Origin of the sequence: Micromonospora sp. NPDC000668 (assembly GCF_042897975.1) — a bacterium.
Classification (GTDB): Bacteria; Actinomycetota; Actinomycetes; order Mycobacteriales; family Micromonosporaceae; genus Micromonospora.
In genome coordinates, this window is sequence record NZ_JBIAYP010000002.1 from 845,261 (window position 1) to 893,170 (window position 47,910).

Here is a 47,910-nt window from a genome sequence, read left to right on the forward strand (position 1 = left end):
CAGGGTCCGGAAGTACGTGGCCAGCGTCGCGGCGTCGAACGTCTCCCACCGGGCCGCCGCCTCGGCGACCTGGTCCAGCTCGGCCAGGCAGAGGTCACGCGAGCGCAGGAACGCCTCGTGCACCTCCTTGACCAGCCCTGGATGGGCGGCGGCGAAGTCGCGGCGAACCGCCCAGACCGCGAAGACCATCGGCAGCCCGGTCCACTCACGCCACGCCTGCCCGAGGTCGGTGACCGTGAGACCCCGCTGCGGCGCCTCGTACAACGCCCGCAGCGCCACGTCCCCGATCAGCACCCCGGCGTCGGCCTCCAGCAGCATCTGGGTCAGGTCCGGCGGGCAGCGGAAGTAGTCGGGACGAACGTTGTACTTCTCGGCGAGCAGCAACTGGGCCAGCAGCACCCCGGTCCGCGAGGTGGAGCCGAGCGCCACCCGGGCGCCGTCCAGCTCGGCGAGGGGCTTCGTGGAAACAACGTTGACCGACAGCACCGGCCCGTCGCTGCCCACCGCCAGGTCCGGCAGGAGCAGCAACTCGTCGGTGTGCTTCAGGTACTCCACGAGCGTGATCGGGCCGATGTCCAGGTCGCCGGCCACCAGCGCGGCGCTCAACCGGTCCGGCGAATCCTTCTGCAGGTCGACGTCGAGCAGGGCACCGGAGCGCATCAGGCCCCAGTAGATCGGCAGGCAGTTCAGGAACTGGATGTGCCCGACCCGTGGACGTGCGATGCGCTCAGCCATGACCCGACCGTATCCCCGGCCTCTGGCGCCGGCTCGGCGGGCCGGCCCGAAGTGGCCAACCCCGCATCCGCCCCCGCCGACCGCTGGTGTTGCCGTCCGCCCGGGTCGTCCGGCGACGGGCGGCGTACCGCCCGGGCGACCACCGGCACGAAGACCAGCACCACCAGGAGCCCGGCCAGGCCGGCGGCGGCGATCAGCGGTCGGGGCGGGACGGCCGTCAGCAGCGCACCGCCGATCAGGAAACCGGCCATCGAGCCTCCCTGCACCGCCGCGCCGTAGCTCGCGTACGCCCGAGCGCGCATCGCCTCCGGCACCCGGCGAGCGGTGAGCAGGTTGGCAAAGACGTTCTCGCCGCCGTTGGCCGCGCCCGCTACCAGCCAGAGCGGCACCAGCAGGCTGGCCGCCGGCACCATCGCGCCGAACAGCACCATGAGGCTGCAACCGGCCAGCGTGGCCAGCACCCCACGGACCAGCGCAGCGTCGTCGGTGAGCCGGTTGGCGAGCCGGGCGGCCAGCCAGCCACCGGGCAGCATGCCAGCCATCCAGGCGGCACTGACCAGCCCGTAGGTGGTGGGCGAGCCGCTCAGGGTCTCCCGGATGAAGAAGACCTCGACCACGTTGATACCGCCGATCGCCGCGATCACCACGGCGGTACTGACCACCATGACGAGCATCAGCGGGTCCCGGCGCAGCCGCCAGCCGAGGGCTGTCACGGATGGGTTGGCCGGGGCGGCGGCGATCCGCCGACCACCGCGCCGGGTCCGCAGCAGCAGGCCGGCGACCACCAGTGCCAGGTAGGTCGCGGCGTCCAGCAGCAGCGGTACGCGGGTGCCGAACTGCCCCACCAGCAGCCCGGCCAGCACCGGCCCGCCGAGCGCCCCGAGGGAGACAGCGGTCTGGCTGATCGCGCTCGCCCGCGGCAGGTCGTCGGGGCGGACCATCGCCGGCAGCAGCGCCGCCAGGCAGGGCTGAGTCACCGCGAGCCCGCACGCGAGCAGCGTGACGAGCCCGACCACCAGGACCGGGTGGTCGGCGAGGGCGAGCAGCACGCAGATCGCGGCCTGGGCCAGCCCGACGGTCACCAGCAGAGTGCGGCTGTCCACCCGGTCAGCGAGCCGGCCGGCGAGCGGGGCGAGCACCACCAGGGGCAGGGTCGCCGCGAGCAGCAGCCCTGACACGGCGAGCCCGCCGGCTCCGGCGCCCTGCAGGGCCAGCGCGAGGGCGGTGGCGGCGAGGAAGTCGCCGCAGATCGTGGTGCCCCGCGCTGTGGCGGCGAGCCAGACGTCCGGCCAGCGCGACTCGACAGTTGTGAAGGACATACTTCGAAAATAATCCTTCACAACTGGTTGGCACAACCCCTATGGCAGCGGCACCACGTGGTACTGCACCGAGACGGTCCGCGCACCCGCCGGCGGATCGGCCCGGCGCCGGCGCTGGCGGTACGGCTCCAGCAGCGCCGAGACCGCCTCGTTCACCCCGGCCATCTCCTCCGCGGTGAGCAGCAGCAGCGCGTCGCTGAACAGCGCCACCTCGTACCACTCGGGCGGCTCGCTCCCGGCGCGGCGCAACCAGTCCCGGGTCCGCTCCATGTCGCGGGCCACATGCGCCTCGACCAACGCCTGCTCGGCCGCGCGTGCCTCCGGCCCGGCCGCACGGCCCGCGTCGAACATGACGCTGGGGCTGACCGCGCGCCACACCCGCTCCCGCGCGTCACCCCGGCTCGGCGCCTGCTCGACCAGGCCGAACTTCGCCAACGCTCGCACGTGGTAGCTGGTCGCACTCGGCGACAGCCCGGCGATCTCCGCGAGCTCGGTGGCGGTCCCACCACCTTCCCGACTGCTCAGGTACTCCATGATCGCGATTCGGGCCGGATGGGCCAGCGCCCGCATCACCTGCGGGTCACTGATCGTCATCCGACGCGACTCGGGACGGGCCTCGGTCATGGCCCCATGATCCCGGCCATCCGCGCGACCCGCCATCACCCCCCGGGCTACGCAGTTCCGCTCCGCCATCCGTGCTGCCACCGGCGGGACGGCAGCACGCGCCAGGCATCGGGCGGTGCCGGACCTGTCCAGCAGCGGACAGGGCCGGGCGTCAGGTGTGCCGGACCCCTCGGCAGCGGACAGGTAGACGACCGCTGCGGCGTTGATGGCGACCGCGCGCGCCGACCCTCTAACCGCATGACCGTGCTGCACCTGCACTGGCTCAGCGTGGGCGGGGTCCGCGGCAGACCCAGCAGTCAGCAGACCTGCAGGTGCGGCGACCGGCCGGGGCACGCCCCGCCACCGAAGGCTCGGGAAATTGTCGTACGCCTGTTCTGATGTGGCTTCATGTTGAGGGCGTTGGAGCAGGCCGGCGGGGCCGTCGACGACTGCGCCGACGTCGCCCCGTGGGCGCTCTCCGACGACGAGTTGCTGGCATCACTGGACGCGACGCACGCGGTGGCGCAGCGGCTGGCCACCGTCCAGCTGGGGCTGGTGCGCGAGCTGGACGCCCGCGGCCTGGCGGTCGCCCGCGGCGCCTCGTCCACCGCCGTCTGGCTCCGGGAGCGACTCCGGCTCTCCGGTCGATCCGCCCGCCAGCTGGTCGAGCTCGCGGCTGCCGTCGACGCCGCGCCGTCGGCGGTGCGCGATGCGATGCGGACGGGCGCCATCACCGTGGAGCAGGGCCGGGTGCTCGCGGAGACGATCGCGGCCCTTCCGGCCGAAGCGGGGCCGGAGGTGGCCGACAAGGCCACCCAGCTGCTGGTCGCCTGGGCCGACCGGTTCGACCCGGCGATCCTGCGCCGTCTCGGGGAACGCGTGCTCACGCACGTCGCACCGGATCTGGCCGACCAGGCCGAGCTGGCGGCCCTCGAACGGGCCGCCGACCGCGCCGAGGCCCGCCGGCACGTCACCCTCTCCGAGCAGCAGGATGGGCAGGTACGCCTCAGCGGGAGCCTCGACACCGAGACCGCCAGCCTGCTCCGCGAGGCGATCGGGCCGCTCTGCGCACCGGCCGGCGCGCACGACGACCGCAGTCCCGGTCAGCGCCGGGCGGACGCGCTCGGCGAAATCTGTCGGCTGGCGCTGCGCACCGGCCACCTGCCGGACAGCGGCGGCGACCGACCACAGCTCGTGGTGACCGTCTCCCTGGACGCGCTGGTCAACGGCATCCGCGCTGGCGCACTGGAGACCGGGGCACAACTGACGCCGGGCGCGGTACGCCGCCTCGCCTGCGACGCCGCCGTGCTGCCGGCCGTGCTGGGCGGCAACAGTCAGGTGCTGGACGTAGGGCGTCAGCGCCGACTCTTCACCGGCCCGTTGCGCCGGGCACTGGTGCTGCGCGACGGGGGCTGCGCCTTCCCAGGCTGCGATCGGCCATCCCGCTGGTGCGACGGCCACCACCTCCAGCACTGGGCCGACGGCGGGGCAACGGCGCTGGGCAACGCCGTCCTGCTCTGCGGCCACCACCACCGACTCCTCCATCAGGGCGACTGGACGGTCCGCATCGCGGCGGACGGCCAGGCCGACTTCCTCCCGCCCAGCTGGCTTGACCCGCTCCGCACCCCGCGCCGCAACCTCTACCACCGGCGCTGCTGACGCCGAGGAAGCACCAACCTCCGCAACGCTTCTCAGTCCGGGGGCGAGCACCCCGTCGCCGCGCCGCGTCTCCACGTCGCGCGCGCCCACCACGTCGCCCTCAGGCCGGTCGCCGTAAGCGCCACGCCACACCACTGCCGCACCGCCCGGGCGCCACGCCGCCGCCACACCGCCGGGGCGCCACGCCACGCCGTCTCCATCGGGTGGTCGCTTCGGTAATTCGGTGGAAGGGTCGGGCGTGGGAGCGTAGGGTTGCAGCCCGCTTGACGGCCGAGGTGAGCTGCACCGGAACGGACGTCCCCGCGCCGGGTGGCCGGCCATCCGCCCCCGGACACGCGAGCGCGCAGCAGATGTGAACGATGGGACGTCAGCATGCCCGCACTTGACCTCGACACCCACCTCGACACGGATCTGGCCGCCGAGCGCGCACACCTCGCCACCTCACGGGCGGCGCTGCGAAGGATGCGCGAGCGGGCCGAGGCCCTCTTCGCCACGGGTGACCAGGTGGCCGGCGACGCCTACGCCGCGGAGACGCTCGGCCGCACGCTGGCCCGCCGGGTGGCCGAGCTGGCCGACGACCCGACCACGCCACTCTTCTTCGGCCGCCTCGACTTCGGCGGGACCACGGACAGCGGGACCCCTGATGGCACGACCACGACCAGAACAACGGCGGACAGCGGCCCAGCCCCGGACGCGATCGAGAACGCCGGATCAGGCACGACCGGCAGCGGCAGCGGCAGCGGCAGCGGCAGCGGCAGCGGCAGCGGCAGCGGCAGCGGCAGCGATCATGACGGCCGGCGCTATCACGTGGGGCGGCGGCATGTCAGTGATGAGCTGGGCGAGCCGTTGGTGCTGGACTGGCGGGCACCGGTTTCGCGGTCGTTCTACCGGGCCAGTGCTCGGGATCCGCAGGGAGTGGCGGTCCGACGCCGATTCGGGTTCAGCAACGGGGTGTTGACCAGCTTCGAGGATGAGCGGCTGGACCGGGGTGAGGAGCTGGGCACGACGAGCCGGATCCTCACGGCCGAGATCGAGCGGCCGCGCGTGGGGCCGATGCGGGACATCGTCGCCACCATCCAGCCGGAGCAGGACGAACTGGTCCGGGCCGACCTGGCCGACTCGATCTGCGTGCAGGGCGCGCCGGGCACCGGGAAGACCGCCGTCGGTCTGCACCGGGCCGCGTACCTGCTCTACCTGCACCGGGAGCGGTTGCGGCGGGCGGGTGTGCTGATCGTCGGGCCGAACCGGGCGTTCCTGTCGTACATCGCGGCGGTGCTGCCGGCGCTGGGCGAGGTCGAGGTCGAGCAGGCCACGGTGGAGGAGCTGATCTCCCGGGTGCCGGTCCGGGCGGTCGAGCCGTCGGCGGTCGCCGCACTCAAGCACGACGTGCGGATGGCCAGTGTGCTGCGCCGTGCGGTGCAGGCACAGATCGGTACGCCGACCGAGCCGATCACCGTGTCGGACGGCTCGTTCCGGTGGCGGATCGGCCTGGAGCCGCTGCACCGGATTGTCGAGGAGACCCGTCGGGAGGGGCTGCCGTACGGCACCGGCCGGGAGCGGGTCCGGGCGCGAGTGGTGAGCCTGCTGCAACGGCAGGCCGAGGCACGCCGGGCGGAGTCGCCCAGCGACGCCTGGCTGCGCCGGATGGGCCGGTGCCGACAGGTGGCCGACTTCCTGGACGCGGTCTGGCCGGCGCTCACCCCCGAAGGGCTGGTGCACGGCCTGCTGGCCGACCCGGCCCGGCTCGCCGGCGCGTCGGACGGGCTGCTCAGCGACGCCGAGCAGTCGCTGCTGGTCTGGGCGAAGCCGGCCCGTACCGCGAAGGCGACCCGTTGGACCGCCGCCGACGCGGTGCTGGTCGACGAGGCGGCCGGGCTGCTGGAGCGACCCTCCGGGTTCGGGCACGTGGTGGTGGACGAGGCGCAGGACCTCTCCCCGATGCAGTGCCGGGCCATCGCCCGACGTAGCGAGCACGGCTCGGTCACCCTCCTCGGTGACCTCGCTCAGGGCACCGCACCGTGGGCGGCGACCGACTGGCGGGAGTCCCTGGCCCACCTGGGCAAGCCGGACGCCGTGGTGGTGCCACTGACGATCGGCTTCCGGGTGCCCGCCGCGGTGGTCGCGTTCGCCAATCAACTGCTGCCGGCGCTCGCGGTGGACGTACCCCCGGCAGAGTCGCTGCGCCACGATGGCGGCCTGGACGTGCGTACCGTGACCGACCTGACCGCGGCGACGGTGGCCGAGGTGCGCGCGGCGCTCGCGCACGACGGCTCGGTCGGCGTGATCGCCGCGGACGACGCGGTCGACGGGCTGCGCGCGGCGCTGGCCGCCGTCGGCGTCCCGACCGCGACCGCCGACGACGTGGCCGACCTGGCGCGGGTCACCGTGGTGCCCGCGACGCTGGTCAAGGGCCTGGAGTACGACCACGTGGTGGTGGTCGAGCCGGCCGCGATCGTCGCGGCCGAGCCACGCGGGCTGCACCGGCTGTACGTGGTGCTCACCCGGGCGGTGTCGCGGCTCGCGGTGCTGCACCACGAGCCGCTGCCCGCGCCGCTCCTGACCGGGTCAGCGACCGGAGAGAGCTGAGGCGATCTCGCGCAGCGGCTTGCCCGACTCGGCGATCGGCACCGTGAAGGCCAGCCAGGAGCCGTCGGTGAACTCGATCCGGAGGCGCTTCGGGTTGAGCCGGTGCCAGCCCACCCGGGCGTCGGCCACCGCCGTCCGGGGCACCGACCAGACGACCCGGGTCTCGGCCACCGCCCGCTCGTCGTCGGCCTGGCTCGACCAGAGCTTCGTCGGCCCGGACGCGCACACGAGCAACCGCCGGTCGGTGACGGCGAGGACGGTGTCGTTGAGCGTCGTGGCCGGGGGCACCGGCCGCCGGGCGTGTTGCAGGGTGGAGGCGGACGAGCCGGGCGCTCCCCGGCCGGCCACCCCGTGGGTGACTCGGTCGACGATCCGATCCCCCGCCGGGAAGGAGAACAGCGGCGAGAGCAGGTTGAGCAGCGCCCCGGAGACACCTCCGCCACCACCGGCGCCGGAGGATCCCGGCTGCTCCGCTTGCGGTGGGTCGGCTGGCAGGACGCCCTGGGCGATCTCCGTCTTCGCGACGGCGAGCACCTGTTCCCCCGGCTCGACCAGCTGGGTCAGCCGTTCCTGGTAGCTGATGTCCGCCATCGGCTCAGTACCGGTCGGCGGCCGGTCGGCCGGCGTCGGGAGCGTCGCCGATCACCTCGCCGACCAGTTCGCGTACCCGGGCGGCGGCCGCGGCCTGGGCGCGGCTGGCCGCGGCGGTGAACTCCTCGGCCAGGGTGAACGAGTCGAGGCGCATCGCCCTGGCGTTGATCTCGGACGACACGATCGTGCCGTCCGCCGCGGCGGTGACCCGGACCAGGCCGGAGTCGCTCACGCCCTCGGCGCTGCTCTCTTCGAGCTCGGTCATCTTGCTGGCCAGCTCGCGCTGCCAGCCGTCCAGGTTGCGGGCCAGCGCCTCGATGCGGTCCAGACCGGGAAAGGTCATGGCGGTCCCTCTCAGGTCAGGATGGAGTCGAAGACATTCTGCACGCCCTTGGTGTACGGGCCCATATCCTCGCGGTACGTGCCGTCCACCAGGTAGTTGCGGTCCTTGGTGCCGTCGGAGATGTCGTGCAGCCCGACTCCGGTGTCCATGAGGGCTCCGCCGAAGCCAGGGATGTTCACCGGGGACGCCTGGTTGATCAGGAACTTGCCCGGGAAGAGAGTCTTGAACTTCTCGAGCTGGAACGCCCTGGCCTCGGCCGACCACCCGGACTTGTTCCACATCCGGTACGCCTTCTTGGCCTTGCGGATCTCCAGCACCGCCCGGCGGTACTTCATCAGCAGCTCGGCGACCTTCTGCATCTTGGTGGCCAGCTTCGTCAGGATCTCGGCGAACCGCGCGACGATCTTGACCATCCGGCCGACCGTGGTGGCGAGCCGGGCCAGCACCCGGACGACCGTCGCCGCGAGCGAGATGCCGGCGCTGAGCGCTGCCGCCACCGCCGCGATGATCACCTCGGTGAGGAACCAGAGCAGGAACTCGAGGATCAGCTCGACCAGCAGGTTGAACGCGTCGACCGCCGCGTTGGCCGCGTCGACCAGCACCTCCTTGGTGCCGTCCAACCCGCGGGCCAACTCCTCGATCGCCTCCTCCACCGAGTCCATCGAGGCGTGGAAGCTCTCGGCGGCATCACCCGACCAGGCACCCCGCAGCCGGGCCCGGTCCTGGATCTGCTCGCCAGCGATCGCGCGGACCGCCTCGCCGGTGGTCAGGCAGAGCTGGGCGGCGTTCATCAGTTCGTCCGGCTCGCCGGCGACCAGTTCGAGCAGCTGCTCGAAGGGCCAGAGCACCGCGTTGGACAGCGGCTTGAACGGGTCGGGGGTGCCCGACACGATCTGCTCGAAGTAGGTCTTGTTGCGCTGCAACGCCTCCGTACTCACGCCTGCACCTGTCCACTCGGGCCACCGGTGCCGGGCGACCAGGGGCCGGGCGCGATGACGTCGGGAGCGGCCGGGCGGCCGGGCACGAACAGATCGGTGCTGGCCACGTCGGTGCCGGTGTAGGCCTCGGCGGTGTCGCTCAGCCCTTCGGCGATGTCCGCCATCACCTCGGCGCCGTCGGCGAGCCCCTGCAGGCACGCTTCAAACTGCTCGGCGTACGTGGCAGCGAGGCTGAAGGACGCCGGCATCACCCCGAAGGCGTGCCGCGACACGTGCCCGTCGCCGAACGAGCGATGCAGCTCGCGAAAGCGGGCCGCCCGGTCGTTTGACGCCGCGGCGAATGCCGTCAAGGCCTCCGGCTGGACCTCCAGCTGATTGCTCGGGCTCGACACGGACCCTCCCCTGTGTCCTGTGCGACGAGTCAGCCGCCGCAGCCCCCACCATAGGCACTCTGTGCTGCTACCGACATCCCGGGCGGAGGCGTCCAGGTCTTGTGGGATTGACTTTGTGGTTTAAAGTAGTTTGCGTGAACCTCGACGACGACGATCCACCACCCGCCGACGCCGCGGCAGCGCTCCACCTCATCCGGGAGCAACGGGTGGCGACGGCACGCCGGCTCGAGCCGGACGCCCGAATGCTCTACTGGCCATGGGGTGTCGCCTGGTTGGTCGGTTTCGGGCTGTTCTTCCTGCGCTTCGCACCCGACGGTCGGGTGCTGGTCCGGCTACCGGACTGGCTGCCGGTGACCGCCCTCTTCGGCCTGCTGGTGGCCGCCGCGGCGGTCCAGGCGGTCGCCAGCGCGCGGGCGTACGGCCAGCTCAGCGGCGACTCCGCCCGGCGCGGGCGCTGGTACGGCTGCGCCTGGGCCCTGGGTTCCGTGAGCGTGTTCGCGGTGCTCGGCCGGGTCGTCGACCACCTGCCACACGACCAGGCGGCACTGCTCTGGTCGGCGACCGCCGTCGGGCTGACCGGTGCGCTGCACATGGCCGGCGGAGCCATCTGGCTGGACCGGGACCTGTTCCGGCTCGGCGTCTGGATCAGCGTGATCAACGTGGCCGGTACGTTCGCCGGGCCGGGCTGGCATGCGCTGGTGCTGGCGGTGGCCGGCGGTGGCGGGATCCTGGTCGTCGGCGCGATCAGCTCGCTGCGACAGCGGCGCCGGTCGTGACCGAGCTGGACCCGGTGATCCACGCGCAGGCCCGGCTGCGGGTGGTCGCCACCCTCTCCGCGCTCGGCGACGGCGACCGGATCGCCTTCCCCCGATTGCAGGAGCTGCTCACGATGACCGCCGGCAACCTCTCCGTGCACCTGCGCAAGCTTGAGGACGCCGGCTACGTCGAGGTCAGCAAGACCCACCGTGGACGTACCCCGGCCACCCTGATCCGACTCAGCAGGCGGGGCCGGCTGGCATTCGAGGAGTACACCGAGGCCGTCCGCGCCCTACTCGACCCCACCTCGCTCGACCCCACCCCGTCGAAGGAGCAGTCATGACCCTCGCCCGCGCCGACCAGGCCAGCCGCCGGTACGGCGATGTCCTGGCCCTCGACCGCGTCGACCTGGAAGTCCGAGCCGGTGAGCTGGTGGGCCTGCTCGGCCCCAACGGCGCCGGCAAGAGCACCCTGATGAACCTGCTGGTCGGTCTACGTCGGCCCAGCTCGGGGCGGGTCGAGCTGTTCGGCGGTGACCCCCGCGACCCGGCGTCCCGGCGACAGATCGGGGTCACCCCGCAGGAGACCGGCCTGCCGGGCACGCTGCGCGTCGGCGAGGTCGTCGACTTCGTCTCCGCGCACTACCCGGATCCGGTGCCCCGGGGTGAACTGCTCGACCGCTTCGGTCTGGGCGACCTCGCCCGGCGGCAGACCGGCGGCCTCTCCGGCGGGCAGCGCCGGCGGCTGGCGGTGGCGCTGGCGTTCGTGGGCCGGCCCCGGCTGGTGCTGCTCGACGAGCCGACCACCGGCCTGGACGTGGCCGCCCGGCACACCCTGTGGGACGCGATCCGGGCGTTCCACGATGACGGCGGCACGGTCCTGCTGAGCAGCCACTATCTGGAAGAGGTGGAGGCCCTGGCCCGCCGGGTGGTGGTGATCGGGCAGGGCCGGGTGCTCGCCGACGACACGGTGGACGCGGTCCGCGGCATCGTCGGCGTGCGCCGGGTCAGCCTGGTCGCCGACGAGCTGCCCGAGCTGCCCGGGGTGGTCCGCACCGAACGGATCGACGGTCGGCTGCACCTGCTCACCACCGACGCCGACCAGCTGGTCCGGGCGCTGGTCACCGCCGGGACCGCCTTCGCCGACCTGGAGGTCCGGCCCACCTCGCTGGAGGAGGCGTTCCTCGCCATCACCGCCGGGGAGCAGGTCCCCACCGGAGAGCAGCCCGCCATCGGGAAGCAGTCCGCTGCCGGGGAACCGCCCGCCACCACCGCCACCGCTGGCGGCCGACCCACCACCGCCTGAGGAGGCGTCCACCGTGCAGCTCGCCCTGGTCCACGCCCGCTACCAGCTCCTGGAGATCATCCGGATTCCGGTGGCCGTCTTCGGCAGCGCCTTCTTCCCGGCCGCCGCCATGATCTTCTTCGTGGTGCCGTTCGCCGGCGAAGACTCGGTCGGCGCCACCTTCGCCACCGCGTCGATGGTCACCTTCTCGGTGATGAGCGCCAACATCTTTCAGTACGGCGTCGGCGTCGCCGAGGACCGCGACCAGCCGTGGAATCCGTACACCCGGACCCTGCCGGCCGGGCCGGCGCCCCGGTTCGCCGGCCGGGTGCTGGCCGGCCTGGCGCTGACGTACCTGTCGCTGATCCCGGTCGTGGTGATCGGCGCGACGCTGACCGCGGCCCAGATCACCCCGGCGGCGTTCCTGCTGACCGCCGGCATCGTGGCCGTCATCTCGGTGCCGTTCACGCTGATGGGGCTCGCCATCGGCTACTCGCTGCCGAGCAAGGCGGCGATCGTGGTGGCGCAGGTGGTGTTCCTGCCGCTCGCGTTCGGCGGCGGCCTGCTCTCCGCACCGGGCGAGGCACCCGGGTTCATCGAGACGATCGCGCCCTTCCTGCCCACCCGGGGCGCCGCCGAATTGATGTGGTCGGCGGTCGGCGACTATTCGGTCCAGCCGCTGGCGCTGATCATGCTCGGCGTCTGGGTGGTGCTGCTCGCCACGCTCGCCGGATGGGCGTACCGGCGGGACGAGGGTCGCCGGTTTAGCTGACGATTCGTCCGTTTCCGCCCCGGGCCGCAGCGGGACGGTGCCAGGATTCCGGCAGGGGGCCGTCGTGGCCGCCCGGGCCGAGAGGGGTCTTCACCGTGAGCACCGTCCCGCCGGGCACGCCCTGCTGGGCCGACCTGGCCACCCCGGACCTGACCGACGCCCGGCGCTTCTACCCGGAGCTGTTCGGCTGGACCGGCCGGGTGACACCGGAGCCCGAGGCGGGTGGCTACACCGTCTTCCTGCTCGACGGACAGCCGGTGGCCGGCGCCGGGCCGCCGGCGATCCCGGACCAGGTGCCGATCTGGTCGACGTACCTCGCCACCGACGACGCGGAGCTGGTCGCCGGGCGGGTGGAACGGGCCGGCGGGCAGGTCGTCGTGCCGCCGTTCGAGGTCTTCGACCGGGGCCGGATGGCGGTCTTCGCCGACCCGGCGGGCGCCACCTTCAGCGTCTGGCAACCGCAGGCCATGCCCGGTGCCGAGGTGTTCAACGTGCCCGGCGCGATGAGCTGGAACGAGCTGGTCACCCCGGACCCGGAGGGCGCGAAGGTCTTCTACGAGCTGGTGTTCGGCTGGCAGCCCGACGACCAGCCGGTCGGCGGGATGACGTACACCGGATGGCGGCTCGGGGCGCGGATCGTCGCCGGGATGATGCCGCCGTTCGCGGACGATTTCCCGGCCGACCTGCCGGCGTACTGGACGGTGTACTTCGCGGTGGCCGACGCGGACGCCGCCGCGGCCCGCGCCGCCGAGCTGGGCGGGACGATCCTGGTCCCGCCCCGCGACAACCCGGCCGGTCGGTTCGCCGCCCTGCGCGACCCCCAGGGCGCCCTCTTCTCCGTCATCGACCTAGGCCCCTGACCTGGCCACCTCCCCTGGGATTGGAGCGAGGGGGTCAGGGCATGCGGGGGCGGACGGGGACTACCAGAGGGCCGTGGGTGCCGGGGACGACGCGGACGCTGGCCCGGTAGTGGGTGGCGAGGAGGTGCTCGGTCAGTACCTCGCGGGGGGTTCCGGCGGCCACCACCCGGCCGTCGGCGAGCATCACCATCCGGTCGGCGTACTCGCCGGCCAGGGAGAGGTCATGCATCGTGGCGAGCACGGTCAGGCCGTGCTCGCGGCGCAACTGGTCGACCAGCTCCAGCACGTCCTGCTGGTGACCGATGTCCAGCGCGCTGGTCGGCTCGTCGAGCAGCAGCAGCGTCGCGCCCTGGGCCAGTGCCCGGGCGAGGAAGACCCGCTGGCGTTCGCCCCCGGAGAGGGTGGCCAACTCCCGGCGGTGGAAGCCGGTGAGGTCCAGCCGGTCGAGCACCTCGTGCACGGCGTCCACGTCGGCGGCCGATTCCCGGCCCAGCGGCGGGATGTACGGGGTGCGCCCAAGCAGCACGTAGTCCAGCACCGACATGCCAGGCGGCACCACCGGGGACTGCGTCACCGTGGCCACCACCCGGGCGCGGTCCCGGCGGCGCAGTGCGGCGCTCGCCGTACCGAACAGGGTGATCGCCCCCGGCGCGGGCAGCAGCCCGCCGACGGCGCGCAGCAGGGTCGACTTGCCGGCGCCGTTCGGGCCGATCACGGTGACCCACTCGCCGGCCGCGACCGTGAGGTCGACGCCGGTGAGGATCGGCGTGCCGTCCAGGCTGACGTGCAGCCCCCGGACCTCGACAGCCGGCACGCCAGCAGCGCCGGCCGGGCCAGCGCCGGCCGGGCCAGCGGCGGCCGGGCCAGCGGCGGCCGGGCCAGCCTGGCCGGTGGTGGCCGCGCCGGCCGAGCCAGCCGGACCGGTGGTGGCCGCGCCGGCAGGGCGAGTAGCGGCCGAGCCGGTAGCGGCCGACCCGGCGGTGGGCTCGGGGCTCACGTGAGCACCCGCCGGGCGGTACGTAGCACGAGCACGAAGAACGGGCCGCCGAGCAGGGCGGTGACCACCCCGATCGGGATCTCGGCCGGGGCGGCGGCGGTGCGGGCCACCACGTCGGTCAGCGCCAGGAACGCGGCGCCGAACAGCAGCGACAGCGGCAGGATCACCCGGTAGCTCGCCCCGGCGAGCAGTCGGACGGTGTGCGGCACGATGATGCCGACGAAGCCGATCAGGCCGGTCGCGGAGACCGCCGCGGCGGTGCCCAGCGAGGCGGCGGCGATCAGCAGGTAGCGGGAGCGCTGCGGGTGCAGGCCGAGGCTCTTCGCCTCGTCGTCACCGACGGCGAGGACGTCCAGCTCGCGGCGGTGCAGCAGCACCACCACGGTGGTCAGCACGGCGTACGGCAGCACCAGCAGCACGTCGTGCCAGCCCGCGGTGGCCAGCCGACCGAGCAGCCAGGAGTAGACCTGCTGGATGCTGTCGGAGTGCCGTTGCAGCAGGTACGTCTGCCCGGCGGACAGGAACGCGGAGACCGCCACCCCGGCCAGGATCAGCATCGCGGGTGAGCGGCTCCGCCCGCCGGCACCACCGAGCAGGTAGGTCATCGTCACGGCGACCAGCGAGCCGGCGAAGGCCGCCAGCGGGATGGTCACCGGCAGCCCGGTGATCGAGCCCTGCCGACCGGCGCCGCCGAGGGCGATCACCGCGGTGACCGCCAGCCCGGCGCCGGCGGCAACGCCGAGCAGGTACGGGTCGGCCAGCGGGTTGCGGAAAACCCCCTGATAGCAGCCGCCGGCCAGGGCGAGGAGGCCGCCGACGAGCAGACCCAGCACCACCCGGGGCAGCCGCAGCTCGGTGACGATGGCGATTTCCCGCTCGGTCAGCCCGCTGTCCAGGTGCACCCCGGGGATCAGGTTGAGCAGCTCGGCGGCGACGCTGCCCGGCGGCAGGCTGACCGGGCCGATGGACACCCCGGCGATCAGCGCGACGAGCACCGCGAACACGCCGGCGACCAGCCAACGCTTGCGCAGCCCGGCGGGCCGGGTTCCAGACGGCAGCCCACCGGGTCGGGCTCCGAACGGCAGCCCGGCGGGCCGGGACGGAGGCTGCGTCCCGGCCGGCTGGGTGGATGCTGCCGGTGCACCCGCCGGTGACGGCCCGGTCATCGACGGACGACGGTCACGCGGGCACCTTGGCGACCGCGTCGACGATGACCCGCAGCAGGTCCACGATCCGCGGGCCCCAGCGGGAGGCGATGTCGTCGTCCAGTGCGACCACCTGGTTGTTCTTCACCGCGGTCAGCCCGGCCCAGCCGCTGCGCGCCTTGACCGAGTCGGCGTTCTGCTGGCAGCACTTGGAGTCGGCCAGGAAGACGAAGTCCGGGTTGGCCTTGACGATGAACTCCTGGGAGAGCTGCGGGTAGCCGGCGCTCTTGCCGTCGGCGTCGGCCGGGTCGGCGATGTTGGTCAGCCCGACCTGGCTGTAGAGCGAGCCGATGAAGGTCTTGCTGGTCGCGCTGTACAGCTCCGGGCCCAGCTCGTGGAAGTAGGTGAGCTTCTCGGCGCGCTGCGGCACGTCCTTGAGCAGCTTGGCGATGTCGTCCTTCATCCGGCCGGTGACGTCGGCGGCCTGGTCGACGTGCCCGGTCAGGCTGCCCAGCTCGGTGATCTGCCGGTAGGAGTCGTCCAGCGTGGTCGCCGCCGGAGTCAGGTAGACCGGAATCTTCAGCTTGCCGAGCTGCTCGACGATCTTGTTTCGGTCATCGGAGAGCACCACCAGGTCGGGGCTCTTACCGGCGATCGCCTCGGCGTTGGGCTGGAAGCCGGACAGGTCGCTCTTGGGCGCGTCGGCCGGGTAGCTGGACTGGTCGTCGACCGCGCTCACCTGCGGGCCGGCACCGATCGCGAAGAGCATCTCGGTGGCGGTGGGCGACAACGAGACGATCTTCTCGGGGCGCTTGTCGAGGGTCAGCGAGCCGACCGTCACCGGGTAGGCGACGGTCGCCGAACTGGCGCCGGCGGTCGGCTGGTCGGCGGCCTTCTCGGCGCAGGCGCCGAGGGCGAGTGCGGCGACCGCGAGGGTCGCGGCGAAGAGCCGGGGGGTACGTCTGGACATGGGTCCTCCTGTCGGTCGAGGAGTGTGGTGCTTCGCCGACAGGACTTTCGTGCGCCCGCCCACGAGGCGCCCTTCCTCGAGAGCGCGTGTCGCGACCGATCCGCAGGCGACCTGGCTCGTCCCCGCCGTCAGGACGGGGCATCACAGTTGCGGGACAGCGCCGGACTCACACCGGCTTCGCTGCGGACTGGTCGGTAAGACGGTAGCGCACCGCCAGGACGTGCCGGATCGATCAAGGACCGATCACCGCCGGTCGATCACCTGGGCCGCCCGATGACGGGGTGGGGTGGTCGACCGGCGGGGATATGTCCCGGATCCGCGGGGTCGGAGCGGGTGGTGGGGCCCCGCCGGGGGCGGGACGGGGCCCCACCCGATCAGGAGGCGGTGATGGTGACGTTGTCCACAGCCGCCTCCACCAGGCTGGCGCCGGAGGCGTCCGCCGCCTCGACGAGGATGCGCACCGACTGGCCCGCGTACGGGCTGAGGTTGAGGTTGGCCACCGCCCAGCTCCCGTTGCGGTTGGCTGCCGCGCCGGCCTGGGTGAGCAGCGCCGTGGTGCCGCCGTTGTGCACCACGCTCACCCGCAGGTAGTCCGCCGAGGAGGCGTTCGAGCCGTGTGCCAGGTACCAGGCCAACGACAGGGTCAGCGTGCCGGACGACGGCAGGGTCACCGCCGGGGACCGGGCGCTGGTCACGCCGCCGTCGACGTCCTGGTCACCGGCGGCCGATCCCGCGAGCCGGCCGGTGACCAGGTCGTTGGCGCCGGCGTACGGGGTGAGCTGCTTTGCCCCGCTGGAGGTGGTCGCCTGGGCGGCGCCCCGCTCGAACACCCCGGCCGTGGCGGTGTCGGTGCCGGCCGGGTTGATCGTCCAGCCGGTGGCCGTCTCGAAGGTGTCCGACCAGACGGTGGTGCCGCCACCGCTGCCGCAGTACCGCGCCTGCTTGCCGATGGCCCGGTACGGGCAGTCGGCGTACTCGCTGAGCATCAGCACGGCCTCCCGGTTGCGGGTGGTCTGCGCGGGGATCACCTCGTCCGGCGGGTAGAACCCGCCGCCACTCGCCGAGCCCGGGTACATCTCAAAGGTGTACGCCCAGATGTTGTGAGTGGCCCACATCCAGTCGATGCTGGTGCCGTCGGCGATGTAGAGGTCGCTGGACTGCTCCGGGGTGTAGCTGTTGGTGGCCGCCATCTGCTGGCCGATGGTGGCGAAGGTGTTGTACTGGTCCGCGCTCATCCCCGCCGGATTGTTGGCGGTCGTGTAGCCGAAGGGCCAGAGCACCAGCTGCGAGTAGGTGTGGAAGTCGATGTTCGCCTTGATCTGCTGGACGCCGCCGACAACCCGGCTGTTGACGAAGTTGCGCAGCGCCTGCGTCTCCGGGGCGGAGAACGCCGACGGGCCGCGGTAGGTCTCCGACGAGGTGCTGCCGGACGAGCCGCCGCAGCAGCCCCACTGGTGGGACCAGTTGCGGTTCAGGTCGGTGCCGACCGCGGACGAGCCGCTGTTCGGCTGCCGGTTCTTGCGCCACGACCGGTACGACCCGGTGGCGATGTCGTACTCGCTGCCGTCCGGGTTGACCGTCGGCACGATCCAGATCTCCCGGCTGTTGACGATGTTCGTGATCCGGGAGTCGGAGCCGTAGCTGTCGGTGAAGAGGTTGAGCAGGTAGATCGCCATCTCGACGGTCAGGTGCTCGCGGGCGTGCTGCTGGGCGTTGAACAGGATCTCCGGCTCACCCTCGTCGGTGCCGACGTTGTCGGAGATCTTCACCGCCATCAGGTCGCGGCCCTCGTACGACGTACCAATGCTGATCTTGCGGGCGATGGTCGGGTGGTCGGCGACGGCCTGGTTCACCACGGCGGTCAGTTCCGCGTAGTCGTGGAAGTTGGAGTCGGCGGGCGGGAACGCCAACGTGCCCACCTCGCCTGCGCCGCGCTCGACGTTCGGCGGTGGGGCGAGCGGTTCCAGCCGGAAGCCGAGACGGCTGATCGCGGCGGCCTCGGTGGCGGTGGCCGAGATGTGCAGTACGCCGTGTTCGGAGTAGTCGATGGCGGCCCCGGTGCGGGCCACCGCGGTGCGATCGGCGACGGTCCGAGGGCCGAGCACCCGGTAGCCGGTGGCGGCCTGTTCGGCGGTCCGGTCCGGTGCCGGTCGGGCGGCGACCGGGGCGGCGCCGACGGTGGCGATTGCCAGCCCGGTGACGACGGCGAGCACCAGGACGCGGCGGAGAGGGGTGGGCGTGCGGAGGGCCATGGACTACCTCCTCGAAGGGCGGGAGATCCCGCTCGGTGGAGGACACTTCACCATCAGTCACATGGTCATATCAATATTGATCGCTGCCTAATGCATCCCAGGCGGATCATCGCGGCGGCAATGATTTTCCACCATCGAACATCTGGCGAAACTTCCCTCCAAGCGGAACACTGACCAGCGACGATGTCCCTCTCGACACCGCGGAGCACCCATGGCCAGATCCCGCCTGCGCACGGCCGCCCTCGCCGGCGTCACCGCGCTCACCCTGCTCGCCACCGCCGCACCCGCGGTGGCGGCCCAACCGCTCACCGGCGGCCGTCCGCACCCCATCACCCACGACGAGCAGATCACGTTCCAGGACTGGTCCGGGCCGGCGGACTGGCACCGGGGCGACCGGGCCGGCACCCGCGTGGTGCCCGGCGCCCGATCGGGCCTCACCCTGGCTCGCCCTGCCGGCACCACCGAGTACGCCGACCCGCACAGCGGCACCACCCGTAGCTGGGAGTACGGCACCTGGACCTCGCCGGTGACCCGGATCGGGTTCGACGCCACCGAGCTGATCGCCTCCTGGAACGCGGAGACCCCGGCCGGCACCTGGATCCAGGTGGAGATGCAGGGCAGCTACACCAGCGGTGACCAGACCCCGTGGTACGTCATGGGCCGCTGGGCGTCCGGCGACAACGACATCAAGCGGACCACCGTCAACCGGCAGGGCGACCCCTGGTCGACGATCTGGACCGACACCTTCAGCATCGACGACGCCACCGCCGGGGTGCTGCTGCGGTCGTACCAGTTGCGGCTGACCCTCTACCGCGCGCCCGGTCAGGCCGCCGCGCCGGTGGTCCGGATGCTCGGCGCGATGAGCTCGACCGTGCCGGACCGGTTCACCGTCACGCCGAGCGCCGGACACATCGCCTGGGGCGTCGAGCTGCCGGTGCCGCGCTACTCGCAGAACGTGCACTCCGGGCACTACCCCGAGTACGACGGCGGTGGCGAGGCTTGGTGCTCCCCGACCTCCACGGAGATGGTGGTCGAGTACTGGGGTCGGCGGCCGTCGGCGGCCGACACCTCCTGGGTGGACCCGACCTACCCCGACCCGACCGTCAACCACGCTGCGCGGATGACCTACGACTACGCGTACGACGGTGCCGGCAACTGGCCCTTCAACACCGCGTACGCGGCCAGCTTCCCCGGCCTGGAGGGTCGGGTGACCCGGATGCACTCGCTGGACGAACTGGAACGCTTCATCGCCGCCGGCATCCCGGTGGTGACCAGCCAGTCCTTCCTCGCCAGCGAGCTGGACGGGGCGAACTACGGCACCTCCGGGCACCTGTTCGTGGTGGTCGGCTTCACCGCTGACGGCGACGTGATCGTCAACGATCCCGCATCGTCCAGCAACGACGTGGTGCGCAACGTCTACAAGCGTGCCCAGTTCGAGCAGATCTGGCTGCGTACCAAGCGGACCAACGCCAGCGGCGGCGTCTCCGGCGGCTCGGGCGGCGTCGCGTACCTGATCAAGCCCACCTGGAAGGCCTGGCCGAAGGTCCCCGGCTCCACCAACTGGTGACCCACCCGGCCGAGCGCGTCTGATCAAGAGGTTTGCGTCACCGGGAGCCGTCCTGGTGACGCAAACCTCTTGATCAACGCGAGGGTCGGTCGGTGGGAGGCTCGGGGTCGGTGGAGGGCTGGTCATCGCCGGCCAGGGCGGAGCGGAGACGCTCCTTCTCGCTGCGGCGGCGCTCCGCCGCGTCGGCCATCTCCTCGCCCATCTCGTCCCGCCAGCCACGCAGCAGGAAGAAGGAGAGCGCGGCGGAGAAGGCGAGCGCCAGCATCAGCTTCAGGAACACGTTCATGTCGATCAGCCAGAGGCCCGCCAGCACGGCGACGAACAGCCCGATCCGGCCCAGCGTGTACTTGACCGCCGCGCTCACCTGCACCACTCCGTTCTCCGTCACCCGCCGGTGCCGGCGGAAGAATCGACCCGCCCGGCGGGCGGTCGGGATCAGCCGGTCCGGCGGGCCAGCCAGCGGACGCCCGGGAACCAGACCGCCGCGTACGCCACGGTGAACGCCGCCGCCGCCAACGCTCCGGAGAGCAGCGGCGGCAACCCGGCGCCCAGACCGGCGATCAGCAACCCGGCGAACACCCCGACTGCGGCGGCGACCAACGCCGCCACCACCCGGGCCGCGCCGAACTCCCAGGCCCGGAAGTCGTCCCAGAACAGCCAGGCCGGCAGGATCACCGCCAACCAGCCGTTGGTGTGCCCGAAGTCGCCGGCGCCCATCGAGGCGAACGCCCAGTCGAACAGCACGAGCGCCAGCGCGCCGATGACCAGGCCGGCCAGACACACCCCGAGCAGATCGCCCAGGGTACGGACGCGCCCCTCGGCGTCCCGGCGGGGGAAGCCGCCCTGCTGCTCGGACTTACGCTGCTCGGTCATCGACTGCGAGGGTACGTGGTGACTCAGGCCCAGACCTGCTGCGGCTCGGCACGGCGCTCGGCCAGCGACGGCGCCTTGTCGTACTCCCGGACCACGTTGTAGCGGGTGTCCCGCTCGACCGGCTGGAATCCGGCGTCCCAGATCAGGTGCAGCAGGTCATCGCGGTGCATGGTGTTCGGGGTGCCGTACGAGTCGGCGTCGTGGGTGATCTTGTATTCGACAACCGAGCCGTCCAGGTCGTCCACGCCGAAGTTCAGCGAGAGCTGGGCCACCGAGAGCCCGTGCATCACCCAGAAGTTCTTCACGTGCGGCACGTTGTCGAAGAGCAGCCGGGAGACGGCGAACGTCTTCAGCGACTCGGCCGGCGAGGCCATCGTGGTGCGCGCCTGGATCTTGTTACGGATCTTGCCGTCCGCCGAGTCCACGAAGTCGTGCTGGTAGCGCAGCGGGATGAAGACCGCGAAGCCGCCGGTCTCATCCTGCAGCTCGCGCAGCCGCAGCACGTGGTCGACCCGGTGCCGGGGCTCCTCGATGTGGCCGTACAGCATCGTCGCCGGGGTCTTCATGCCCTTGCTGTGCGCCAGGGCGTGGATCCGCGACCAGTCCTCCCAGTGGCAGGCGTGGTCGACGATGTGCTGCCGGACCTCCCAGTCGAAGATCTCCGCGCCGCCGCCGGTCAGCGACTCCAGACCGGCGTCCATCAGCTCGTCGAGGATCTCGTCGGCACTCAGGCCGCTGATCTTCTCGAACCACTGCACCTCGGTCGCGGTGAAGCACTTGAGCTTGACGTTCGGCAGCGCCGCCTTCAGCTCGCGCAGCACCTTGGGGTAGTAACGCCAGGGCAGCGTCGGGTGCAGGCCGTTGACGATGTGCAGCTCGGTGAGCTGCTCATCCTCCATCTCCTTGGCCTTGCGGACGGCCTCGTCGATGCGCATCGTGTACGCGTCCTTCTCGCCCGGCTTGCGCTGGAACGAGCAGTACGCACAGGACGCCGAGCAGACGTTGGTCAGGTTGAGATGCCGGTTGACGTTGAACATCACCCGGTCGCCGTTGAGCTCGGTGCGCTTGTGATGAGCCAGCCGCCCCAGCCAGGTCAGGTCATCGCTGTCGTATAGGGCGACCCCGTCCTCACGGGTCAGCCGCTCACCGGCGTACACCTTCGCTTCGAGCTCACGCTTGAGTCCGGCGTCCATGGCACGTCCCTTCCACCTGCGGTCCCGGTCGAGCGTACGTCGGGACGCCGACAGCCCCGGCGGCACGGTCGCCTGCAGCGACCCACTTCACCAGACTCTCAGCCTCCCGTAACCCGGCGATGCATCGACATCACTGCCCCGTTGCGGTAAGACAGGGTGGGGCGGAACACACTGGTACCGTCCCGACGGCTGCGCCCTTGGGGCGCGGCGACGGGCTGCGGGACGGGGAGCGGAATGGTCGACAGCGAGCGCGGGCGACGGCAGCGACGACGGAGCCCGGTGATCTCGCCGGTGCTGCGCCCGAGGCTCTGGGCCGCCCTGCTCGGGGCGATCGCGGCCGCGGTGCTGGCCACCCCCGCGTACGCCGAACCCGGGCTGCCGACCACAGTGCCCGACACCGGCGCGCGCCCGGCGGTGGCCGGCGCGCTCCAACTGCCCGGCGGCGCGCCCGTCGCCGGCATCCCGGTCCCGCCGGTCGTCAACGTCGGCACGGGCCCGCTGGCCGCCCAGATCTCCGCCGGTGAAATCCAGGTCGGCACGCTCGGCGAGGCGCTGCTGCTGAGCCGGCAGAAACGCACCGACGCGCAGGCGCAGCTCCAAGCGGCCGGCAAGATGTTGGAGACCGCGCAGGACACCCTGCTCCGGGCTCAGCAGGCCGCCGACGTGGCCGCCTCGGACGCGATCAAGGCCGCCGCCGCGCTGCCGCCCGGCGACCTCGCCGACGACATCCAGGGGCTGAGCCGGCTCCAGCAGATCACCCGCGGCGAGAAGGTCGCGGGCGGCACCACCGGGGTGGCCGGGGAGCTGTCCCGGGCCCGCAACGGCGAGCAGCTCGCCTACCAGGCGCACACCGCGGCCAAGGCACGGGTCGACGCCGCCGAGGCGGAGTTCACCGCTGGCGATCAGGCACTGCGCACGGCCGAGGCCAGCCTGCTCAAACTGCGCCGGGACAACGCCGCGCAGCTGATCCAGATCGAGCGCCAGCAGGAGGCCGTCGAGCAGCAGCTCGGTGCCGGCTACGTGGCGGGTCAGAGCGTCAGTGGGATGGCCGCGCACCCGCGGGCGCTGGCTGCGGTCGCGTACGCCCTGGCGCAGCTCGGCGACCCGTACAAGTGGTCGGAGGAGGGGCCGGACCGGTTCGACTGCTCCGGTCTCATGTGGGCGGCGTACCGGTCCCCGGGCGCCGACTACTTCGACCTGCCCCGCGTCTCCCGGGACCAGTACGCGGCCACCCGGTCGCGGACCGTGCCGCAGGCCGCGCTGCTCCCCGGCGACCTGCTCTTCTTCGCCTCGGGCAGCAGCTACACCACGATCCACCACGTCGGCATGTACATCGGCAACGGCAAGATGGTGCAGGCGCCCACCACCGGCGACGTCGTCAAGATCTCGGTCGTCTCCTGGTCCCGGCTGTACGCCGCCACCCGGGTGATCGGCGCGGTGCCGGCCCCGATCGTGCCGACCCCGCCGCCCAGCACGACCCCGAAGCCGACGCCGACGCCGACCGGCTCGGCCACCCCGAGGCCCACGGGCAGCGCGACGCCGACGCCGACGCCGACCGGCAGCACCTCGCCGAGCCCGTCGCCCAGCCCGACCCAGACCCCGACGACCCCGCCGCCGACGACCCCGCCGCCGCCGACCAGCGCACCGGCCACCTCGTCCCCGGCCAGCTCATCCCCGGCCAGCGAGCCGTCGGCCAGCGAGAGCGGGGCGGCCAGCGACAGTCCGGCCGCGAGCACGGAGGGCAGCCCGAGCACCGAAAGCTGACCCGCCACGTTTGGCTCCGGCTGTCCGCTCGGGGCGATCTGTGGCACCGTGACATCCATGCACACCCGGCCCGACGTCACGGGTGCGGGTGCGGGTGCGGCACGGAGGGCGGAGATGGCCGAGCAGAGTGATCCGGCGGAGACTGTCGACCCTGTCGCCATCGACCGGGCCGATCCACCGGAGCCCGCAGACCCGGCACCCACCAGCGACGCCGAGTCGGCCGCCAGCGAGGCCTCCGCCGACGCTGCTGACGTCCGTGCCGTTTCCGCCACCACCGACAACACCGGCGCCGCCGGGGACGCTCCGGACTCGGACGCCGGGCAGCCGGCATCCGAGGACGCTCGCCCTGACCCGGCTGCCGTCCCGGTACGAGCCCGGGCGAGTGTCGCGACCGCCGCCGCGCTGACCGGTGACCTTCCGGCCAGCGCTCCGGCCAGCGCGACCACCTACCGGGCGACCGGTTCCGCCACGCCGGCCGGTGCGCTGCCCGGGCAGCGGGATGGTTCGACGGCCCCGGCCCGGGCCAGCGCCACGGTGCCCGGCAGCAGTCGAGTCACGGCCGGAACGGCGGGCACCCCGGACCCTCGGGCGAGCGCGCCCGCCGTCTACCGGTCCGGTCCGGTGAACCCGGAGCCGCCGGAGCCGGTGCAGCCGCCGGAGCCCGCCCAGCCGCCCACGCCGCCGACCCCGGAGCCGGAGCCGATCCCCGCGCCACCCGGGCCAGGGCCGACCCCGCCGTCGCGGCCCGAGCCGGAGCCCGGGCCGACCCCGCCGTCGCGGCCCGAACCGGGGCCTGCGCCGACCCCGGGGCCGTACCCGCCCGGCCCGGCGCCGACGCCAGGGCCTCGGCCCACGCCACCGCCCGGCCCGGTGCCGCCCGTCCCGGGCCCGCCCACACCGCCGCCCTCGCCGTTGCCGCCCATCCCGGGCCCGCCGGCTCCGCCAGTGCCCGGTCCGCCGGTGCCGCCGCCCGGCCCGCCGGTGCCCGCGCCACCACCGCCGCCCGGGCCGATGCCGGCACCGCCGTTCCCGCCGCCACCGGCGATGCCCGGCACTCTGCCGGGCGTCCGGGCCACCGCGTCGGTCTCCGCACCACCGGCCGGTTGGCCGTCCGCGGCCGTCGCGGCGCAGCCGACCTCGGCCGGCGGCAGGGCCAAGGCACCCGTCTCCGCACCACCGGTGGTGCCCGCGCCCGCGCTGCCCAGCTGGCCGCCATCCACCACCGGTGCTCCCCAGTCGTACGCAAGCGGCGTCGGCGTGTCCCGGCCGACCGTTTCGCCGGCCCACCCGATGGCCGGGCGGCCGGCGGGGCAGGGCGCGCCCGGCGGACGGTACGACGGCGGCCCGGACCTGGCTGGCACCGTCTACGCCGGCGGGGACGGGCCGGGCTTCGCCACGATCGCGCTGCCGGCCAACGCGGTGGAGAACTCCGGCTCGCTGACCGGGCACATCCTGGCCCAGGGCTGGGCGGACACGCCGGCTGAGCGCTCCAGGACCACCCGCGTGGTGATCGTCCTGGCCGCCGCGCTGGGGCTGCTGGTGGCGATCAGCGTGCTGATCGTCCTGCTCGCCAACAACGCCCTGGACGGTCTGATGGGCAGCGTGCTCAGCGGCTGAGCCGGCGACCGGAAGCGATGGTGAGTCCGCCCACTACCGTCGGTCAACCGGCTGGCGACTCCGCCAGACCGCCGTACACTGGGCGAGATCACTGACCCGGCGCGCGTGATGCGCGCCCATGGGCGATCTTGCGGGCGATCCGGCGGTACAGCCGCGGCGGGCCATCGCGAAGATGCGCCCCGCTCGAAAGGCATTTGTTGACCACCTCTGCTGACCCCAGCATCGTTCCGTCCGTTTTCAACCCCGCCCCGGTGACGGCCGACGCCTCCCCGGAGACGACCGACGCCACCTCGACGGAGGCCGGCACCGCGCCGGCGACGACCGCCGCCGAGCAGATCGACTTCGCTGCGCTCGGCCTGCCCGAGCCCCTGGTCCGCGCGCTGGCGCGCCAGGGCATCACCACCCCGTTCGAGATCCAGCGGGCCACCGTTCCGGACGCGCTCGCCGGCCGGGACGTGCTGGGCCGCGGGCAGACCGGTTCGGGCAAGACGCTCGCCTTCGGCCTGCCGCTGCTGGCCCGGGTCGCCGCCGCCAAGCCGGCCCGGCCGCTTCGGCCGCGCGCCCTGGTCCTGGTCCCGACCCGGGAGTTGGCCATGCAGGTCAACGACGCCCTGCTGCCGCTGGGCAAGGCACTCAACGTGTTCCTGAAGACCGCCGTCGGTGGGGTTCCGTACGACCGCCAGATCGACGCGCTGCGGCGCGGCGTGGAGATCATCGTGGCGACCCCGGGCCGGCTCGGCGACCTGATCGAGCGGGGCATCTGCCAGCTCGACGACGTCGAGGTCACGGTGCTGGACGAGGCCGACCAGATGGCCGACATGGGCTTCCTGCCCGAGGTGACCGACCTGCTGGCGAAGACGCCCGCGAACGGTCAGCGGCTGCTCTTCTCGGCCACCCTGGACGGTGACGTCGACGCGTTGGTCAGGCGGTTCATGACCGACCCGGTGACCCACTCCACGGCGCCGTCCACCGCCTCGGTGTCCACCATGGACCACCACATGCTGTTGATCCCGCCGCACGACAAGTTCCCGGTGGCTGCCTCGATCGCCGCCCGGGATGGCCGCACCATGGTCTTCGCCCGCACCCAGCTGGGCGTGGACCGGCTGGTCGAGCAGCTCGCCGCGGTCGGCGTACGGGCCGGTGGGCTGCACGGCGGCAAGACCCAGCGGATGCGCACCAAGACCCTGGCCGAGTTCCGTGAGGGCCGGATGAACGTCCTGGTCGCCACCGACGTGGCGGCCCGTGGCATCCACGTGGACGGGGTCACCCTGGTGCTGCACGTGGACCCGCCGAAGGACCCCAAGGACTACCTGCACCGCGCCGGGCGTACCGCCCGGGCCGGCGAGTCGGGCGCGGTCGCCACGCTGGTGCTGCCCAAGCAGCGCCGCACCACCCTGGCCATGCTGGAGAAGGCCGGCGTCGCGCCGGCCGAGACCCGGGTCAAGGCCGGCGACCCGGTGCTGGCCGAGCTGATCGGCGCCCGTGCGCCGAGCGGCGTCCCGGTTCGCGTGGAGGCGGAGCCCCGTGGCTTCGGCGACCGCCCCGGCGGCTCGCGCCGCTTCGACGACCGGTCCGGGGGCCCGCGCCGCTTCGGCGACCGCCCGAGTGGTGACCGCCGGTTCGGCGACCGTCCGCAGGGTGAGCGGCGCTACGGCGACCGACCGACCGGCGAGCGGCGCTTCGGCGACCGTCCGCAGGGCGAGCGGCGCTTCGGCGACCGACCGCAGGGCGACCGACAGTACGGCGACCGTCCGACCGGCGAGCGCCGCTACAGCGACCGCCCGCAGGGCGACCGGGGTTACGGCGACCGACCGCAGGGTGAGCGCCGCTTCGGCGACCGACCGCAGGGCGACCGACAGTACGGCGACCGCCCGACCGGCGAGCGCCGCTACGGCGACCGGCCGCAGGGCGACCGCCCGACCGGCGACCGGGGCTACGGGGACCGTCCGACCGGTGAGCGTCGTTACGCCGATCGGGACACCCGGGGTTACGGCGATCGGCCGCAGGGCGAGCGCCGGTTCGGGGACCGACCGCAGTTCGGCGACCGGGACGGCAGGGGCGACCGCCCGACCGGCGAGCGGCGCTACGGCGACCGTCCGCAGGGCGACCGGCAGCAGGGCGACCGGCCCGCCGGGGAGCGGCGCTTCGCGGACCGGGACTCCCGGGGCGGCTTCCGCTCCGAGGGCCGTGGTCGGGACGACCGGCCGCGCGATGACCGGCCGCGTGACGACCGGCGCGGCTTCGGTGGGCGACCGCCGGCCCGTACCCACTGATGATCTGACGCACTGATCGACCGGACGCCGTCGCGGAGCCCACGCTCCGCGGCGGCGTTCGCGCATGCCCTGCCGATGACGGCCCGGTCGCGTAACGTCCGGCTCATGGCGACCATGCCGAAGTCGATCTTCTGGTCCCGGACGGACACCGCCGGCAGCGAGCAGGCCCTGCTCGACGACGGCCACGGGTTGGCGGCCCGGGGCACCCTGCTCGCCGTGGACCCGATCCCCTGGACCGCCCGCTACCAGCTGACCACCACGCCGGACTGGACCACCACCCGGGTGGAGGTCGAGGTCGAAGGGCTGGGCTGGCTGCGCAGAGTGACGCTGGAGCGGGCCGTGGACCGGTGGCGGGTGACCACCGCCGAGCAGGGCGACCTGGACGCGGCGCTGACCGCGGCCGGTCACCCCCGGACGGGCCTGCCGGGCACCGACGACCCGGACCGGCTGGCCGACGCGCTCGACGTGGACCTGAGCGGGTCACCGCTGTTCAACGCCCTCCCGGTCCACCGGCTCGGGCTGGCCGCCGGGCCGGCCGACCGGCCACACCGGATCACCGTGGCGTGGGTTCTGCTGCCTGGCCTGGAGGTGGTGCCGGCCGAGCAGATCTACACCGGGCTCGGGCCAGGCCGGGTGCGGTTCGCCAGCGGCACCTTCACCGCCGACATCGACCTGGATGCCGACGGCTACGTGGTGCGCTACCCCGGGCTGGCCGAACGGATCGACCCGCGCTGAACGGGCGACCCAACCCGCGAGGGGCGCCCGCGACCGGCGAACCCCGTCGGCACGGCTCAGGCGGGCCAGGCGCCGCTGGTCAGGAACCGTTCGACGATGGCCAGGTGCGGCGCGAGGTCGAGGCCCTGAGCGCTCACCCAGTCGTCGTCGTAGTACGTGTCGGCGTACCGATCGCCAGCGTCGCAGATCAAGGTGACGACCGAGCCGGCCCGGCCCTCGGCGAGCATCCCGGCGATCAGGCCGAACGCGCCCCACAGGTTGGTGCCGGTGGAGCCACCCACCCGGCGGCCGAGCACCGCCGAGCCGGCCCGCATGGCGGCCAGCGACGCGGCATCCTGCACCTGGACCATCCGGTCCACCACCGACGGCAGGAAGGACGCCTCCACGGTGGGACGGCCGATCCCCTCGATCCGGGATCCCTTCCCGGTGCGCACCGACCAGTCGGCAGCCAGCCAGGCCGGGTAGAACGCGGAGTTCTCCGGGTCCACGACGCAGAGTTTGGTGGCCAGCCGGCGATAGCGGGCGTACCGGCCGATGGTGGCGCTGGTGCCCCCGGTGCCGGCGCCCACCACGACCCAGGTGGGGATCGGATGCCGTTCCAGCTCCAACTGCGCGTAGATCGACTCGGCGATGTTGTTGTTGCCCCGCCAGTCGGTGGCCCGCTCGGCGTAGGTGAACTGGTCCATGAAGTGGCCGCCGGAGTCCTCGGCCAGCCAGCGGGCCTCGACCACCACGGTCGCGGGGTCGTCCACCAGGTGGCACCGGCCGCCCTGGAACTCGATCTGCGCGATCTTCTCCGGTGAGGTGGAGGCGGGCATCACCGCGATGAACGGCAGCCCGAGCATCCGGGCGAAGTACGCCTCGGAGACCGCCGTGGAGCCGGAGGACGCCTCGACGATCGTGGTACGCGGCCCGATCCAGCCGTTGCAGAGCCCGTACAGGAACAGCGACCGGGCCAGCCGGTGCTTCAGCGAGCCGGTCGGGTGCACCGACTCGTCCTTGAGGTAGAGGTCGATCCCCCATGCCCGAGGCAGCGGGAACGGCAGCAGGTGGGTGTCGGCCGAGCGGTTCGCGTCCGCCTCGACGGCGGCGATCGCTTCGGTCACCCAGGTCCGGCTGGCCTCGTCGCACCGGTCGAGATGAGTCACGCCGGAAACCTAGCAAGCAGCCGTCAGCTGGTCAGCTCCGGTCCGGCGGGGTGGCCCGGCGCGACTGGCGGCGCTGTCCGGCCCGACCGACGGCCTGGACGAGTGGGGTCAGCGCCACGGCCAGCCGGGGCAGGGTGTCCAGCAGCCGGACCTGCGCTCCCCGCCAGCGCGGCAGGCTGACCACCGGGCGTGGTCGCCGGGCCAGTCGGACCGCCCGGGCGGCCACCCGCTCCGGGGTCAGCAGCGACCCGGTGAACGACGCCAGCGCCCCGGGGTCGTCCAGCCGGTCGTGCAGCATCGGGGTCCAGATGCCGTCCGGGCAGAGGCAGGAGACGTGCACCCGCCGGTAACCGGCCATCCGCAGGTCGGACAGGATGCCGAGGCTGAACGCCAACAGCGCGTGTTTGCTGGCCGCGTACACCGTCTCGCCGGGCGCGGCGACCAGCCCGGCCAGCGAGACGACGTTCAGCACGTGGCCGTGCCCCTGCCCGCGCATCACCGCGAGCGCCGCGAGGGTGCCGTTCATGGCGCCGAGCGCGTTCACGTCGAGCACCCGGCGGCGGGTCGGGCCGTCGTGCTCCCAGGCGGGGCCGGTGACCAGGATGCCGGCGTTGTTGACCCAGAGGCCGAGGCCGCCACGGCTCGCCGCGGTCGCCGCGATCTCGGCGCAGGCGTCCTCGTCCCGGACGTCCAGCGCGGCGGACCAACCGCCGAGCGGCGCGGCGGCGGCCGCCACGGCGTCCGGGTCGAGGTCGGTGAGCAGCACCGACCAGCCGTCGGCGTGCAGCGCGGCGGCGACGGCGCGACCCAGGCCGCCGGCAGCCCCGGTCACAACGGCCGCTCCACGTCCCGGCAAGGTCATCGGCGCACGCTACCGCCGGCCGGGCAGGCGGCACCAGGGCCGACCGGCCACGCTGCCGGACCACCGATGCCGGATCCGGGGGTACGCCGACGGCCGGGTGGGCGGTACGCGGGGGTCAGGCCGGCGGCGAGCCGACGGGCTGGGGGCGGTTCTCCCACTTCGTGGAGAGCGCGATGGCGGTCCGGGTGGAGGCGACCCCGGGCGTCCGGTTCAGCCGCACGATCAGCTGCTCCAACTCGGCGATGGTGCCGACCCGCGCCTTGAGCAGGAACGACTCCACACCCGCCATGAAGTAGCAGGACTCGATCTCGGGCAGCACCCGGAGCGACTCGAGCATGTCGTCGCTGTCCGCGCCCGAGTCCTCGACGATGCCGATGAGCGCGGTGACACCCAGCCCGATCGCCTCCGGCGCCACGTCCGCGCGGTAGCCCCGGATCACGCCGCTGCTCTCCAGCTTGCCGACCCGTTCGTGCACGGCCGGGGCGGAGAGGCCCACCTGCCGGGCCAACTCGGCGTACGAGAGGCGGGCGTTGCCGCGCAGCAGGTCGACGAGGCTCAGGTCGATGGCGTCCACGGAGAGTGACCTTAACCGGTTGGGCGTAACGCGACGCCTTCGGCATCCGTTGCACACAGCAGTGAGTAACTGTTCACAAACAGACAGTGAAGGTAGGGGTTACGCCAGTACCATTTACTAACTTCCCACTCAGTGCGTTTTTCGCGTTTGGCGGACAGGCCAGGTCCCTGGTGCTGTAATTGCCATACGTCCCTCATGACGGCTCTGGGCTCGCACCAGCCGGGGGCAGTGTGTTCAGCCAGGGGCTTCGTCGACGCGAGGAGGGGGCTGTGGACACTGGAGATCGCCTGCTGACACCGGGTGAGGTCGCCGCGCTGTTTCGGGTGGACCCGAAGACTGTGACGAGATGGGCGGCGGCCGGCCGGATAGGAAGCATCCGGACTCCAGGCGGGCATCGCCGGTTTCGGGAATCCGAGGTGCGAGCCCTGCTTGAGGGGGAGGGCATGCTGGACGAGGTGGACGAGGTCGGAAAGTCACGCAATGTGGGACCGGCCGCCTCCACCGGGCCGGGTCCGGCCAACGCCGGCATGTACTGAACTGGTGCGGACAACGCCACGCGGACCGGGCATCAGTCCGGTCCGCGTCCCACTACGACCAGTCCTCCGGCCGCAGGACCGGTCGGGCTGAGCGGACGGCTCAGCTCCGGGCCGCGCCGAGCTGGCCGGACCACCGTCGGAACAGAGTGTGCGGGACGGCGAGCGCGTCCAGCACCTTGCCGGCCACGAAGTCGACCAACTGCTGGGCGCTGGCCGACGCGCCCGCGCCGTAGAAGCCCGGGCTGGCCGGCAGCACAACCGCGCCGGCGTCGTGCAGCGCGATCAGGTGCTCCAGGTGGCTACGGGTCACCGGCGTCTCCCGGGGGACCACCACCACCGGCCGGCGTTCCTTGAGGTTGACCTCGGCAGCACGCTGCAACAGGTCCTTGGAGAGCCCGATCGCGATGCCGGCGCAGGCAGCCGTACTGGCGGGCACCACGGCCATTCCGCGTACCCGGTAGGAGCCGCTGCTCGGCCCGGCGGCCAGGTCGCCCGCCGGCCAGTGCCGCAGGTCCGCGCCGGTCAGGTCCCGGCCGAGCCAGGCGGCGAGGTCCTCGGCCCAGTGCGCGTCGCGGAACGGCCGCCCGGTCTCGTCGAGCAGGGTCAGCCGCGCCGCCCGGGACACGATCAGGTCCACCGGCTCGCCCGCGTCGAGCAGCCCGCCGATGACGGCCGCCGCGTACGGCGTGCCGGAGGCCCCGGAGACTCCGACCACCCATGGTTCCCGCATGCCTTCCAGCCTGCCTGGTCGGGCTCGTGCGTCGGCGGGCACCCCCGCGATCGCTGGTCGCCCGAGTTGTCCGGGGGGTACGTGTGCATCCCGTCGACCTGAGATGCTGCCGGTGGCGATTCGCACCGGCAGCAGATCGCACAGGAGGCATCGGTGACGACCGGCAAGGTCCTCTGGACGCTACGCGCCGAGTGCCCGATCCCGGCCCGGCTCTCGCCGCACGCCGACCGGGTGCAGGAGTGGCTGCTCGGCCTGCTGCCCGAGCTGGGCCTGCCGCTGGACGACGCCGCGCTGCACCGGCTGACCCGGGGTGCCTTCGCCCGGTACGCCGGCCGGCTCTACCCGGACGCGAGCGAGGCCGACCTGCGTGTGCTGACCGCCCTGTTCACCTGGTTCTTCCTGGTCGACGACGCCTGCGACGGGCCGGGCCGGCTCGACCCGGGCCAGATCCGGGCGCTGCGCAACGGCACGCTGGCGTTGCTGCACGACGGCCCCCGGCCACGGCACGCCGGGCTGACCGGTCCGCTGCGACGGCTGCTGGTGCTGGCCTGGCGGGAGCCGCGCCGCCGGATGCCGGCCCGGTGGCGACTGCGCTTCGCCGACGCGGTGGCCCGGCATCTCGACGGCACCTGGCGGGAGGCGGTCAACAAGGAGGCCGGCCACCGGCCCGGCGTCACCGAGTACGTCGAGTTGCGTCGGGCCACCTCGGCGGCGGACGTGTCCTACCCGCTGGTGGAGTTCGTCAGCGGCCGACCGCTGCCCGACCCGGTCTACCACCACCCGCTGCTGCGCCAGCTCGCCCACACCGGCAACGACCTGCTCTCCTGGTACAACGACCTGGCCTCGCTGGACCGGGACCGGGCCACCGCGGGCGGGCACAACCTGGTGCTGGCCATGCAGGACGAGTGGGGCCTGTCGCCCGCGACGGCGGTCGACCGGGTGGCGGAGCGCTGGCGGGAGTCGATGCGGCACTTCGTGGCGCTGCGGGCCGCAGTGCCGTCGTTCGGCCCGGCGCTGGACGAGGCGGTCACCGACCACCTCGACGGGGTGGCCGACGCGGTGCGCGGCACCATCGAGTGGACGCTGGAGAGCGGGCGCTACCCCACCGAGCATGCCGAGCCCGCCGGCACGTCTCAGCCCTGACCGCGCCGGCTCGGGCCGCGCCGCAGCGGGTCGGCGCGGAGGTTGGGCGATGCGGACCGATCAGGGCCGCAGGTCGAGCCGGATCACCAGGTCGAGCAGGGCGAAGACGAACAGCGCGATGCCGACGAAGCCGTTGGCGGTGAAGAACGCCCGGTTGACCTTGCTCAGGTCGGTCGGGGTGACCACGACGTGCTGGTAGCCGAAGGCGACCGCGGTCAGCGCCAGGCCGACCCACCAGAGCCAGCCGAACCCGATCAGCGCGCCGAACCAGACGAAGAGCCCGAAGGTCACCACGTGCGCCACGGTGGAGGCGTGCAGCGCGAAGCGTCGCCCGTACCGGGCGGGCACGCTGTGCACACCGATCTCCCGGTCCACCTCGGTGTCCTGGCAGGCGTAGATCAGGTCGAAGCCGCCGATCCACAGCCCGACCGCCGCGCCCAGCAGCCAGGCCGGCCAGGAGCCGTCCAGGGTGCCGGTGACCGCCAGCCAGGCGCCGACCGGGCCGACCGCCTGGGCCACCGCGAGGATGGCGTGCGGCCAGTTGGTGAACCGCTTGCCGTACGGGTAGACCACCAGCGGCACCACGGCGAGCGGCGCCAGCACCAGGCAGAGCGGGTTGAGCAGGGCGGCGGCGGCGAGGAAGACCACCAGTGCGACGGCCGCGCCGGTCCAGGCCGTCCGCACGCTCACCGCACCGGTGACCAGCTCACGGCCGGCGGTACGCGGGTTCCGCGCGTCGATCCGCCGGTCGAGGATCCGGTTGGCGGCCATCGCGAACGTCCGCGCCCCGACCATCGCCACGGTGATCAGCAGCAGGTCCATCCAGCGCACCCGGCCGCCGTTGACCTGCATCGCGGTCAGTGCCGACAGGTACGCGAACGGCAGCGCGAAGACCGAGTGCTCGATCGCGACGAGCTTGAGGAAGGACTTGATCCGGCCCGGACGTTCGGCCGGCGCGTCGAGGACCGCCATCAGATGCCGTACTCCTTCCAGCGCTTGTCGACCAGGGAGGTGACCTCCGGCGACATGCGCATCTCCTCCGGCCAGCCGCGGGTGTATCCCTCGGTGGGCAGCTTGCGGGTCGCGTCGACGCCCGCCTTGCCGCCCCAGAACTGCTGGTACGACGCGTGGTCGAGGTGATCCACCGGACCCTCGGTGAGCAGCAGGTCGCGCGCGTAGTCGACGTTGCCGAAGGCGCGGAAGGCCACCTCGTTGTAGTCGTGCACGTCGCAGTCCTCGTCGACGATCACGATCAGCTTGGTCAGCGACATCATGTGCGCGCCCCAGATCGCGTTCATCACCTTCTGGGCGTGCTTCGGGTACCGCTTGCGGATCGACACGATCGCGCAGTTGTGGAAGACCCCGGCGGCCGGCAGGTCGTAGTCGACGATGTCCGGAATCAGGAAGCGCAGCAGCGGCGCGAAGATCCGCTCGGTGGCCTTGCCGAGACCGTGGTCCTCCTGGGGCGGCTGGGACGTGACGATCGAGTGGTAGACCGGGTCGCGCTGCATGGTCATCGCCTCGATGTGCATTACCGGGAACGGCTCCACCGGCGTGTAGAAGCCGGTGTGGTCGCCGAACGGGCCCTCCGGCAGCCGCTCGCCCGGCTCGATGTAGCCCTCGAGGACGATCTGCGCGTGCGCCGGCACCTGCAGCGTCACGGTCAGGCAGTCGACCATCTCGACCCGCTCGCCGCTCAGGAAACCAGCGAAGAGGTATTCGTCGATGTCGGCCGGCAGTGGCGCGCTGGCCGAGTAGGCGACCGCAGGGTCGGCACCGATGGCGATCGCCACCGGCAGCCGCTGCCCGAGCCGCTCAGCGACCGCGTGGTGCGCCGTGGAGTTCTTGTGGATCTGCCAATGCATGCCGATCGTGTTGCGCGAGTGCTGCTGGAGCCGGTAGAGCCCGAGGTTGCGCTTGCCGGTCTCCGGGTGCTTGGTGTGGGTCAGCCCGAAGTTGTGGAAGATCCCGCCGTCACCCGGCCAGACCTGCAGCCCCGGCAACCGGTTGAGGTCGACGTCGTCGCCGCGGTAGACCACCTGCTGGCAGGGGGCCGTCTTGACCTTCTTCGGCGGCATCGACTTGAGCTGCATGACCTTGCCGAGCCCGCCCATCATGCCCGAGAAGCCCTGCGGCAGCTCCGGCTTGAGCAGCTCGCCGATCCGCGCGCCGATCTCGTCGAGGTTCTCCACCCCGAGCGCCATCGCCATCCGCTTCTCGGTGCCGAACAGGTTGACGGCGACCGGCATCTCGCCCCGGGTGGGCCGCTCGAAGAGCAGCGCCGGGCCGCCGGCGCGGACCGTCCGGGTGACCACCTCGCTGATCTCCAGCGTGGGGTCGACCGGGACGTCGACACGTCGCAGCTCCCCCGCGCGCTCCAGCGCCGCGAGGAAGTCCTTGAGATCGGTGTACGGGAAGCCACGCGCCATACCCGCCAGTCTCCCCCACCGGCGCCCCAACCTTCCCGGCCGGGTCCGGGGATGGCGGGCGTCACTAATCCGGAGGCATCCTGACCGCCCGCCGGTGGCGGATCGCCCGTTGTGTGCCGACGGCCCCGTGGGGTTCGCCACAGCAACCGCCGGTCCGGGCCGGATCTGTCGGCGCCGACCGGCACCATGCGTGGGCCGTCGCAACAGACCAGGGGGACACCATGCCGCACCGCACGCCGGTGACGTTGAACTTCGTCGAGCACGGTACGGGGACCCCGGTGCTGGCCCTGCACGGTTGGACACCTGACCACCGGCTGATGCTCGGTTGCCTCGAGCCGGTCTTCGCCGGGCGGACCGGCTACCGACGGCTCTACCCGGACCTGCCCGGCATGGGCGAGTCGCCGTGCCCGCCCGAGATCGCCAGCTCGGACGATGTGCTCGCCGCCGTGCAGGACTTCGTGGACGACGTCCTCGGCGACGCACCGTTCCTGCTCGTCGGCGAGTCGTACGGCGGCTATCTCGCCCGCGCCATCGCCCGGTCCCGCCCCGACCAGGTGCGCGGCCTGGCGCTGGTCTGCCCTACCGGCACTGCGGTGGAGAACGCGGATCGCACCGTGCCGCAGCGGCAGGTGCTGCGCCCCGACCCGGAGCTGCTCGCCTCGACCGACGCCCGGACCGCCGCCGAGTTCACGGACATCTCTGTCGTGCAGACCCCGGAGACGCTGCGCCGGTTCCGCGAGGAGATCCTGACCGGCCTCGACGTCGCGGACACCACGGCGATGGCGCGCATCCGGCAGCGGTGGACCCTCAGCGAGGATCCCGAGGACGGCGCGCCGTTCACCCGGCCGACCCTGATCCTCACCGGGCGCCAGGACCACGTCACCGGCTACCTCGACCAGTTCGTGCTGCTGCCGCACTACCCGCGGGCGACGTTCGCGGTGCTCGACGTCGCCGGCCACAACCTCCAGATCGAGCAGCCCGGGCTGTTCGACGCGCTGCTGGGCGAGTGGCTTGACCGGGTGGCGGCCGATGGTTGACCGGCTCCGCCGCCGGCCGACCACCGGCGGCGGCCGTCAGGCGGCCGGCTCCCAGGCGTGGGCGGCCAGCGGCGGGTCGAGCGGCGCGCGGGTGAGCCGGTTGGCGAAGGTGGAGATGGTGTACGTGCCAACGCCGAGCACCACGTCCAGCGCGTGCCGGGGCTGATAGCCGGCGGTCAGGAAGTCGTCCAGCACGTCGTCGGGCACCGCACCTCGATGGTCGAGCACGGCCAGGGTGAACTGGCGCAGCGCCTCCAGCCGTGGCTCCGGCAGCGCCGTGCCGGCCCGCAGCGCGGTGATCAGTTCGGTGGTCGCGCCGAGCCGGGTGAGCGTGCCGGTGTGCAGGGCGACGCAGACGTGGCACTCGTTCGTGGTGGCGACGGCGAGGACGACCACCTCCCGTTCCAGCGGTTCGAGGGCGGTCTGTTCGAAGCCCGCGTTGGCGGTGAGGAAGCCGGCGAGCAGCTGCGGCGAGTCGGCCATCAGCGCCACCGGGGCGGGCAACCAGCCGAACCGGCGGCTTACCGCCTCGACGGTCGGACGGGCGGCGACGGGGGCGGTCTCGGCGGTGTGCGAGGTGAAGACGGACACGGTTACCTGCTTTCGGCAGCGGAGTCGGGAGTGCCACGTCGCCCGGAGCCCCGTAGGATAGTCAACGTGGTTGACGAAATAGTAAACGTGGTTGTCGAACATGGCAACCGCTGAACCCGCCCGGCCCGGCTTCCAGCTGCCGCTGCTGCTCCTGGCCGGTTTCCGGACGCTGATCGACGACCTGCACGCCGAGCTGGCCCGGCAGGGCCATCCGGAGCTGCGACCGCTGCACGGCTTCGTGCTCCAGGCGGTCGGGGCGGACGGCACCACCGCCACCGAGCTGGGCCAGCGGTTGGGCATCTCCAAGCAGGCAGCCGGCAAGACGGTCGACCGGCTGGTCGCCGTCGGCTACCTCGCCCGGGTCGACGACCCCCAGGACGCCCGCCGCCGGCTGGTCATGATGACCCCGCGCGGTGTCGACGGGTTGCGCCGCTCGGCGGAGATCTTCGACCGGTTGCGCGAGCGGTGGGCCGACACCCTCGGCCCGGAGCGGGTCGACGCCCTGGAGGACGACCTGCGGACAATGGCCGCCGCCAACTGGTTCCGGCTCGACGTGCCAGGGTGGTTCGGCGGCTGACCGCACCAGGGTTGATCGACACCATGTTGCCGACATGGCGGTGTTGGCGGCGCGAAACAGCGCGACATCGCCGACCTGGAGTGGGTCAAGCCGCCGGACAAATCTCACCGGCACTGGCGTGCCTCGCCCGCCGGCGCGCAGCCTGGAAGGCATGTCGGATGCCTACGTCGTCGGCGACCCGGACGGGTTGTCGCCCCTGCTGGTCGAGGTGCGCGACGCCGTCGCCCGGGAACTGCACGCCCAACTGGCGCTGCGCGCCGAACGGATCGAACTGGCCGACCTGCCGGAGGTGGCCTACCAGGTCACCGTGCAGGTGGACCGGACACTGCGCGGCTGGCGACCCCGGTCGCCGGGATCCGACGGGTAGGACGTCGGGCTACCCGAGGATCAGTCCAGGCCACCGTACGAGTGCAGGCCGGTGAAGAAGATGTTCACGCCGAACAGGTTCATCAGGACGGTGAGGAAGCCGAGCACGGCGATCCAGGTGGCCACGTTGCGCTTCACGCTGGGCGTGGCCCGGGCGTGCAGGTAGCCGGCGTACACGACCCAGGAGATGAAGGCCCAGGTCTCCTTCGGGTCCCAGCCCCACGGCCGTCCCCAGGCCGCCTCGGCCCAGATCGCACCGGCGATCACCGCGAAGGTGAAGATCGGGAAGGCGAAGGCGTGCAGCGTGAAGGTCAGCCGCTCCAGACCAGCGGCCGCCGGCAACCGCTTGGCGAGGGTGTACGGGAAGCGCCGCTTGCCCTGCTCGTACCCGGAGCGCATCAGGTAGCCGACCGCCGGCACCGCGCCCAACAGCAGGATGCCGGACGCGAAGACGATGGTCGAGACGTGGATGACGAACCAGTACGAGTTCAGCGCCGGCACCAGCGGCACGATCGGCACGTACAGCACCAACTCGGCGGTGGCCACCAGCAACACCATCACCAGGGTGAGGAACAGCCCGAGCTTGCGCAGCGAGGGCCGCTTCCAGAGCACCACGAGCCAGGCCGCGACCCCGATGAACGTCACCGTGAGCACGAACTCGTACATGTTGCCCCAGGGCATCCGGTCGGCCGCGATGCCGCGAGTGACCAGCGCCGCGAGGTGCAGCACGGCGGCGAGTGCGGTGGCGCCCACCGCGGCCAGGCCGGCGATCCGGGCGCGCCGCGCCGAGCGGTCGGCTGCGGCCGACACCGGGACCGGCGCGGACGACGTCGGGACGACACCACCGCCTCCGCCGACGCCAGCGCCGACCAGCTCAGGAGCCGGAGCCGCAGCGGCGACCGAGGTACGCGCGTTGCCCAGCGCGTACTCCACGGCGTGGCAGATCATCGCGACCAGGTACACCAGGATCGCGAAGGTCACCAGATTGTCGGAGAGCGCGGACATCACTCGGTCCCTTCTCGCACACCGGCCCGGCCGCTGGAGTCAGCATCCGTTGCCGCCCGCTCGGCCGCCCGTTCGTCACCGCTGACTGCGGCGACGAGCTGGGCGAACTCGTCGGCGAACCCTGGATAGTCGGTGCGCGGCAAGCCACCGGCCTCCATCAAGCTACTACCGCCCGTCGGAGATCCGTCCGCCGGGTCGGCCGGCATCACCCGGAAGAACACCCGGCGGCGCCGCCCGAACAGCGAGCCCATCAACCCGACCAGCAGGAACCCGCAGCTGATCAGCAGGATCGTCGAGCCGGGATCGTGCCGGACGGAGAGGGTGACGTACCGCTCGGTGCCGAGGAACTCGACCTTGCTGCCGTCGTCCAGCGTCCAGGTCTCGCCCTTCTTGAGCAGCTTGGTGCCGACCTCCTTGACCTTGCCGGTCCGCACCTGCCGCTGGTCGAGCTGGTAGATCGAGCCCGGGATGCCGGCGTCCAGACCGAGGTTGCCCCGGTAGGCGACCAGGTTCAGCGCCGGGTTGCGCTCGGTCGGGTACTGCGAGCTGACGAACGGTGCCTGCTGCGGCGCCGTGGGCAGGTAGATGCCGGTGAACGCCATCTGCTCATCCGGTGCGCGCTGCCCGGTCCGCGGGTCGACGTTCGCGTCCGGGAAGGCCGCCAGCCCCTCGCTGGTCAGGCCCATGTCGCCGGTGGTCAGGAACGGCTCGTCGCTGACCTGGGTGCGGCCGAACCGGTCGGTGTAGCGGATGACCGGGGCGTACCCGTGGCCGAGCAGGTAGACGTTCGCGTCGCCCAGCCGCAGTGGCGAGTTCACCGAGAAGTTGGCGCTGCGCGTCGGCTCGTCAGGGCCGTCGACAGTGACCGTGGCGTCGAAGAACTCCGGCTGGCCGGAGGCCAGGAACCGGGCCTGGAAGTCGTCCAGCCGCAGACAGAAACGGGGCAGGTCCTCGCTGTCCACCTGGGGGCCGAGCTTCGCCTCGGCGTACTGCTGCCGGGTGTTGCAGAAGGCGTTGTCGGCGCCCGCCACCAGCAGCCGGTTGCCGCTCCAGCCGTACCACGAGCCGAGCGCGACGCCAATCAGCACGGCGATCAGCGAGGTGTGGAAGAGCAGGTTGCCGGTCTCCTTGAGGTACCCCTTCTCGGCGGAGACCTCGTTGCCGCGGACCTCCACCCGCCAGCGTCGGCCGCGCAGCACCTCGGCGACCGCCGCCGCGCCGCCGGCCGGGGCGGGCAGCACCGCGTGCTGCGGCAGCCGCTGCAGCCGCTTCGGCGCGGCCGGCGGCCGGGACCGGAGCGCCCGGACGTGGTCGCGCAGCCGGGGCGTGATGCAGCCGATCAGGGAGGTGAACAGCAGCAGGTAGATCGCGGAGAACCAGACCGAGCCGAAGACCTCGAACGCGCCGATCCGGTCCAGCCGAGGGGCCAGGTCAGGGTGCTCGGTGAAGTACTCGTTGACCTTCTCCGGGCTGATGCCGCGCTGCGGCAGCACCGAGCCGGGGATGGCGGCGACGGCGAGCAGGAAGAGCAGGATCAGCGCCGTACGCATGCTGGTCAGCTGCCGCCACGAGTTGCGCAGCAGGGCCAGCAGCCGGTTGGGCCGGCGCCGGGGCGCCGGGGCCGCGGTCTCCGGCCGGTCGTCCAGGGCGGTCATCAGATGCTCACCTCGCCCACCCCGACGGTGGTCTGCAACCAGATCACGAAGCTCTGCCATCCGCCGGTGACCAGCGCGAGGCCGATCAGGATGAGCAGGGCGCCGCCGACCCGGGTGACCCAGCGGCTGTTGCGCCGGACGGCGCGGAAGACCCCGAGCAGGCGCTGGAAGCCCAGCCCGAAGACGATGAACGGTATCCCCAGCCCGAGGCAGTACGCCACGGCGAGCACGACCGCACGGTCGCTCTGGCCGCTCGCGGTGGCCATGCCCATCACCGCGCCGAGCGTGGGGCCGGTGCAGGGCACCCAGCTGAGCGCGAAGACCGCGCCGAAGACCGGGGCGCCGAGCAGCCCGGCGGAGGGCAGACGGGAGATCCGGAACTCCCGTTGCAGGGCCGGGATCAGCCCGAGATAGCCCAGCCCGAGCACGATGATCAGCGCGCCGATGGCGATCTCCAGCTGCCGCTCGTACTCGAAGAAGACCCGGCCGATGCTGGCGAACAGGATCGCGGTGGCGACGAAGACGACGGTGAAGCCGGCGATGAAGAGCAGCGTCCCGGCGAGCACCCGACCCTTGACGGCCGCGGCCGTGGCGGTCCGCTCCCGGACGGCGACACCGCCAGTGGCCTCGGCCGGCGTGGGGTCGGCCGCCGGACGGCGGCCCTCCAGGTCGGCGCCGGCGAGGCCGGTGACGTACGAGAGGTAGCCGGGGACCAGCGGGAGCACGCACGGGGAGAGGAAGCTGACCAGGCCGGCGAGCGCCGCCGCGCCGATGGCGAGCAGCAGCGGCCCGCTCGTGGCCAACTCCTTGAAGGTCTCGCCCATCAGCGAGACGCCGCCTTCTCGGCGGCGATCCGCTCGACGATCGGTTGCAGGCCCTCCTGCTTGACCGCTGCCCGGATCACCGTGGCGATCCGGCCCTCCCGGTCGAGCACCACGGTCGCCGGGATGCTGTTCGGTGGGATGTCCAGGGCGAGCGCCAGTTTGCTCGGCGGGTCGAACAGGCTCGGATAGGTGACCCGGCCCTCCTCGAACGCCTTGGCCTTGTCCCGCTGGTCCTGGACGTTGATGCCGAGGAAGGTCACCCCGGAGGCCTTGGTGGCCTGGTAGGTGCCCTCCAGGTCGTCCGCCTCGGCGCGACAGGGCGCGCACCAGGAGCCCCAGAAGTTGAGCACCACCACCTGGCCACGGGCCTGGCTGACGTCGTAGTTGCCGCCGGTGAGCAGCTCACCGCTGATCGCGGGCGGTGCCGAGCGCTGGTCCGGTGCGCACTCGATGACACCGTCGGAGGTGGTCGTGCAGGTCTTCTCCCGGCCCTGCGAGGTGCAGCCGACCAGCGCCACCGCGGCGACGGGGGCGAGCAGACCTGCGGTCCACCTCCGGGCGTTCATCAGGCCCCCTTGGCCGTCCGGGCGGTCGCGGAGAGGGCGATCAGGTGCGCGGCCGGCTCGTTGTAGCCGATGCCGACCACCTTGGCGCCGTCGAAGTGGAACGAGGTGAGGCTGGCCAGCCCGCACTGCCGCTTGCGCGGGTCGTGCCAGAGCCGCTTGCGCTCGACGTACCGACGCAGCGTCCAGATCGGCAACTGGTGCGAGACCAGCACCGCCTCGCGCCCCTCGGCGGCGACCCGGGCGGCGTGCACGGCGGCGAACATCCGCTCGGCGATGACCCGGTACGCCTCGCCCCAGGACGGCGTCACCGGGTCGCGCAGCACCCACCAGTTGCGCGGGTCGCGGAACGACCCGTCGCCCGGGGACACCTTCTTGCCCTCGAACCAGTTGGCGCTCTCGATCAGCCGCTCGTCCACCCCGACCGACAGCCCGAACTGGGCGGCGATCGGCTCGGCGGTCTGCTGGGCGCGCTCCAGCGGGCTGGCCACCACGTGCACGACCTCCCGCTCCGCCAGCCCCTGTGCGGCGGCCTTGGCCATCTGCACACCCAGCTCGGAGAGGCGGAAACCGGGCAGCCGGCCGTAGAGGATCTGGTCGGGGTTGTACACCTCGCCGTGCCGGAGCACGTGGACCACCGTCTTGCTCACCGCTCGTTACCCCCCGTGACCCGCCGCTGCCGCCGCGTTCGCCGCCGTCGGCAGCGCGGCGGCGATCTGCTCCAGAGCGGCGTCGTCGATCGCCGCCGACACGAACCACGACTCGAACGCGCTCGGCGGCAGGTACACGCCGGCGGCGAGCATCGCGTGGAAGAACGCCTTGAACGCCGGCACGTGCTGGGTGCGGGCGCTGTCGTAGTCGACCACCTCGGCGTCGGTAAAGAAGATCGAGAACATGCTGCCCGCGTACGACAGCCGGTGCGGGACCCCGGCGGCGGCCAACGCATCGGCGGCGAGCTTGCCCACGACGGTGGCCGTCTCGTCGAGGCGGCGGTACAGCTCGTCGTCGGCCAGCCGCAGAGTGGCCAGGCCGGCGGCGCAGGCGAGCGGGTTACCGGAGAGCGTGCCGGCCTGGTAGACCGGGCCGGCCGGGGCGAGCCGGGCCATGATCTCGGCGCGCCCGCCGAACGCGGCGGCGGGCAGGCCACCACCCATGACCTTGCCGTACGTCCACAGGTCGGCGTCGGAGGGGTCGAGGCCGTGCCAGCCGGCGCGGGAGACCCGGAAGCCGGTCATCACCTCGTCGACCACGAGCAGCGCGCCGTGCGCGTGCGCGATCCGGGCTAGCTGCTGGTTGAAGCCGTCGCGGGGGGCGACCACGCCCATGTTGCCGGCGGCGGCCTCGGTGATCACCGCGGCGATGTGCTGGCCTTCGGCGGCGAAGGCCTCCTCGACCGCCCTGACGTCGTTGTACGGCAGCACGATGGTCTCGCTGGCCGCCGCGCCGGTGACGCCGGGCGAGTCGGGCAGGCCCAGGGTGGCCACGCCGGACCCGGCGGAGGCGAGCAGGGCGTCGACGTGCCCGTGGTAGCAGCCGGCGAACTTGACGATCTTGGAGCGACCGGTGAAGCCGCGGGCCAGTCGGATCGCCGACATGGTCGCCTCGGTGCCGGAGTTGACCAGCCGAACCTGCTCCACCGGGGTCCGGTCGACGATCTCGGTGGCCAACTCCACCTCACCGGGGGTGGGGGTGCCAAAGCTGGTGCCCCGGGCGGCGGCGGCCTGTACGGCGTCCACCACCTCCGGGTGGGCGTGCCCGAGGATCAGCGGACCCCAGGAGCAGACCAGGTCGACGTAGCGGCGGCCGTCGGCGTCGTGCAGCCACGGACCCTCGCCGCGAACCATGAAGCGCGGGGTGCCGCCGACCGCCTGGAAGGCGCGCACGGGGGAGTTCACCCCGCCCGGCACGATGGCGCGGGCGCGGGCGAACAGGGCCTCGGAGGCCGGCGCGTCGGCCGGGTAGCGGCCGGATCCGGCAGAGAATGTCTCGGTCACGATGCCGCCATTGTGTCAGCGCCGAACGGTCAGGCCGCAGCCACCCCGGACCGGGGTTACCCGGCTCACCCGCCTCCGGCGCCCGTCAACGGGGCCGACACGGCGGCCGGAGCGCCTCGCGGCCTCGACAGGCCGGGTCGTCCGGATCGCGCTAGGCTGACCGGGTGGATCGTGCCGAACTGTCCATCACGCTACACCGGACGGGCGACGAAGCAGTGCTGCGCCTGGCCGGTGAGATCGACATGCTCACGGCCGCGCAGCTCTCCACCGTGGTCAACGAGGTGCTGGCCGACCCGCCGCCGAAGATCGTGCTCGACCTCGGCGGCGTCACCTTCTGCGACTCACAGGGCCTGGGCACCCTGGTCGTGCTCAGCCGCAAGGCCAGCCACGCGCAGAGCCTGCTGATGCTCACTCACGTGGGTGATTTCCTGATTCGCGTCCTGGACATCACCGGCCTCCGCAGCGCCCTGATGATCCGCAACGACCAACCCACCGGCTAGGTCCAGTCGCTGGCAGGCCCGCCGGGCGGCCACCCTGCTCCGCCCCGCGAGGGCTGAGCGCCCGCCCCTCCGTCAGGAGGTGTTGCCCCAGCGGGCCTGTTCGAGCAGCTCCACCGCCCGGTCCCGAGCCTCCGGCCCGTCGGAGCGGAGCAGGGTGACCGCCTCGTCGACCGCGTCGGTGAGCCGCCGCCACTGCGTGTCGCGCTCCCGCACCAGGTCCGACTGAGCAGCCAACTGCCGGGTCTTCACCCACAGCTCGACGAAGACCGACACCTTGGCCCGAAGCACCCACGGGTCGAACGGCTTGGTCAGGTAGTCCACCGCGCCCACCTGGTACCCGCGCAGGGCGAGCTGGGCGTCCCGGTCGGCGGCGGTGAGGAAGATGATCGGCACGTGCCGGGTCCGCTCCCGGCGCTTGATGTGGCTGGCCGTCTCGAAGCCGTCCATGTCCGGCATCTGTGCGTCCAGCAGGATCACCGCGAAGTCGTCCACCAGCAGCTGCTTGAGCGCCGCCTCGCCGCTCTCCACCGCCACGGACTGGACCGGCAGGCCCTGGAGGATCGCCTCCAGTGCCATCAAATTCTCCCGCCGGTCGTCGACGAGCAGCGCCTTGGCCATCTGGGTCACGAAGTCTCCTCGGTCCGGCTGCCGCTGATCCAGGACGACATCAGCTCGATCAGGTCGTCCAGGTCGACCGGCTTGGTGATGTAGTCGCTGCCCCCGGCCGCGAGTGCGGACTCGCGGTCGCCCGGCATCGCCTTCGCGGTCAGGAAGACGACCGGTAGGTCGGCGAACCGGTGGTTGCGGCGGATCTGGCGGGTGGTCTCGTACCCGTCCTGGTCGGGCATCATGGCGTCCATCAGCACGATGTCCACCTCCGGGTGCTCGGCCAACAGGCGGACACCGTCCACGCCGTTGTCCGAGTACAGCACGGTCATCCCGTGCAACTCCAAGGCGCTGGTCAGGGCGAAGACGTTACGCACGTCATCGTCCACGATCAGCACCGTGGACCCGTCCAGCTGGCGGGTGGCCGGCGCCTCCGGCCGCTCGGGAAACAGCTCCAGCGGCGGCATCAGCAGCGACGACGGCAGACCGGCGCGCTGCGGGGACGGCGCCTGGGGCGCGACCACGGCGTCCGGGGCCAGCACCTGCGGCACGAACAGGGTGAAGGTCGACCCCTGCCCGGGCGCCGACGACACGGTGATCGTGCCCCCGATCAACCGAGCCAGGTCACGGCTGATCGACAGGCCCAGGCCGGTGCCGCCGTAGCGGCGGCTGGTGGTCCCGTCCGCCTGCTGGAACGCCTCGAAGATGATCGACAGCTTGTCGTCGGAGACGCCGATCCCGGTGTCGATCACGGTGAACGCGATCACCTGCTGGGCGTTGGTCAGCGCCGGCACGTCGAAGACCGCGTTCTCCGCCGCCGGGGCGATCCGCAGCGTCACCGCACCGTTGTCGGTGAACTTCACCGCGTTGGAGAGCAGGTTGCGCAGGATCTGCTGCAACCGCTGCGCGTCCGTGACCAGCGCCGGTGGCAGGTCCTTGCTCACCCGTACCTGGAAGTCCAGGTTCTTCTCCTCGGCCTGCGGCGCGAACGCCTGCTCGACGTAGCCGCGGATCTCCGCGAACCGGATCTCGGTCGGCTCGACGTCCATCCGACCCGCCTCGATCTTGGACAGGTCCAGGATGTCGTCGATCAGCGAGAGCAGGTCCGAGCCGGCGCTGTGGATGGTCCGGGCGAACTCGATCTGCTTCGGGTTGAGGTTCTGCTCCGAGTTCTCCGCCAGCAGCCGGGCCAGCAGCAGCAGCGAGTTCAGTGGCGTCCGCAGCTCGTGGCTCATGTTGGCCAGGAACTCCGACTTGTACGCCGAGGCCCGGGTGAGCTGCTGCGCCTTCTCCTCCAGGCCGAGCCGGGCCAGCTCGATCTCCCGGTTCTTCGTCTCGATGTTGCCCTTCTGCTCGGAGAGCAGGGTGGCCTTCTCCTCCAGCTCGGCGTTGGTCCGCTGCAACTCCGCCGACTGCTCCTGGAGTTCGTGCGCCAGCCGCTGTGACTGGGCCAGCAGCTCCTCGGTACGACGGTTGGCCTGGATGGTGTTGACCGCGATGCCGATGGTGAGCACCAGCCGCTCCAGGAACGCCAGGTGCAGCTCGGAGAAGGCCGCCACGCTGGCGAACTCGATCACCCCGAGCAGCTCCCCCTCGAACAGCACGGGGAGTACCACCAGGTCGGACGGGGGCGTCTCGGCCAGGCCGGAGCGCAGGGTGAGCCGGCTGTTCGGGGATGCGCTGACCCGGATCGTCCGGCGGGAGAGGGCGGTCTGCCCGACCAGCCCCTCACCCGGGCCGAAGGTGACGTCGTGCCCCCGCGCCACGTACCCGTAGGAAGAGGTCAGCTTCAGTCGCATGCTGCCGTCGGCGTCGTCGGCCAGGAAGAAGGCGCCGAGCTGGGCGTCGACCAGCGGGGTCACCTCCGTCATGATCATGCGGCAGACCTCGCCCAGATCCCGCTGGCCCTGCAACAGGCCGCCGATCCGGGCCAGGTTGGAGTCCAGCCAGCCCTGCTCGGCGTTCTTCTTGGTCGTCTCCCGGAGGGTGACGATCATCTGGTTGATGTTGTCCTTCAGCTCGGCGACCTCGCCCTGCGCCTTGACCGCGATCCGCTGGGTCAGGTCACCCCGGGTCACCGAGGTGGACACCTGCGCGATGGCCCGCAGCTGGGTGGTCAGGGTCGAGGCGAGCTGGTTGACGTTCTCGGTGAGGTCACGCCAGGTGCCGGAGACGCCCTTGACCTGCGCCTGACCGCCCAACTTGCCCTCGATGCCGACCTCGCGGGCCACCCGGGTCACCTCGTCGGCGAACGACGACAGCTGGTCGACCATCGTGTTCACCGTGGACTTCAGCTCCAGGATCTCGCCCTGCGCGTCCACGGTGATCTTCTGGCTCAGGTCGCCCTTCGCCACGGCGGTGGTCACCGAGGCGATGTTGCGAACCTGGCCGGTCAGGTTCGACGCCATCGAGTTCACGTTGTCGGTGAGGTCCCGCCAGGTGCCCGAGACGCCCTTGACCTGCGCCTGACCACCGAGCTTGCCCTCGGTGCCCACCTCACGGGCCACCCGGGTCACCTCGTCGGCGAACGACGACAACTGGTCGAC

General features: G+C 72.4%; 48 protein-coding genes and 1 riboswitch (1 of these 49 running past the window's edge). Of the genes, 19 read left to right on the forward strand and 29 right to left on the reverse strand.

The annotated features are described in order from the left end of the window. The 3 genes in view from ACFY29_RS13400 to ACFY29_RS13410 are tightly spaced (at most 39 nt apart) and all read right to left on the reverse strand, a layout consistent with a single transcriptional unit that may run on beyond the window. Positions 1 to 735 carry the 5' portion of a menaquinone biosynthesis protein gene (locus tag ACFY29_RS13400; RefSeq protein WP_328422595.1) on the reverse strand. It extends 117 nt beyond the left edge of the window, so the window shows 735 of its 852 coding nt (coding positions 1–735); its start codon is at positions 733 to 735; its stop codon lies off the left edge, out of view. Next, positions 687 to 2,054, reverse strand: a complete 1,368-nt coding sequence (locus ACFY29_RS13405) for an MFS transporter (RefSeq protein ID WP_386985740.1) — start codon at positions 2,052 to 2,054, stop codon at positions 687 to 689. The genes ACFY29_RS13400 and ACFY29_RS13405 overlap by 49 nt, the downstream gene beginning before the upstream one ends. A 39-nt stretch (positions 2,055 to 2,093) precedes the next feature. Beyond that, positions 2,094 to 2,678 carry a winged helix-turn-helix domain-containing protein gene (locus tag ACFY29_RS13410; protein WP_328422591.1) on the reverse strand — a complete coding sequence of 195 codons (585 nt, stop codon included), beginning with the start codon at positions 2,676 to 2,678 and terminating at the stop codon, positions 2,094 to 2,096. Positions 2,679 to 2,915: 237 nt separating this feature from the next. Between ACFY29_RS13410 and ACFY29_RS13415 the strand changes: the two genes are divergently transcribed. The 3 genes from ACFY29_RS13415 to ACFY29_RS13425 all read left to right on the forward strand — a co-directional run bounded on the left by ACFY29_RS13415 (position 2,916) and on the right by ACFY29_RS13425 (position 6,902). After that, positions 2,916 to 3,056: a hypothetical protein gene (locus ACFY29_RS13415; protein ID WP_386985742.1), complete on the forward strand. Its 141-nt coding sequence runs from the start codon at positions 2,916 to 2,918 to the stop codon at positions 3,054 to 3,056. A gap of 9 nt (positions 3,057 to 3,065) precedes the next feature. Then, positions 3,066 to 4,316, forward strand: a complete 1,251-nt coding sequence (locus tag ACFY29_RS13420; RefSeq protein WP_386985744.1) for a DUF222 domain-containing protein — start codon at positions 3,066 to 3,068, stop codon at positions 4,314 to 4,316. Between the two features lie 372 nt (positions 4,317 to 4,688). Then, the gene (locus ACFY29_RS13425; RefSeq protein ID WP_386985746.1) at positions 4,689 to 6,902 is read left to right on the forward strand and encodes a HelD family protein; all 2,214 of its coding nucleotides are present in this window, start codon (positions 4,689 to 4,691) and stop codon (positions 6,900 to 6,902) included. Here ACFY29_RS13425 and ACFY29_RS13430 read toward each other — a convergent pair. The 4 genes from ACFY29_RS13430 to ACFY29_RS13445 are packed head-to-tail and all read right to left on the reverse strand — an operon-like array spanning position 6,882 to position 9,166. Next, positions 6,882 to 7,493, reverse strand: a complete 612-nt coding sequence (locus ACFY29_RS13430) for a hypothetical protein (protein ID WP_386985748.1) — start codon at positions 7,491 to 7,493, stop codon at positions 6,882 to 6,884. The two genes, ACFY29_RS13425 and ACFY29_RS13430, sit on opposite strands and share 21 nt — an antisense overlap. A 4-nt stretch (positions 7,494 to 7,497) precedes the next feature. Next, positions 7,498 to 7,836 (reverse strand): YbaB/EbfC family nucleoid-associated protein, encoded by a 339-nt coding sequence (locus ACFY29_RS13435; protein ID WP_328422583.1) that lies wholly within the window; start codon positions 7,834 to 7,836, stop codon positions 7,498 to 7,500. Positions 7,837 to 7,847: 11 nt separating this feature from the next. Next, positions 7,848 to 8,774: a WXG100 family type VII secretion target gene (locus tag ACFY29_RS13440; RefSeq protein WP_328422581.1), complete on the reverse strand. Its 927-nt coding sequence runs from the start codon at positions 8,772 to 8,774 to the stop codon at positions 7,848 to 7,850. Continuing rightward, positions 8,771 to 9,166 carry a type VII secretion target gene (locus tag ACFY29_RS13445; protein ID WP_386985751.1) on the reverse strand — a complete coding sequence of 132 codons (396 nt, stop codon included), beginning with the start codon at positions 9,164 to 9,166 and terminating at the stop codon, positions 8,771 to 8,773. Before ACFY29_RS13445 ends, ACFY29_RS13440 begins: the two co-directional genes overlap by 4 nt. Positions 9,167 to 9,300: 134 nt before the next feature. Here ACFY29_RS13445 and ACFY29_RS13450 point away from each other — a divergent pair, with 134 nt between their 5' ends. The 5 genes from ACFY29_RS13450 (at position 9,301) to ACFY29_RS13470 (ending at position 12,838) form a co-directional block, all read left to right on the forward strand. After that, complete coding sequence (locus ACFY29_RS13450; protein ID WP_386985753.1) at positions 9,301 to 9,942, forward strand: transporter; 642 nt, start codon at positions 9,301 to 9,303, stop codon at positions 9,940 to 9,942. Further along, positions 9,939 to 10,265 (forward strand): transcriptional regulator, encoded by a 327-nt coding sequence (locus tag ACFY29_RS13455; RefSeq protein ID WP_386985755.1) that lies wholly within the window; start codon positions 9,939 to 9,941, stop codon positions 10,263 to 10,265. The genes ACFY29_RS13450 and ACFY29_RS13455 overlap by 4 nt, the downstream gene beginning before the upstream one ends. Further along, positions 10,262 to 11,227 (forward strand): ABC transporter ATP-binding protein, encoded by a 966-nt coding sequence (locus tag ACFY29_RS13460; RefSeq protein ID WP_386985757.1) that lies wholly within the window; start codon positions 10,262 to 10,264, stop codon positions 11,225 to 11,227. The genes ACFY29_RS13455 and ACFY29_RS13460 overlap by 4 nt, the downstream gene beginning before the upstream one ends. Before the next feature lie 13 nt (positions 11,228 to 11,240). Then, the gene (locus ACFY29_RS13465) at positions 11,241 to 11,978 is read left to right on the forward strand and encodes an ABC transporter permease (RefSeq protein ID WP_355600689.1); all 738 of its coding nucleotides are present in this window, start codon (positions 11,241 to 11,243) and stop codon (positions 11,976 to 11,978) included. 95 nt (positions 11,979 to 12,073) lie between these two features. Then, positions 12,074 to 12,838 (forward strand): VOC family protein, encoded by a 765-nt coding sequence (locus tag ACFY29_RS13470; protein WP_328422569.1) that lies wholly within the window; start codon positions 12,074 to 12,076, stop codon positions 12,836 to 12,838. 34 nt (positions 12,839 to 12,872) lie between these two features. Here ACFY29_RS13470 and ACFY29_RS13475 read toward each other — a convergent pair whose 3' ends face one another. From ACFY29_RS13475 to ACFY29_RS13490, 4 genes are all read right to left on the reverse strand, one after another. After that, on the reverse strand, positions 12,873 to 13,652 hold the full coding sequence (locus tag ACFY29_RS13475; RefSeq protein WP_386986733.1) for an ABC transporter ATP-binding protein: 780 nt from the start codon (positions 13,650 to 13,652) through the stop codon (positions 12,873 to 12,875). A gap of 179 nt (positions 13,653 to 13,831) precedes the next feature. After that, positions 13,832 to 15,001, reverse strand: a complete 1,170-nt coding sequence (locus ACFY29_RS13480; protein WP_386985760.1) for a FecCD family ABC transporter permease — start codon at positions 14,999 to 15,001, stop codon at positions 13,832 to 13,834. A gap of 13 nt (positions 15,002 to 15,014) precedes the next feature. Continuing rightward, complete coding sequence (locus tag ACFY29_RS13485; protein ID WP_386985762.1) at positions 15,015 to 15,950, reverse strand: ABC transporter substrate-binding protein; 936 nt, start codon at positions 15,948 to 15,950, stop codon at positions 15,015 to 15,017. A gap of 110 nt (positions 15,951 to 16,060) precedes the next feature. Then, positions 16,061 to 16,126: riboswitch (cobalamin riboswitch) on the reverse strand. A gap of 198 nt (positions 16,127 to 16,324) precedes the next feature. Continuing rightward, entirely contained in the window at positions 16,325 to 18,202 is a 1,878-nt protein-coding gene (locus ACFY29_RS13490) for a M14 family zinc carboxypeptidase (RefSeq protein WP_386985763.1), read from the reverse strand. A 211-nt stretch (positions 18,203 to 18,413) separates the two neighbouring features. On the opposite strand from ACFY29_RS13490, the gene ACFY29_RS13495 reads away from it, so the two are divergent. After that, positions 18,414 to 19,769, forward strand: a complete 1,356-nt coding sequence (locus ACFY29_RS13495; RefSeq protein ID WP_386985765.1) for a C39 family peptidase — start codon at positions 18,414 to 18,416, stop codon at positions 19,767 to 19,769. 73 nt (positions 19,770 to 19,842) lie between these two features. Here the strand turns inward: ACFY29_RS13495 and ACFY29_RS13500 are convergent, their stop codons facing one another. From ACFY29_RS13500 to mqnE, 3 genes are all read right to left on the reverse strand, one after another. Next, a complete protein-coding gene (locus ACFY29_RS13500; RefSeq protein ID WP_328426232.1) occupies positions 19,843 to 20,133 on the reverse strand; it encodes a DUF4229 domain-containing protein in 291 nt (96 codons plus the stop codon). A gap of 71 nt (positions 20,134 to 20,204) precedes the next feature. Further along, entirely contained in the window at positions 20,205 to 20,642 is a 438-nt protein-coding gene (locus ACFY29_RS13505) for a hypothetical protein (protein ID WP_355600700.1), read from the reverse strand. A gap of 23 nt (positions 20,643 to 20,665) precedes the next feature. Beyond that, entirely contained in the window at positions 20,666 to 21,835 is a 1,170-nt protein-coding gene (gene mqnE / locus ACFY29_RS13510; RefSeq protein ID WP_328422557.1) for an aminofutalosine synthase MqnE, read from the reverse strand. A gap of 234 nt (positions 21,836 to 22,069) precedes the next feature. Between mqnE and ACFY29_RS13515 the strand changes: the two genes are divergently transcribed. The 4 genes from ACFY29_RS13515 (at position 22,070) to ACFY29_RS13530 (ending at position 28,224) form a co-directional block, all read left to right on the forward strand. Then, entirely contained in the window at positions 22,070 to 23,599 is a 1,530-nt protein-coding gene (locus ACFY29_RS13515) for an NlpC/P60 family protein (RefSeq protein WP_386985767.1), read from the forward strand. Positions 23,600 to 23,713: 114 nt separating this feature from the next. Then, on the forward strand, positions 23,714 to 25,216 hold the full coding sequence (locus ACFY29_RS13520; RefSeq protein WP_386985769.1) for a hypothetical protein: 1,503 nt from the start codon (positions 23,714 to 23,716) through the stop codon (positions 25,214 to 25,216). 251 nt (positions 25,217 to 25,467) lie between these two features. Beyond that, positions 25,468 to 27,489 carry a DEAD/DEAH box helicase gene (locus ACFY29_RS13525; RefSeq protein ID WP_386985771.1) on the forward strand — a complete coding sequence of 674 codons (2,022 nt, stop codon included), beginning with the start codon at positions 25,468 to 25,470 and terminating at the stop codon, positions 27,487 to 27,489. 114 nt (positions 27,490 to 27,603) lie between these two features. Beyond that, positions 27,604 to 28,224: a putative glycolipid-binding domain-containing protein gene (locus ACFY29_RS13530; protein WP_355601324.1), complete on the forward strand. Its 621-nt coding sequence runs from the start codon at positions 27,604 to 27,606 to the stop codon at positions 28,222 to 28,224. Positions 28,225 to 28,280: 56 nt separating this feature from the next. Here the strand turns inward: ACFY29_RS13530 and ACFY29_RS13535 are convergent, their stop codons facing one another. From ACFY29_RS13535 to ACFY29_RS13545, 3 genes are all read right to left on the reverse strand, one after another. After that, positions 28,281 to 29,372 (reverse strand): PLP-dependent cysteine synthase family protein, encoded by a 1,092-nt coding sequence (locus ACFY29_RS13535; RefSeq protein WP_328422549.1) that lies wholly within the window; start codon positions 29,370 to 29,372, stop codon positions 28,281 to 28,283. A gap of 31 nt (positions 29,373 to 29,403) precedes the next feature. Next, positions 29,404 to 30,234 (reverse strand): SDR family NAD(P)-dependent oxidoreductase, encoded by an 831-nt coding sequence (locus ACFY29_RS13540; RefSeq protein WP_386985773.1) that lies wholly within the window; start codon positions 30,232 to 30,234, stop codon positions 29,404 to 29,406. A gap of 115 nt (positions 30,235 to 30,349) precedes the next feature. After that, positions 30,350 to 30,808, reverse strand: coding sequence for an Lrp/AsnC family transcriptional regulator (locus ACFY29_RS13545; RefSeq protein WP_328422547.1), 459 nt, complete (start codon positions 30,806 to 30,808; stop codon positions 30,350 to 30,352). A gap of 269 nt (positions 30,809 to 31,077) precedes the next feature. Here ACFY29_RS13545 and ACFY29_RS13550 point away from each other — a divergent pair, with 269 nt between their 5' ends. Further along, on the forward strand, positions 31,078 to 31,344 hold the full coding sequence (locus ACFY29_RS13550; RefSeq protein WP_328422546.1) for a BldC family transcriptional regulator: 267 nt from the start codon (positions 31,078 to 31,080) through the stop codon (positions 31,342 to 31,344). Positions 31,345 to 31,444: 100 nt separating this feature from the next. Here ACFY29_RS13550 and ACFY29_RS13555 read toward each other — a convergent pair whose 3' ends face one another. Continuing rightward, positions 31,445 to 32,074 carry a UbiX family flavin prenyltransferase gene (locus tag ACFY29_RS13555; RefSeq protein ID WP_386985775.1) on the reverse strand — a complete coding sequence of 210 codons (630 nt, stop codon included), beginning with the start codon at positions 32,072 to 32,074 and terminating at the stop codon, positions 31,445 to 31,447. A gap of 153 nt (positions 32,075 to 32,227) precedes the next feature. On the opposite strand from ACFY29_RS13555, the gene ACFY29_RS13560 reads away from it, so the two are divergent. After that, on the forward strand, positions 32,228 to 33,217 hold the full coding sequence (locus ACFY29_RS13560) for a terpene synthase family protein (protein ID WP_386985777.1): 990 nt from the start codon (positions 32,228 to 32,230) through the stop codon (positions 33,215 to 33,217). A 60-nt stretch (positions 33,218 to 33,277) separates the two neighbouring features. Here ACFY29_RS13560 and mqnP read toward each other — a convergent pair whose 3' ends face one another. Together mqnP and ACFY29_RS13570 are read right to left on the reverse strand one after the other, a co-directional pair. Continuing rightward, complete coding sequence (gene mqnP, locus ACFY29_RS13565) at positions 33,278 to 34,189, reverse strand: menaquinone biosynthesis prenyltransferase MqnP (protein WP_328422541.1); 912 nt, start codon at positions 34,187 to 34,189, stop codon at positions 33,278 to 33,280. After that, a complete protein-coding gene (locus tag ACFY29_RS13570; protein WP_386985780.1) occupies positions 34,189 to 35,646 on the reverse strand; it encodes a menaquinone biosynthesis decarboxylase in 1,458 nt (485 codons plus the stop codon). Before ACFY29_RS13570 ends, mqnP begins: the two co-directional genes overlap by 1 nt. A 221-nt stretch (positions 35,647 to 35,867) precedes the next feature. Here ACFY29_RS13570 and ACFY29_RS13575 point away from each other — a divergent pair, with 221 nt between their 5' ends. Next, on the forward strand, positions 35,868 to 36,683 hold the full coding sequence (locus ACFY29_RS13575) for an alpha/beta fold hydrolase (protein WP_386985782.1): 816 nt from the start codon (positions 35,868 to 35,870) through the stop codon (positions 36,681 to 36,683). Between the two features lie 36 nt (positions 36,684 to 36,719). Here ACFY29_RS13575 and ACFY29_RS13580 read toward each other — a convergent pair whose 3' ends face one another. Next, entirely contained in the window at positions 36,720 to 37,274 is a 555-nt protein-coding gene (locus ACFY29_RS13580) for a carboxymuconolactone decarboxylase family protein (RefSeq protein ID WP_386985784.1), read from the reverse strand. 100 nt (positions 37,275 to 37,374) lie between these two features. On the opposite strand from ACFY29_RS13580, the gene ACFY29_RS13585 reads away from it, so the two are divergent. Both ACFY29_RS13585 and ACFY29_RS13590 read left to right on the forward strand, forming a co-directional pair. Then, entirely contained in the window at positions 37,375 to 37,851 is a 477-nt protein-coding gene (locus ACFY29_RS13585) for a MarR family winged helix-turn-helix transcriptional regulator (protein WP_386985786.1), read from the forward strand. Positions 37,852 to 38,002: 151 nt separating this feature from the next. Then, positions 38,003 to 38,218 (forward strand): hypothetical protein, encoded by a 216-nt coding sequence (locus ACFY29_RS13590; protein WP_386985788.1) that lies wholly within the window; start codon positions 38,003 to 38,005, stop codon positions 38,216 to 38,218. Between the two features lie 20 nt (positions 38,219 to 38,238). On the opposite strand, the gene ccsB is transcribed toward ACFY29_RS13590, so the two are convergent. The 6 genes from ccsB to hemL are packed head-to-tail and all read right to left on the reverse strand — an operon-like array spanning position 38,239 to position 44,258. After that, the gene (ccsB, locus tag ACFY29_RS13595) at positions 38,239 to 39,222 is read right to left on the reverse strand and encodes a c-type cytochrome biogenesis protein CcsB (RefSeq protein WP_386985790.1); all 984 of its coding nucleotides are present in this window, start codon (positions 39,220 to 39,222) and stop codon (positions 38,239 to 38,241) included. Then, the gene (locus ACFY29_RS13600; RefSeq protein ID WP_386985792.1) at positions 39,222 to 40,877 is read right to left on the reverse strand and encodes a cytochrome c biogenesis protein ResB; all 1,656 of its coding nucleotides are present in this window, start codon (positions 40,875 to 40,877) and stop codon (positions 39,222 to 39,224) included. Before ACFY29_RS13600 ends, ccsB begins: the two co-directional genes overlap by 1 nt. Further along, positions 40,877 to 41,701, reverse strand: a complete 825-nt coding sequence (locus ACFY29_RS13605) for a cytochrome c biogenesis CcdA family protein (protein ID WP_386985793.1) — start codon at positions 41,699 to 41,701, stop codon at positions 40,877 to 40,879. Before ACFY29_RS13605 ends, ACFY29_RS13600 begins: the two co-directional genes overlap by 1 nt. Then, complete coding sequence (locus tag ACFY29_RS13610; protein WP_386985794.1) at positions 41,701 to 42,267, reverse strand: TlpA family protein disulfide reductase; 567 nt, start codon at positions 42,265 to 42,267, stop codon at positions 41,701 to 41,703. The genes ACFY29_RS13605 and ACFY29_RS13610 overlap by 1 nt, the downstream gene beginning before the upstream one ends. Continuing rightward, positions 42,267 to 42,914, reverse strand: a complete 648-nt coding sequence (locus tag ACFY29_RS13615) for a histidine phosphatase family protein (protein WP_328422521.1) — start codon at positions 42,912 to 42,914, stop codon at positions 42,267 to 42,269. Before ACFY29_RS13615 ends, ACFY29_RS13610 begins: the two co-directional genes overlap by 1 nt. Before the next feature lie 6 nt (positions 42,915 to 42,920). Continuing rightward, entirely contained in the window at positions 42,921 to 44,258 is a 1,338-nt protein-coding gene (hemL, locus tag ACFY29_RS13620) for a glutamate-1-semialdehyde 2,1-aminomutase (protein WP_386985797.1), read from the reverse strand. A gap of 164 nt (positions 44,259 to 44,422) precedes the next feature. Between hemL and ACFY29_RS13625 the strand changes: the two genes are divergently transcribed. Then, the gene (locus ACFY29_RS13625) at positions 44,423 to 44,758 is read left to right on the forward strand and encodes an STAS domain-containing protein (protein ID WP_088951070.1); all 336 of its coding nucleotides are present in this window, start codon (positions 44,423 to 44,425) and stop codon (positions 44,756 to 44,758) included. 72 nt (positions 44,759 to 44,830) lie between these two features. Here ACFY29_RS13625 and ACFY29_RS13630 read toward each other — a convergent pair whose 3' ends face one another. Both ACFY29_RS13630 and ACFY29_RS13635 read right to left on the reverse strand, forming a co-directional pair. After that, positions 44,831 to 45,385 carry a response regulator gene (locus ACFY29_RS13630; protein ID WP_328422517.1) on the reverse strand — a complete coding sequence of 185 codons (555 nt, stop codon included), beginning with the start codon at positions 45,383 to 45,385 and terminating at the stop codon, positions 44,831 to 44,833. Continuing rightward, a partial coding sequence (locus ACFY29_RS13635; protein ID WP_386985800.1) for an ATP-binding protein occupies positions 45,382 to 47,910 on the reverse strand: 2,529 nt, incomplete at its 5' end. The genes ACFY29_RS13635 and ACFY29_RS13630, both read right to left, overlap by 4 nt.

Coding starts and splice junctions, on each gene's coding strand:
- ACFY29_RS13405 (WP_386985740.1), bottom strand. CDS start 2,054: ATGTCCTTCACAACTGTCGAGTCGCGCTGGCCGGACGTCTGGCTCGCC.
- ACFY29_RS13410 (WP_328422591.1), bottom strand. CDS start 2,678: ATGACCGAGGCCCGTCCCGAGTCGCGTCGGATGACGATCAGTGACCCG.
- ACFY29_RS13415 (WP_386985742.1), top strand. CDS start 2,916: ATGACCGTGCTGCACCTGCACTGGCTCAGCGTGGGCGGGGTCCGCGGC.
- ACFY29_RS13420 (WP_386985744.1), top strand. CDS start 3,066: ATGTTGAGGGCGTTGGAGCAGGCCGGCGGGGCCGTCGACGACTGCGCC.
- ACFY29_RS13425 (WP_386985746.1), top strand. CDS start 4,689: ATGCCCGCACTTGACCTCGACACCCACCTCGACACGGATCTGGCCGCC.
- ACFY29_RS13430 (WP_386985748.1), bottom strand. CDS start 7,493: ATGGCGGACATCAGCTACCAGGAACGGCTGACCCAGCTGGTCGAGCCG.
- ACFY29_RS13435 (WP_328422583.1), bottom strand. CDS start 7,836: ATGACCTTTCCCGGTCTGGACCGCATCGAGGCGCTGGCCCGCAACCTG.
- ACFY29_RS13460 (WP_386985757.1), top strand. CDS start 10,262: ATGACCCTCGCCCGCGCCGACCAGGCCAGCCGCCGGTACGGCGATGTC.
- ACFY29_RS13480 (WP_386985760.1), bottom strand. CDS start 15,001: ATGACCGGGCCGTCACCGGCGGGTGCACCGGCAGCATCCACCCAGCCG.
- ACFY29_RS13485 (WP_386985762.1), bottom strand. CDS start 15,950: ATGTCCAGACGTACCCCCCGGCTCTTCGCCGCGACCCTCGCGGTCGCC.
- ACFY29_RS13490 (WP_386985763.1), bottom strand. CDS start 18,202: ATGGCCCTCCGCACGCCCACCCCTCTCCGCCGCGTCCTGGTGCTCGCC.
- ACFY29_RS13495 (WP_386985765.1), top strand. CDS start 18,414: ATGGCCAGATCCCGCCTGCGCACGGCCGCCCTCGCCGGCGTCACCGCG.
- ACFY29_RS13505 (WP_355600700.1), bottom strand. CDS start 20,642: ATGACCGAGCAGCGTAAGTCCGAGCAGCAGGGCGGCTTCCCCCGCCGG.
- mqnE (WP_328422557.1), bottom strand. CDS start 21,835: ATGGACGCCGGACTCAAGCGTGAGCTCGAAGCGAAGGTGTACGCCGGT.
- ACFY29_RS13515 (WP_386985767.1), top strand. CDS start 22,070: ATGGTCGACAGCGAGCGCGGGCGACGGCAGCGACGACGGAGCCCGGTG.
- ACFY29_RS13520 (WP_386985769.1), top strand. CDS start 23,714: ATGGCCGAGCAGAGTGATCCGGCGGAGACTGTCGACCCTGTCGCCATC.
- ACFY29_RS13530 (WP_355601324.1), top strand. CDS start 27,604: ATGCCGAAGTCGATCTTCTGGTCCCGGACGGACACCGCCGGCAGCGAG.
- ACFY29_RS13540 (WP_386985773.1), bottom strand. CDS start 30,234: ATGACCTTGCCGGGACGTGGAGCGGCCGTTGTGACCGGGGCTGCCGGC.
- ACFY29_RS13555 (WP_386985775.1), bottom strand. CDS start 32,074: ATGCGGGAACCATGGGTGGTCGGAGTCTCCGGGGCCTCCGGCACGCCG.
- mqnP (WP_328422541.1), bottom strand. CDS start 34,189: ATGGCGGTCCTCGACGCGCCGGCCGAACGTCCGGGCCGGATCAAGTCC.
- ACFY29_RS13570 (WP_386985780.1), bottom strand. CDS start 35,646: ATGGCGCGTGGCTTCCCGTACACCGATCTCAAGGACTTCCTCGCGGCG.
- ACFY29_RS13575 (WP_386985782.1), top strand. CDS start 35,868: ATGCCGCACCGCACGCCGGTGACGTTGAACTTCGTCGAGCACGGTACG.
- ACFY29_RS13585 (WP_386985786.1), top strand. CDS start 37,375: ATGGCAACCGCTGAACCCGCCCGGCCCGGCTTCCAGCTGCCGCTGCTG.
- ACFY29_RS13590 (WP_386985788.1), top strand. CDS start 38,003: ATGTCGGATGCCTACGTCGTCGGCGACCCGGACGGGTTGTCGCCCCTG.
- ccsB (WP_386985790.1), bottom strand. CDS start 39,222: ATGTCCGCGCTCTCCGACAATCTGGTGACCTTCGCGATCCTGGTGTAC.
- ACFY29_RS13600 (WP_386985792.1), bottom strand. CDS start 40,877: ATGACCGCCCTGGACGACCGGCCGGAGACCGCGGCCCCGGCGCCCCGG.
- ACFY29_RS13605 (WP_386985793.1), bottom strand. CDS start 41,701: ATGGGCGAGACCTTCAAGGAGTTGGCCACGAGCGGGCCGCTGCTGCTC.
- ACFY29_RS13610 (WP_386985794.1), bottom strand. CDS start 42,267: ATGAACGCCCGGAGGTGGACCGCAGGTCTGCTCGCCCCCGTCGCCGCG.